The organism is Streptomyces sp. 4F14 (assembly GCF_048159485.1).
GTDB lineage: Bacteria > Actinomycetota > Actinomycetes > Streptomycetales > Streptomycetaceae > Streptomyces.
Genome location: NZ_JBLRVY010000016.1, coordinates 53,582 through 109,402, shown reverse-complemented (window position 1 = coordinate 109,402; position 55,821 = coordinate 53,582). Strand labels below are relative to the sequence as shown.

The 55,821-nt window shown below is 70.0% G+C and carries 59 protein-coding genes (2 of these 59 only partly in view); 14 read left to right on the top strand and 45 right to left on the bottom strand.

What is annotated here, in order from left to right; all coding sequences use genetic code 11:
* Positions 1-46: the 3' portion of a hypothetical protein gene (locus ACLZOT_RS26970; RefSeq protein ID WP_416971664.1), read on the top strand. The gene continues 1,760 nt to the left of window position 1, outside the view; the window shows 46 of its 1,806 coding nt (coding positions 1,761-1,806); its start codon lies off the left edge, out of view; the stop codon is at positions 44-46.
* On the opposite strand, the gene ACLZOT_RS26965 is transcribed toward ACLZOT_RS26970, so the two are convergent.
* A complete protein-coding gene (locus ACLZOT_RS26965) occupies positions 43-1,878 on the bottom strand; it encodes a hypothetical protein (protein WP_416971663.1) in 1,836 nt (611 codons plus the stop codon). The genes ACLZOT_RS26970 and ACLZOT_RS26965 overlap by 4 nt on opposite strands.
* 346 nt (positions 1,879-2,224) lie before the next feature.
* Between ACLZOT_RS26965 and ACLZOT_RS26960 the strand changes: the two genes are divergently transcribed.
* The 7 genes from ACLZOT_RS26960 to ACLZOT_RS26930 all read left to right on the top strand — a co-directional run bounded on the left by ACLZOT_RS26960 (position 2,225) and on the right by ACLZOT_RS26930 (position 10,589).
* Positions 2,225-3,031, top strand: coding sequence for a hypothetical protein (locus ACLZOT_RS26960; protein WP_416971662.1), 807 nt, complete (start codon positions 2,225-2,227; stop codon positions 3,029-3,031).
* Positions 3,032-3,123: 92 nt separating this feature from the next.
* The gene (locus ACLZOT_RS26955) at positions 3,124-4,398 is read left to right on the top strand and encodes an ATP-grasp domain-containing protein (RefSeq protein ID WP_416971661.1); all 1,275 of its coding nucleotides are present in this window, start codon (positions 3,124-3,126) and stop codon (positions 4,396-4,398) included.
* 228 nt (positions 4,399-4,626) lie between these two features.
* Positions 4,627-5,715 carry a hypothetical protein gene (locus ACLZOT_RS26950; RefSeq protein WP_416971660.1) on the top strand — a complete coding sequence of 363 codons (1,089 nt, stop codon included), beginning with the start codon at positions 4,627-4,629 and terminating at the stop codon, positions 5,713-5,715.
* A 34-nt stretch (positions 5,716-5,749) separates the two neighbouring features.
* Positions 5,750-6,952 carry an MFS transporter gene (locus tag ACLZOT_RS26945; protein WP_416971659.1) on the top strand — a complete coding sequence of 401 codons (1,203 nt, stop codon included), beginning with the start codon at positions 5,750-5,752 and terminating at the stop codon, positions 6,950-6,952.
* A gap of 28 nt (positions 6,953-6,980) precedes the next feature.
* Entirely contained in the window at positions 6,981-8,219 is a 1,239-nt protein-coding gene (locus ACLZOT_RS26940) for an ATP-grasp domain-containing protein (protein ID WP_416971658.1), read from the top strand.
* Between the two features lie 145 nt (positions 8,220-8,364).
* Entirely contained in the window at positions 8,365-8,766 is a 402-nt protein-coding gene (locus ACLZOT_RS26935; RefSeq protein ID WP_416971657.1) for a hypothetical protein, read from the top strand.
* A gap of 956 nt (positions 8,767-9,722) precedes the next feature.
* Positions 9,723-10,589, top strand: a complete 867-nt coding sequence (locus tag ACLZOT_RS26930) for a hypothetical protein (protein WP_416971656.1) — start codon at positions 9,723-9,725, stop codon at positions 10,587-10,589.
* Between the two features lie 294 nt (positions 10,590-10,883).
* On the opposite strand, the gene ACLZOT_RS26925 is transcribed toward ACLZOT_RS26930, so the two are convergent.
* From ACLZOT_RS26925 to ACLZOT_RS26905, 5 genes are all read right to left on the bottom strand, one after another.
* Entirely contained in the window at positions 10,884-11,207 is a 324-nt protein-coding gene (locus ACLZOT_RS26925) for a hypothetical protein (protein WP_416971655.1), read from the bottom strand.
* Between the two features lie 132 nt (positions 11,208-11,339).
* Positions 11,340-11,828, bottom strand: coding sequence for a hypothetical protein (locus tag ACLZOT_RS26920; protein WP_416971654.1), 489 nt, complete (start codon positions 11,826-11,828; stop codon positions 11,340-11,342).
* Positions 11,829-12,179: 351 nt separating this feature from the next.
* Positions 12,180-13,358, bottom strand: coding sequence for a hypothetical protein (locus ACLZOT_RS26915; protein ID WP_416971653.1), 1,179 nt, complete (start codon positions 13,356-13,358; stop codon positions 12,180-12,182).
* A gap of 212 nt (positions 13,359-13,570) precedes the next feature.
* A complete protein-coding gene (locus ACLZOT_RS26910) occupies positions 13,571-14,227 on the bottom strand; it encodes a 2'-5' RNA ligase family protein (protein WP_416971652.1) in 657 nt (218 codons plus the stop codon).
* A gap of 93 nt (positions 14,228-14,320) precedes the next feature.
* A complete protein-coding gene (locus ACLZOT_RS26905) occupies positions 14,321-15,232 on the bottom strand; it encodes a PhzF family phenazine biosynthesis protein (RefSeq protein ID WP_416971651.1) in 912 nt (303 codons plus the stop codon).
* A gap of 113 nt (positions 15,233-15,345) precedes the next feature.
* Here ACLZOT_RS26905 and ACLZOT_RS26900 point away from each other — a divergent pair, with 113 nt between their 5' ends.
* Positions 15,346-16,113, top strand: a complete 768-nt coding sequence (locus ACLZOT_RS26900) for a GntR family transcriptional regulator (protein ID WP_416971650.1) — start codon at positions 15,346-15,348, stop codon at positions 16,111-16,113.
* A 232-nt stretch (positions 16,114-16,345) separates the two neighbouring features.
* On the opposite strand, the gene ACLZOT_RS26895 is transcribed toward ACLZOT_RS26900, so the two are convergent.
* From ACLZOT_RS26895 to ACLZOT_RS26880, 4 genes are all read right to left on the bottom strand, one after another.
* The gene (locus tag ACLZOT_RS26895) at positions 16,346-17,191 is read right to left on the bottom strand and encodes a hypothetical protein (RefSeq protein ID WP_416971649.1); all 846 of its coding nucleotides are present in this window, start codon (positions 17,189-17,191) and stop codon (positions 16,346-16,348) included.
* 412 nt (positions 17,192-17,603) lie between these two features.
* The gene (locus tag ACLZOT_RS26890) at positions 17,604-18,581 is read right to left on the bottom strand and encodes an endonuclease/exonuclease/phosphatase family protein (protein WP_416971648.1); all 978 of its coding nucleotides are present in this window, start codon (positions 18,579-18,581) and stop codon (positions 17,604-17,606) included.
* 60 nt (positions 18,582-18,641) lie between these two features.
* Positions 18,642-19,334, bottom strand: coding sequence for a class I SAM-dependent methyltransferase (locus ACLZOT_RS26885; protein WP_416971647.1), 693 nt, complete (start codon positions 19,332-19,334; stop codon positions 18,642-18,644).
* 151 nt (positions 19,335-19,485) lie between these two features.
* The gene (locus ACLZOT_RS26880) at positions 19,486-20,691 is read right to left on the bottom strand and encodes a hypothetical protein (RefSeq protein ID WP_416971646.1); all 1,206 of its coding nucleotides are present in this window, start codon (positions 20,689-20,691) and stop codon (positions 19,486-19,488) included.
* Between the two features lie 119 nt (positions 20,692-20,810).
* Between ACLZOT_RS26880 and ACLZOT_RS26875 the strand changes: the two genes are divergently transcribed.
* Positions 20,811-21,341: an NUDIX domain-containing protein gene (locus ACLZOT_RS26875; RefSeq protein WP_416971645.1), complete on the top strand. Its 531-nt coding sequence runs from the start codon at positions 20,811-20,813 to the stop codon at positions 21,339-21,341.
* 20 nt (positions 21,342-21,361) lie between these two features.
* Here the strand turns inward: ACLZOT_RS26875 and ACLZOT_RS26870 are convergent, their stop codons facing one another.
* The 9 genes from ACLZOT_RS26870 to ACLZOT_RS26830 form a co-directional block, all read right to left on the bottom strand.
* Positions 21,362-21,895 (bottom strand): NUDIX hydrolase, encoded by a 534-nt coding sequence (locus ACLZOT_RS26870; protein WP_416971644.1) that lies wholly within the window; start codon positions 21,893-21,895, stop codon positions 21,362-21,364.
* Positions 21,892-22,737 (bottom strand): class I SAM-dependent methyltransferase, encoded by an 846-nt coding sequence (locus ACLZOT_RS26865; protein WP_416971643.1) that lies wholly within the window; start codon positions 22,735-22,737, stop codon positions 21,892-21,894. The genes ACLZOT_RS26870 and ACLZOT_RS26865 overlap by 4 nt, the downstream gene beginning before the upstream one ends.
* 61 nt (positions 22,738-22,798) lie before the next feature.
* Positions 22,799-23,725: a DUF2797 domain-containing protein gene (locus ACLZOT_RS26860; RefSeq protein WP_416971642.1), complete on the bottom strand. Its 927-nt coding sequence runs from the start codon at positions 23,723-23,725 to the stop codon at positions 22,799-22,801.
* A 32-nt stretch (positions 23,726-23,757) separates the two neighbouring features.
* On the bottom strand, positions 23,758-24,438 hold the full coding sequence (locus tag ACLZOT_RS26855) for a dTMP kinase (protein WP_416971641.1): 681 nt from the start codon (positions 24,436-24,438) through the stop codon (positions 23,758-23,760).
* Entirely contained in the window at positions 24,435-25,511 is a 1,077-nt protein-coding gene (locus ACLZOT_RS26850) for a hypothetical protein (RefSeq protein ID WP_416971640.1), read from the bottom strand. The genes ACLZOT_RS26855 and ACLZOT_RS26850 overlap by 4 nt, the downstream gene beginning before the upstream one ends.
* A complete protein-coding gene (locus ACLZOT_RS26845; RefSeq protein WP_416971639.1) occupies positions 25,508-26,329 on the bottom strand; it encodes a hypothetical protein in 822 nt (273 codons plus the stop codon). The genes ACLZOT_RS26850 and ACLZOT_RS26845 overlap by 4 nt, the downstream gene beginning before the upstream one ends.
* Positions 26,329-26,964, bottom strand: coding sequence for a GTP cyclohydrolase I (folE, locus tag ACLZOT_RS26840; RefSeq protein WP_416971638.1), 636 nt, complete (start codon positions 26,962-26,964; stop codon positions 26,329-26,331). The genes ACLZOT_RS26845 and folE overlap by 1 nt, the downstream gene beginning before the upstream one ends.
* A 52-nt stretch (positions 26,965-27,016) precedes the next feature.
* A complete protein-coding gene (locus ACLZOT_RS26835; protein WP_416971637.1) occupies positions 27,017-27,748 on the bottom strand; it encodes a 7-carboxy-7-deazaguanine synthase QueE in 732 nt (243 codons plus the stop codon).
* Complete coding sequence (locus ACLZOT_RS26830; protein ID WP_416971636.1) at positions 27,745-28,167, bottom strand: 6-pyruvoyl trahydropterin synthase family protein; 423 nt, start codon at positions 28,165-28,167, stop codon at positions 27,745-27,747. Before ACLZOT_RS26830 ends, ACLZOT_RS26835 begins: the two co-directional genes overlap by 4 nt.
* A gap of 305 nt (positions 28,168-28,472) precedes the next feature.
* Here ACLZOT_RS26830 and ACLZOT_RS26825 point away from each other — a divergent pair, with 305 nt between their 5' ends.
* The gene (locus ACLZOT_RS26825; protein ID WP_416971635.1) at positions 28,473-29,882 is read left to right on the top strand and encodes a Twin-arginine translocation pathway signal; all 1,410 of its coding nucleotides are present in this window, start codon (positions 28,473-28,475) and stop codon (positions 29,880-29,882) included.
* A gap of 74 nt (positions 29,883-29,956) precedes the next feature.
* On the opposite strand, the gene ACLZOT_RS26820 is transcribed toward ACLZOT_RS26825, so the two are convergent.
* The 14 genes from ACLZOT_RS26820 to ACLZOT_RS26755 form a co-directional block, all read right to left on the bottom strand.
* Complete coding sequence (locus ACLZOT_RS26820; RefSeq protein ID WP_416971634.1) at positions 29,957-30,853, bottom strand: aminoglycoside phosphotransferase family protein; 897 nt, start codon at positions 30,851-30,853, stop codon at positions 29,957-29,959.
* Complete coding sequence (locus tag ACLZOT_RS26815) at positions 30,850-31,023, bottom strand: hypothetical protein (RefSeq protein ID WP_416971633.1); 174 nt, start codon at positions 31,021-31,023, stop codon at positions 30,850-30,852. The genes ACLZOT_RS26820 and ACLZOT_RS26815 overlap by 4 nt, the downstream gene beginning before the upstream one ends.
* Positions 31,024-31,146: 123 nt before the next feature.
* Entirely contained in the window at positions 31,147-33,486 is a 2,340-nt protein-coding gene (locus ACLZOT_RS26810; protein WP_416971632.1) for a Helicase associated domain protein, read from the bottom strand.
* A gap of 161 nt (positions 33,487-33,647) precedes the next feature.
* Complete coding sequence (locus ACLZOT_RS26805; RefSeq protein WP_416971631.1) at positions 33,648-34,559, bottom strand: endonuclease/exonuclease/phosphatase family protein; 912 nt, start codon at positions 34,557-34,559, stop codon at positions 33,648-33,650.
* Positions 34,560-34,639: 80 nt separating this feature from the next.
* The gene (locus ACLZOT_RS26800) at positions 34,640-35,590 is read right to left on the bottom strand and encodes an endonuclease/exonuclease/phosphatase family protein (RefSeq protein ID WP_416971630.1); all 951 of its coding nucleotides are present in this window, start codon (positions 35,588-35,590) and stop codon (positions 34,640-34,642) included.
* Positions 35,591-35,643: 53 nt separating this feature from the next.
* A complete protein-coding gene (locus ACLZOT_RS26795) occupies positions 35,644-37,314 on the bottom strand; it encodes an SAM-dependent methyltransferase (RefSeq protein WP_416971629.1) in 1,671 nt (556 codons plus the stop codon).
* A gap of 217 nt (positions 37,315-37,531) precedes the next feature.
* A complete protein-coding gene (locus tag ACLZOT_RS26790) occupies positions 37,532-38,806 on the bottom strand; it encodes an acyl-CoA dehydrogenase family protein (protein ID WP_416971628.1) in 1,275 nt (424 codons plus the stop codon).
* A gap of 74 nt (positions 38,807-38,880) precedes the next feature.
* Positions 38,881-39,486 carry a GAF domain-containing protein gene (locus tag ACLZOT_RS26785; RefSeq protein ID WP_416971627.1) on the bottom strand — a complete coding sequence of 202 codons (606 nt, stop codon included), beginning with the start codon at positions 39,484-39,486 and terminating at the stop codon, positions 38,881-38,883.
* The gene (locus tag ACLZOT_RS26780; RefSeq protein ID WP_416971626.1) at positions 39,483-40,115 is read right to left on the bottom strand and encodes a GTP-binding protein; all 633 of its coding nucleotides are present in this window, start codon (positions 40,113-40,115) and stop codon (positions 39,483-39,485) included. The genes ACLZOT_RS26785 and ACLZOT_RS26780 overlap by 4 nt, the downstream gene beginning before the upstream one ends.
* A 7-nt stretch (positions 40,116-40,122) precedes the next feature.
* Positions 40,123-40,494, bottom strand: a complete 372-nt coding sequence (locus ACLZOT_RS26775) for a DUF742 domain-containing protein (protein ID WP_416971625.1) — start codon at positions 40,492-40,494, stop codon at positions 40,123-40,125.
* Positions 40,495-40,541: 47 nt separating this feature from the next.
* The gene (locus ACLZOT_RS26770) at positions 40,542-41,033 is read right to left on the bottom strand and encodes a roadblock/LC7 domain-containing protein (RefSeq protein WP_416971624.1); all 492 of its coding nucleotides are present in this window, start codon (positions 41,031-41,033) and stop codon (positions 40,542-40,544) included.
* A 66-nt stretch (positions 41,034-41,099) separates the two neighbouring features.
* Complete coding sequence (locus ACLZOT_RS26765) at positions 41,100-42,596, bottom strand: ATP-binding protein (RefSeq protein WP_416971623.1); 1,497 nt, start codon at positions 42,594-42,596, stop codon at positions 41,100-41,102.
* 188 nt (positions 42,597-42,784) lie between these two features.
* Positions 42,785-43,264, bottom strand: coding sequence for an ATP-binding protein (locus ACLZOT_RS26760; protein ID WP_416971622.1), 480 nt, complete (start codon positions 43,262-43,264; stop codon positions 42,785-42,787).
* Positions 43,264-43,722, bottom strand: coding sequence for a hypothetical protein (locus ACLZOT_RS26755; protein WP_416971621.1), 459 nt, complete (start codon positions 43,720-43,722; stop codon positions 43,264-43,266). The genes ACLZOT_RS26760 and ACLZOT_RS26755 overlap by 1 nt, the downstream gene beginning before the upstream one ends.
* Positions 43,723-44,079: 357 nt before the next feature.
* Between ACLZOT_RS26755 and ACLZOT_RS26750 the strand changes: the two genes are divergently transcribed.
* Genes ACLZOT_RS26750 through ACLZOT_RS26740 form a run of 3 tightly spaced genes read left to right on the top strand, consistent with a single transcriptional unit; the run spans position 44,080 to position 46,474 of the window.
* Entirely contained in the window at positions 44,080-45,393 is a 1,314-nt protein-coding gene (locus tag ACLZOT_RS26750; protein ID WP_416971620.1) for a hypothetical protein, read from the top strand.
* Between the two features lie 26 nt (positions 45,394-45,419).
* Positions 45,420-45,965 carry a GNAT family N-acetyltransferase gene (locus tag ACLZOT_RS26745; protein ID WP_416971619.1) on the top strand — a complete coding sequence of 182 codons (546 nt, stop codon included), beginning with the start codon at positions 45,420-45,422 and terminating at the stop codon, positions 45,963-45,965.
* Positions 45,884-46,474 carry a gamma-glutamylcyclotransferase family protein gene (locus ACLZOT_RS26740; RefSeq protein WP_416971618.1) on the top strand — a complete coding sequence of 197 codons (591 nt, stop codon included), beginning with the start codon at positions 45,884-45,886 and terminating at the stop codon, positions 46,472-46,474. The genes ACLZOT_RS26745 and ACLZOT_RS26740 overlap by 82 nt, the downstream gene beginning before the upstream one ends.
* 352 nt (positions 46,475-46,826) lie before the next feature.
* Here the strand turns inward: ACLZOT_RS26740 and ACLZOT_RS26735 are convergent, their stop codons facing one another.
* The 12 genes from ACLZOT_RS26735 to ACLZOT_RS26680 form a co-directional block, all read right to left on the bottom strand.
* On the bottom strand, positions 46,827-47,366 hold the full coding sequence (locus ACLZOT_RS26735; protein ID WP_416971617.1) for an NUDIX domain-containing protein: 540 nt from the start codon (positions 47,364-47,366) through the stop codon (positions 46,827-46,829).
* Between the two features lie 6 nt (positions 47,367-47,372).
* Positions 47,373-47,672 carry a hypothetical protein gene (locus tag ACLZOT_RS26730; protein ID WP_416971616.1) on the bottom strand — a complete coding sequence of 100 codons (300 nt, stop codon included), beginning with the start codon at positions 47,670-47,672 and terminating at the stop codon, positions 47,373-47,375.
* A 106-nt stretch (positions 47,673-47,778) separates the two neighbouring features.
* Complete coding sequence (locus ACLZOT_RS26725) at positions 47,779-48,108, bottom strand: hypothetical protein (protein ID WP_416971615.1); 330 nt, start codon at positions 48,106-48,108, stop codon at positions 47,779-47,781.
* A 77-nt stretch (positions 48,109-48,185) separates the two neighbouring features.
* The gene (locus tag ACLZOT_RS26720; protein WP_416971614.1) at positions 48,186-49,985 is read right to left on the bottom strand and encodes a hypothetical protein; all 1,800 of its coding nucleotides are present in this window, start codon (positions 49,983-49,985) and stop codon (positions 48,186-48,188) included.
* Positions 49,982-51,208: an AAA family ATPase gene (locus ACLZOT_RS26715; protein WP_416971613.1), complete on the bottom strand. Its 1,227-nt coding sequence runs from the start codon at positions 51,206-51,208 to the stop codon at positions 49,982-49,984. The genes ACLZOT_RS26720 and ACLZOT_RS26715 overlap by 4 nt, the downstream gene beginning before the upstream one ends.
* 248 nt (positions 51,209-51,456) lie before the next feature.
* Complete coding sequence (locus tag ACLZOT_RS26710) at positions 51,457-51,654, bottom strand: hypothetical protein (RefSeq protein ID WP_416971612.1); 198 nt, start codon at positions 51,652-51,654, stop codon at positions 51,457-51,459.
* Between the two features lie 229 nt (positions 51,655-51,883).
* Entirely contained in the window at positions 51,884-52,744 is an 861-nt protein-coding gene (locus tag ACLZOT_RS26705; protein WP_416971611.1) for a hypothetical protein, read from the bottom strand.
* Entirely contained in the window at positions 52,741-53,043 is a 303-nt protein-coding gene (locus ACLZOT_RS26700; RefSeq protein WP_416971610.1) for a hypothetical protein, read from the bottom strand. Before ACLZOT_RS26700 ends, ACLZOT_RS26705 begins: the two co-directional genes overlap by 4 nt.
* Positions 53,044-53,135: 92 nt before the next feature.
* Positions 53,136-54,083, bottom strand: coding sequence for a hypothetical protein (locus tag ACLZOT_RS26695; protein ID WP_416971609.1), 948 nt, complete (start codon positions 54,081-54,083; stop codon positions 53,136-53,138).
* 161 nt (positions 54,084-54,244) lie between these two features.
* Entirely contained in the window at positions 54,245-54,571 is a 327-nt protein-coding gene (locus tag ACLZOT_RS26690; RefSeq protein WP_416971608.1) for a hypothetical protein, read from the bottom strand.
* Positions 54,572-54,780: 209 nt separating this feature from the next.
* Positions 54,781-55,479 (bottom strand): HAD family hydrolase, encoded by a 699-nt coding sequence (locus tag ACLZOT_RS26685; protein ID WP_416971607.1) that lies wholly within the window; start codon positions 55,477-55,479, stop codon positions 54,781-54,783.
* Positions 55,480-55,557: 78 nt separating this feature from the next.
* Positions 55,558-55,821, bottom strand: the final stretch of a protein-coding gene (locus tag ACLZOT_RS26680; protein WP_416971606.1) for an MFS transporter. 846 nt of this gene lie beyond the right edge of the window; the window shows 264 of its 1,110 coding nt (coding positions 847-1,110); its start codon lies off the right edge, out of view — the gene reads right to left on this strand; its stop codon occupies positions 55,558-55,560.

The following is a 55,821-nucleotide window of genomic DNA, read 5'->3' as shown; positions in this document are numbered from 1 at the left end:
GCTGAGCCGTCCGGATCAACTCCAGGTGTACGCGTTGGACGCTTAGGTGTGGAGCGGTCCGGCATCGTCCCTGTCCCGCTGAACGGGATGGCCAGGACGACGGTCGACGAGGCCGACGGCGAGACCTACCTCGGAGTCCGCGTCGTGAACAGGGGTCTGGTTCCCGTGGCGGTGACAGCCACGGGGATCGAGATGGACCTGGGGGCCGGGGAGGAAGTGGGAGCGCGGCTTGCGCCGGTAGAGCTCGGCGACGACGAGCAGATGCGGCAGCAGGCCGTTGTCGCTGGCCCGGTCGGTGAAGCTGTCGAGCCGGTAGTGCACGGCGGTCGGCGTGCCGCCGGACTGGTAGGCGGACACGGCGCCGCACCCGGGGCACTGCGGGGAACCGCTGGTCTGGCCGAGCGGCACGAACGACCGACTGGTGCACGAGGGGCAGAGGCTCTCCAGCCCGCGTTCGGCCCAGCCCAACGCGCACAGCCGCTCCAGCGCCGCCGCCCGGTCCTCCGCCCTGACGTTCGGCAGTTTGTCGGCGGGCAGATAGCGGCGCTCGGACCGGCCGCCCCACGTGGCGGCCAGCTCGGCGAGGTCGGCGTCCGGATCGCCGTCCGCCCGAAGGTCCCGCAGCCGCTTAAACAGTTCCTTGGACCGCGGCGTGGTCAAGGCGATGGCCGCCTCGTAGACACCGGGTTCGAGGAGCACGGTGCTGTCGGCGCGCTTGGCCAGGGCGGTGCCCAGCCGTCCCGCGGAGGACAGCTGGTGCTCAGTGGCGACATCGTCCAGAAGCTGCCGCGTGGCCTGCGGCAGCAGGGGGAACGTCAGCTGAACGGCGAGCTGATGGGGCATCGGCAGGAACGCGAGCTGCAGCTTGCCGTCCCGCCACTGGGCATCGGGGTGGACGAGCCGGGCGATGGACGGGCGGGCAGGGAGACCGAGCAGGGGCTCGCCCCAGAACCTCACGAGGGCGCCAGCTTGCCCATTGAACCGGACGGGCTGGGTGAAGCGCAGGGTGCTCGGTCCGTCGGCGAAGATCTGGACGTCGAAGGACGTCGGCACGCCGTAGTGGCGTTCGAGGGTCACCCAGGCCGTGGGGTCCAGGTCCGTCCGGAAGGTAAACGGGGCGGTCCGGGCCGGGGGCACGGGGAAGCGTGCTCCTGCCCGCGGCTCCTCCTCGGTGGGCTCCAGGCCGAGCACCGAAGCGAGTTCCAGTAGCTGCTCGGGCGACGCCGAGCGGCTGACGAGAGCCACGTCGGGCGAGAACTGGCCGGGGCGAGAGCCGAGCAGATGAGCCACCTGCTTCGGGAAGCCGATCCAGTGTTTGACCGCGTCGGCGCCCGGCAGCAGCAGCATCGGCATGTCGATCGTGTTGACCGGCCGCAGCGCCCTGGTGTTCCAGAAGTCGAGGCTGTCGGCGAAACCCTCGCCCTCGACGACCCACAGAACCATCGAGGTGTGCCCCGGGGTAGTGCTCTGGTACTCACCGAACTGCGCGACCGTGCCCTGGATCCGGGTGTCTTCCCGCAGCTGGTACCAGCCGAACTCGTCCTCCTGCTCGCCCACCCGCGCGTGCTCGCGAAGACCCGGCTCCACGCAACCGGCCACAGCCAGCTGCCACAGCGGCCCGGTCGGGCTCGCTGCGATCGGCGGATACGCCGGGTCCGTGAACTCCCTGACCTTGTCCGGGGAACAGCTGAACACCGCGCCGTACTTCTGCCTGTCCGCAAGCGCGATGACGGGCAGCCCCAGGCCCACCGCGATCTCCTCGGCGGCCAGGGGGTCGGCGTCGATGTTGACGAGCGCCTCGACCTTGGCGACACGGACTGTCTGCTCGTGCAGCTGGGACAGACCCGAAGCCAGGGCTTCGACGATGGGCTCGGTCATACCGCCCCACCGGCCGCTGGCCTGCGTTACTGCCGCTCGGAACCCGGCCTCGCTTCCGCTCGCGATCAGGTACGCCGCCCGGGAGGGGGGGACGGCTGCCTCCATGCCGGCCTGCCCGAGATATCTCCTCGAATCCACGGCGCAAAGCCTCTCATCGCGATTGCCGAGCGCGGAACGAATTGCTCCAGAAACGGCAGGCTCCGGTCCGTCGAAGGAGGCGTTAGCACAAGATCGGCCGGATGTGTCCGGCCGCGCTGCACGGAATCTGGTGATCCGCCCGCCGACGGACGCGATCAACGCCGCGTCGGGGTGCGCCCCCCGTCCCACGCAGCAGAGGAGAGTGACCGTGGAGTCCGAGCCCCAGGTGACGGTCCTGTTCACCGAGAAGCCCCACGAGGTGAACGCCTACGTGTACGGGCCGTTCACGCCGAGGCCCCTCGACGCGGAGCGGATCAGTCTCCGGTACCCGCACATCACCGGCCCGCTCGAACACCGCGGGCTGGAGTGCGTCGAGGACTTCGGACTGAGCGACTACGTCGTCCATGCCCTGCTGCCCGACGGCGGGCACCTGACCATCGCACCGCCGCAGGAGACCGACGACGCCCACCACGCCATCCCCGGCTTCCCCGACAGCTGGCACGTCACCCGGAACCACCCGGAGGACGGCGACCAGTTCGAGGTGATCTACAACAGTGAGCCCGGCGGCCCGCATGAACACAACCGGGGCAGCGTCCCAGCGATGCTCGCGGTCGTGTACCAGCGCCTGGAACAGCTGGGCGTCCCCGGCCGCGAAGAACTGCTGGCCACCCAGGCGCGTGCCGAGCAGCTGCTGCGCGAGGCGGGTTTCGTGGACCGCTCCACCACCACGGACATCCGGTTCCAACTGCCCCCCGACGGGACTGGGCTCGCCGCGCGAAGCGCCGCGGTCACCCGCGCCGTCCGGTCCTTCCAGAGCGAGGGCATCGGCTACGCCTGTCCCGCCGACCTCCTCGGCGCGGTCGTCCAGGCTGCGCCCCCAGCGATGCCCTCGTCGAGCCGCGACTCGGCCGCCCGCGCCACCTCGGCGGCCTTGCCCCCCGTCGCGCTGGAGCCGCCCGCACCCCGCGAGTGGACCAGTGGCCAGCTCCACCAACCGGTCGCACGCCAGCGCTAGCGGACACCGGATGCACCGCACCGCCACCGTGCCCGTACCGCCGCAAGGGGATGCCGGGCCGCGCCCACACCCGATCAGAAAGGAGCGTGAGCATGCTCGTCGTGCTCTCCGCCCTCCGTTCCCGCCTTGAGGACCTGCTCACCGAGCGCGGGCAGCAGATCCTCGTCGTCGTATCGCCCGCCGCCCAGAGCGACCGCGAGGCCCGCGGTGTCCCTTACCCGATGCTGTCCGTCGCCGCGTGGGACGACCGGCGTCAGCTGTCCGCCCTCGCCGACGAACTGGCCGCGCTGCCCGTCGAGTCGGTGGTCACCACCGACGAACCTTGCTTGCGGGCCGCCGCATTCCTGCGCGAACGGCTCGGCCTGCCCGGCCAGTCCAGGGAGTCCGCAACAGCCGGAACGGACAAGCACATCCAGAAGGACGTGCTCACCGCCGCCGGCGTCCCCGTCGCTGGGCACGTCCCGCTGGACAGCGTCGCCGACATCGAGAGCGCTGCCGAGCTGCTCGGCTGGCCGGTCGTCGTGAAGCCCCGCAGGGGATTCGCCGCGATCGGCACCCTCCTCGTCCGCGACCAGGCCCACCTCGACCGCTTGCGTGCCAGCGGCGCCTTCGGCCCCCAGGCCCTGCCCGCCAGCCTTCACGCCTCCGGCATCCACAGGGGACTGGACCACGCCAGCGGCGGCCTGATGGCCGAGGAGGGAATCGACGTCCTCGCCGAGTTCCACTGCGAGATCCTGCGCCACCAAGGCCGCGAGGTCTACGCCGTACCGGGCCGGTATCCCGGGCCGCTGCTGGGCACCGCCGTCCTGGGCTCCGTGCTGCTGGGCCGGGACGACGACCACACGCAGCAGGTCATCGACCTGGCCCGCGACGCCGCCGACGCCCTCCAGCTGGTCACCGGCTTCGCCCACGTCGAGATCCTGCTCGCACGCTCCGGCGACCTGCTGGTCGGGGAGATCGGCCTGCGCCCCGGCGGCGCAATGCTGCCCCACCTGCTCAGGCTCCAGCACGGCATCGACCCCTGGGCCCTGTCCGCCGACCTGGCCATGGGCCTCATCCCGCAGGTGGCCCTGCGCAGCGGCGGCCCGACCGTGGCCTGGGCCGCCCCGATCGCCCCACCCGGCTGGATCACCGGCATGGACAGCGCCGACGAGCTGCGGAAGCAGCCCGGCGTCATCGACGTGCACCAGCTCGTCCACGTCGGCCAGCAGAGCCCCACGCGCGTCGGCACGCTCACCCCCGCCGGCCATGTCTTCGCCGTCGGCGACACCGCCGAACAGGCCGAGGCCCGCGCCCGACAGGCCGCCACCGCTTGGCAGATCACCACCAGCGACCGGCCGCCGCACGAAGCCCCACCGGTCCGCTAGGGCCAAGCGTCGAGCAGCCCCAGCACGGCCCCCACCCCCACCTTCCCTATACCGGAGCGCCCCCTGAAGCACGTCCTCGTCCTGTCCACCGGCAATCCCCTGCTGGAAGACGCCCTTCTGGCCGCCGGCCACACCGTCACTGTCCTCCAGCCTGCCGGTACCGCTGTCCTTCCCGGCGTCGAGCAGCACACGGTCGAACACTGGGACGACCTGGACGCCCTGACGGCCTTGGAACCCTGCCTGCCCCAGGTCGATGCCATCGCCACGATCGACGAACAGGCCATCGTCGCCGCTGCGCACCTCCGCCGACTGCGGGCGCTGCCCGGCCTGACGGTGGAGGCCGCCACCGCCTACACCGACAAGGCCGCTATGAAGACCGCCCTCGCCGCCACCGGGCTGCCCGTCGCCCGGCACCGGGTGGTCCACCTCGCCGACGAGGTCGCCACCGTCGCAGGCGAGTTGGGCTGGCCCGTCCTGGTCAAGCCCCGCGCCGGGCTGGCCACGCTGAACACGTTCGTCGTGCGCGACCGGGACCATCTGAAGGAACTGGTCGACGTCGGCGCGTTCGACGTCCGGATCACCGACCCGACCGGTCGCCTCAGCGCCGGCCACGTCCTGGACTCCCTGCACGGGGCCCGCGACGGATTCCTCGTCGAGCAGTTCCTCGACGTCGAGGCCGAGTTCTTCTGCGACCTGTACGTCCACCGCGGGACCGTGCTCCTCGCGGTGCCGGGCCGCTACGACGCCCCGCTCCTGCAGAGCGTCGGCGACGCCTCCGTCGACACCGTCCTGCCCCCCGGGCACACCGACGCCCAGGACGTCGCCGACCTGGCCCGCAAGGCCGCAGCCGCACTCGGCGCGCACACCGGAGTGGTGCACTGCGAGATCCTGCGCGACCGCACCAAGGGCCTGTTCGTCGGCGAGGCCGGAGCACGCCCGGGCGGCGGCAGCATCGCCGAACTCGCGTCCGTGATGTATGCCTTCGACCTGCCCGCAACCCTGGCTGCCCTCGCCCTCGACGAGGTCCCGGACCTCGACGGCACCCCGCGCTTCCCCGCGCTCACCGCCGTCATGATCCCCGCCCCTGCGGGGACGGTGACCCACGTCGCCGACCCGGACGTCATCGAAGCGCTGCCCGGAGTGCTCCACGCGGACATCCGCCTCACGGTCGGCCAGCCCACACCGGTGGGCGTCGGCACCGTCACGCGCGCCGGCCGCATCCTCTACGTCCCCGACGACCTCGACACGCTCGACCAGGAGGCCGCCGAACTGCGCGAGGCCCTGGAGATCCGCGTCGAGCCGTTCACCGCCGCCTGACCGATCCCCCGAACTCGCCTGCCGGAGCAGCCTCTTGTCGAAAGCCGCCGCCGAAACCGGAACGGCGACATCTCCCCCTCCCCGTTTCCCGGCCACGTACTGGGTCCTGGTGATCGGATACGGCGCCAGCCGCGTCGGCGCCGTCCTCGTCCCGTACCTCACCCTCTACCTGGTCACCCAGCTCCACCTCTCCGTCGACACCGCCGGCCAGGTCCTGGCCGCGTTCGGGGCCGGATGGGTGCTCGGCCAGCCGCTCTTCGGAGCCGCCGCCGACCGGATCGGCCGCAAGAGCACCATCGTCGTCTCCCTCGCCCTGACCGCCACGGCTTACGGGCTGCTCGCCCGCGCCACCACCATCCCCGAACTGGTAGCCCTCGCCGCCGCAATCGGCCTGGTCTTCGACGCCCCCCGCACCGCGATCAGCGCCTGGATCGCCGACATCCTGACCGAGCAGCAGCGCCCCCGCGGCTACGGCCTGCAGTACTGGATGATCAACGCGGGCGCAGCCGCCTCCGGCATCATCGGCGGGTACCTCGCCAGCTCCCACATGGGCTGGCTCTGCACCATCGACGCGCTGACCTGCCTCGCCTTCGCCCTGGTCGTCCTCGCCCTGCCGGCCACCCGCGACCGACCGGTCAACACGCCTGACCCGGTCGGATACCGCAGTGTCCTGTCCGACCGGCGCCTGCTGTCGTTCACCGGCATCTCGCTGGCCACACTCACCGTGTACCAGCAGATGGTGTACGGCCTCCCGCTGGCCATCCACGCCGACGGCCTCTCGCCCGCCGTCTACGGCGCGGTCAACGTCGCCAACGCCGTCACGGTCCTGGCGTTGCAGCCCCTGCTACAGCCGCTGATGGACCGCACCCCGCCACTGCGGGCCACTGCGGTCGGAGCGCTGGCCATCGGCCTGGGCATGGGCGCCAACGGCCTTGCCCACGGCGCCGCCGCGTTCATCGCCGCCACCGTTGTGTGGACCCTCGGCGAGATGGCCTTCTGCGTCGGGGCCGCCGCGTACGTCGCCGGCCTCGCCCCCGACGGCGCGCGTGGTCGCTACCTCGGAGTCTGGGGCGCCGCGTTCGGCGGCTCGGCCCTGGCCGCGCCGCTGATCGGCGCCGTCGCCCTCAACCGGGGCTCCGACTGGCTGTGGGCGGGCAGCGCCGTCCTCGCCTCGCTCTGCGCCGCCGCCCTCGCTCTCCAAGCCGCCGGTCGCCGCCCCGCCGCACCAACCGCCTGAGCCCTACAGCCCCGACCGGAAAGTTCGCATGCCCCACGCCGACGACACCGTCCTGCTCGTCATCTCCATGGGCAACCCCGCCTACAGCGCCTACTGCCTCGAAAGCGCCGCGCGCCGCCACCGGGTCGTCCTGGTCGACTCCACCGCGCCGACCTGGGAACTGGCGCACATCGTCGACCACGAGGTCGCCGACCCGCACGACCTGGCTGCCCTGCGCGCCGCCGTCGCCCGCCTCACCGACCGCCACACCATCACCGGCGCGCTCACCTGGGACGAGTACTGCCTGCTGCCCGCCGCACAGATCGCCACCGACCTCGGCCTTCCCGGCCAGTCGTCCGCGACCGCCGCCGCCTGCCGTAATAAGAGCGCCGCACGCGCCATCTGGGCAGCCGTGGGCGTGCCGTCCGCGCAGTCGATCCGGGCCACCTCGCTCGTCACCGCGAATACCGCCGCGCGCCGCATCGGATACCCGGTCGTCCTCAAGCCCGCCGCACACGCCGCCGGCATCGGCGTGATCAAGGTCGAGCAGGCCGCGGACCTCCCGGCCGCTTTCGCCTACGCCTCCGAACAGGCTGCTGGCCAGGGCGAGGAGGGCTCCGGCGTGCTCGTGGAGGAGTACCTGGATGGGCCCGAGATCTCGGTGGAGTGCGTGACCGCGCACGGCATCACCACCCCGGTCGCCGTCACCCGCAAGACCCTTGGCCCCGAGCCGCTCTTCCAGGAGGTCGGCCACACCGTCCTCGCCGACGACCCGCTCCTCGCACAGGTCGGGCCCGTCGCCGAGGCCGCGCTGGACGCCCTCGGAGTCAACACCGGCGTGTCCCACGTCGAGATACGGCTCACCAGCAGCGGCCCCCGCCTGATCGAGGTCAACGCGCGCCTCGGCGGTGACCTCATCGGCCGCCTGGTCCAGCTGGCCACGGGCATCGACCTGCCCGCAGTCGCCGTTGACATCGCGTTGGGCATCGAGCCCGACCTCACCGCCACTCGGCGAGAGGCCGCCGGGGTCCGCTTCCTCTCGCCCTCCACCTCAGGCACCGTCCGTCGGGCCCAAGCCCGCACGGAACTCGGCGCCCCCGACTGGCTGGAGCGGCTGCGCTTCGAGCACGAGGCCGGCGCACAGATCCTCCTCCCCGACGAGGGCGGCAGCCTGTACACCGGCCGGCTCGCGCACTTCGTCGTCACCGGTGCCGACACCGACCAGGTCCACGCCCGCCTGGAGCAGGTTGCCAACCTGCTCGACGTTGAGGTGTCCGAAGCTGCCTGATCTCCGGAGAACTCGGCGGGCCCGGCACGGTCCGACGGCCCCCGCACAGGAAAAGGTCACGGTCAGGTATCAGCCGCTACTTTGGGAATAATCCAGCCCGAGCCCCGGTTTAAGCGACCATCTCTCTGACGAAAGGGCTTGCAGCTTGTCGGACTCGCCGAGACGCGATCTGAACCCGAACGACCCCTCGAACCTCCCTCCGCTCTCCGACGCCGACCTGCACATCCCGGACTACCCCGTGATGGTGCCCGAGCCCGCTCCTGGCGGTGCTGTGATCCGCGTCGTCGAGTACCCCGGCGAACTGAACCCGCGGGGCACCCTCGTCCTCTGCTCCTCGTGCCGCGCGAACCGTGACTGGCTGCTCCTGGAGACCCGTCGGCGCGTCTTCGTGCGCTGCCGGTGCGGCTACGAGTGGGAGGAGGACGAGCTGGACATCGGCATCTTCGAGGCGAACTTCTCCTACGCGGACCGGTCCTGGGGTGACGCCGAACAGGCGCTGACGGACCTCGGCTTCGGGGGCGAGTTCGCCGGGATCTACTTCAACTGACCCTGCTGTACCAGCAGGTGCCTGCCAGGGCGGACCGATGTCCGATCGCCGGGAAGCCGTGGCCGGTTCGGGCTGATCCCTCGCGATCCCGCCCGTGTCTGGACCTGAAGCTGGACGCGCCGAAGGGCGGTGGGGGCACAACGAACATTCGTTGTGCCCCCACCGCCCTTCGGCATGTGCAGGAGAGCATCAGTCCGCAAGCCGGTACACCGGGTACTGAACCTCCCCCCGGCCACGGAGTCTTGAAGGGTCGTCTGCCGGTGCGCTCACGCGCTCACCGTGTGGACCGGGGCACGGCCACGGTCAGCCAGCGGTGCGGACATGCTAGTTCCTGATCGATCGTCCGGACGTGTCTGGCGCAGTGTGCACGGTCGATGAACTGGCTTGGAGGATTTCACGTTGCCCGACAACACCCCAGGTGCCCGGGGACGAACCCGGTCTCGATAGTAGGGTGCGTTTCTGCACGGCGGTGTGCGACGCCGGTACGGGAGAGGCGGTCGGCGACGGTGTTCAGGCCGCTGGTGTGGCGCAGTCCGGCGAGGTCTCAGGCGGCGCTTTGGCGCGGTTATCCGTAGAACTGGCTGACCCGTATTCCGAGCATGTGTGTCAGCTACCTTTCCCGCTCTGCCCATGACCGGTACGAGGCCATGATTCGGTTGGTCTCAACGACGTGTTGACGGGCATTCAGCCCTGGAGAGCTGCTCCCCCCATGCGTTGACGCACAAGCCCGAACAAGCGGCATGCGGGCAAGATCTCCTACAAGCCGTCCGGGGGCGGTGGCGTCCGCCGGACGGTCCAGCCGGTGCTGCGTGACGAGGGAGACGATGCCGTGATCCCGGATCGTGGGCGAGGGGATCGTGAGGGCGGGGCGTGCGCCGTCGCGGGACGGTGAAGCCGCAAGTGGGGTGTAGGCCCGTTGGTAAGGTCGGTCAACACCGCGATGGAGGGGAGACGTTGTGAACGACTTGCTGGGCGGGATGCCGCAACCGATCGTCGAGCGGATGGGCCGGATGCGTGGAATGGCGCTGCGCAGCGTCATCGCACTGATCGATGAGGCGCCCGACACCTTTGCCGCGCTGGTGGAGCGGATCGGTACCTGGGACGACGACCCCGGTCGGACGCCGTACCCGCTGCCGCGTTATTCGTTTGCGACCGAGCAAGCCCTTCAGTTCTTCCGTGACGCCGTCACCGTCATCGAGAGGAAGACGGGTCCCCTGCCCAACGAGGTCGTGGCGGAGGGGGCTCGCGGCGTGGTCGAGCAGTTCGCGCCCGCAGAGTACCGTGAGGACGCCCTGGCCAAACTGGCAGCGTTCCCCTCAGGCACGGGGCCGGTGGAGATCTCCGGGGGTGAGGACGCCGGTCTGGTGGACTTCGTCGTTGTCGCGGCGATGGCGGCATGGGTGGGTCGCGGGGCCGGCGGGCGGATGGCGACGCTGGAGAACATCCGGTTGACGCTGCTGCGGGAGGTCCGTCACGCGGAGAGCACGGCGATCGGGGCCCCGGAGCGAGAGCGGGTCGACACAGTCAGCGACGCCGACGCTCTTGCGCTGCTGGCCGACCTGTACAGCGAGGACTATGCCCGGCTCATCCCCGGCCCGAACCAGCGTGGCCCATGGGAGTGGGACATGCTCGCCGTCCTCAAAACCCACCTGCTGGAGACACCCGCCGAGGCAACGACCCCCGAGCAGGCCGAGCAGCTCAAGGCCAAGCTGCTGTCCGTGCTGCAGGCGGCGGCTGCCACGCAGACGAAGAAGACGACGCCCACGGTGCGCACTGTGGGCAAGCGCATCCAGCCCAAGCGCGTGCCGAAGCGCAAGCGCTGATCAGCCGCACCCGGCCGGCGACAGCCTGCACGCCGACAAGTCCGCTGTCTCTGGCGGTATTTCCGCGGCCTGGCGGGCTTGGGGCTTGAGGGGATTCGGCCCCGATCTCGTCGTGGGTGTGAACGAGCGCGGTCCGATCGGGCTGCTTGGAGCCGCGGAGGGCGATCAGGCCGCCGGTCACGCCGAACTCTCCTCGCAGGTGTCGTTGCCCCCGCTGATCCTGCCCCGGAGGGAACGATCGGCGTGAACTCGACCGGCTTACCGAAGGGGGCGACGAGGACTCGCGAGCAATCCCTACCGGCGGCTGGCTCTGGCTTCCTCCAGTATCGCCAGGGCGTCAGCGCGAGCCTGTTCGTCGTCCACGAGTGCGGTGACGAACCGGGGCAGGAGCCCCTTGAGGAGGGTCATCATGACCACGGAGGTCCGGCCGTAGTCATGCTCCTCCATGTGATTCAGGATCACGAGGGACAGACCAACCGCAACACCCGAGCCGTGCAGTTCCTTCCCGGCCATATCGAGGATGCCCGGATATAGCATTCTGGCAGCACCGCTGGGGTCCGCCTGCGCAATGCGACGTGAGATCTCATCCCGGTCGGGCATAACGATTGTTGCAGGCATGGCTCTCCTGTTGATGCTGCTTCGAAACCAGGGGGCTCATGAGCTTCCCCGGTGGGGACATTCCAGCTCATCAGATCACGGGCTATCGCGGTCGATCTCGTGGTCTGCCGGACCTTCTGACGGCCAGGTCGATCATGCCATCGAGACTGGTGTCTCGGGAGGCAGCAACGGAGCAGGCTGCAGGGCGCTGCGAGCCGCGTTGAGGAACGTCGTCTTCGCATGCTCCACATCATGAGGCGAGGCCCGGTGGTCAGCGCGTGCGAGCGCGGCCAGGCCCTGGGCGGCCTCAACGACATCGGCAGGACCGATAAGCCTGATGACGTCGAGAGCCTCGCCTACAGCCCTGCGTTCAGCCAACGGAGCTGTGCTGCCTGGAGCCCCGAACGCACCATCGACCCGGACAAGGAACTCGACATAGGCCGAGCGGTCCGCCTCTCGCTGCCGTTCCGCACGAGGGGCATCAGCAATCGCCATCACGATCTGTGGGACCACGGCGGCCAGTTGCCGCTCCGGCGCCTCGTCGGCCAGCCGACGGCCCAGAGGCCGGGCGAACCAGGCGACGGACAGGCCGCCGGCCAACGCCGACCCGACGGCGACGAGCGCCAACTCCCAAGGACTCATGGTGCAATCGTCTCCGATCGCGACTTACCACGCAGGAAATCGCCCTGAACGGGCTGGCTACCAGGACGCCCGTCGATGTGAGAGTGCCGTGTGATCAGTCCCCTCAGGATGGATGGGAGTGAGGAATCGTCCGGTATCGGTCGATGGTGCTCGAAGTGTTGTCGCGTGGTAGTCCAACGGTGTCATGAGACCAGGGTGTCGGAGCAAGCGCGTTCCGTCGGCGGGGAGTTCGGATCCGGCGACTGGACGGTGAAGGGGCAATCGCTGTCCGGAAGTCCGAGGTGCGGCAGCGGAGGTCGGGCTTTCCGGGGCTGCGGGGGTGTGTCGTCTCTGGCGCGGCCGTCTCGGTCGTCACAGGGACAGCCCGGTGCGCTGGACGGCGAGTGCTTTTGCTGTGTCCTCGTCCGTGGCCAGCAGACTGACGGGGGCGTCGTCCCGCAGATGCTCCGTGATCACCAGTTCCCAGATCTCGGCTCTGCCATCCGGGGAGCCGGTGTACGGCTCGGTCAGCTGGTACCAGTGGAGCAGGAGCTGGACGGTGGCCCGGCGCGGCCTGGGGGCAGCCAGGCGCCGCACGTCGAGGTGACGGTGGTGGTGGGCGGCCCGGATCGTCTCGCGGAGATTCTCGGGCACGGCCTCGGGGTTGTCGGCGCCGGCCAGGAGCTCGGCCAGGTCGTCGGCGCACGACGGGGTCGGAGGAAGAGGATCGTGGAAACCCGGGGGCGGCCCGTCCTTGAGGGAGCCGTCGGGGCGCCGCGGCCACCGGTGGTCGCTCGCCGGGGTGAGGAGATCCGCGTCGATAGGTGTTATGCCTGCCGTGTCGTCGAGGTCCACGGTGTAGCCGGCCGGACCGGTGGCCTCCCGGGCCTCGTCGTCGAAGGCCCAGCCGATGTCCATCACATAGCCGCCCTGGCCGGCGAACGGGCCGGCGATGGCGCGGACCCGCTGGTAGCGGGAGTAGCCCCCTCGCTCGGCGCCCAGCACGGCGGCGACCACGTCGGCCGCCCACGAGGTGCAGATCTCGACGGCGGGGTCCGGGAGCGCCTCGCCGATCCCCCGGCTCATCCCGTCCCACCGCGCCTCCGGCAGCGAGGTGGTGGTTGAGCCGTCCTGCGGCCCGGGGACTGTCCAGGGTGCCGGTGCCTGGCCGCGGTACCTGACCGGGGCGGCGGGATCCCAGGTCCGGTTCAGCCACCGCCACCGTGCGAGGGCCGGGTGCTGCGGTTCACCGCCGGATTCGGTGATCGCCTGAGCTGCTCCTGTGATCGTGTCCTCCACGAGCTTGATGACATGCTCGTCGTCCCACAGCCACCACAGGACCTGTGACCACGGCACCCGTTCGACCGCTGTCCCGCTGCCAGTGTGGAGGGCGTAGAGGACGATGGCGATGATGTCGCGCTTGGCGACCGAGCTCCAGTCGTCCTCGTGCATCCCGCCGGGCTGCTCCTGGTGGACCACGGCGGTGGCGCGGTCCACGGCGGCGTTCCAGGCATCGGTTGCCTTGATCGTTTCCGGGGTAACGGGGGTCACGGAGTGCTCCGAACGGTGGTGAGCGGGGGAAGACGGCAGGTGTTGAGGAGGGGAGGCGGTCCGACGGCCGGCTCATGGCCGAGGGACGTGCCCGTACCGTAGCCCGCCCCCCGACAGGACCGGCGGACGGTCGAGCGCCCCGGCCGCCGGGCCGTACCCGCTGAGGCGGGGGAGGCCGCGGTCGGCCACGGTGTGCCGACCGGCGTCGGCGGTCACCGGGCGTTGTGCTCGTGCCGGGTGCCCGCGCCGCCCAGCGGCACGCTGGCCAGGTGCTCCCACACGATCTGCGACCGCCCGTCGTGCCACTGCGCCACCAGCGACAGGGTATGGGCTCGGACCGTCACCGGACCGGCCTCCACGTCGGACAACGCGGCTTTGAGCGTCGCCCGGTCCGCCGCGTGGGCCTCGGGACCGGCGTAGGCCACGCTCGCGTGAGGGTAGTAGACGGCAGGGATCAGCGTGAAGCGCTCCTCTCCCACGACCTCTCTGGTCGCCGCCGCCGTCAGCTCCCACAGCCTCCGCGCGGGGGCGCCCGGACGTCCCGCGCACTCCAGGGCGACCGTCCCCACCGCAGGCGGATACAAGGTCAGGACAAACGGGTCCACCTCGGCTGCGGCAGCGCTCACCCGGTCGACCATGGCCGCCACCTCCGCGTCGCTGCTCTCCGACTGCGGTCCGGCGTGCAGAACCGTGACGTGCACCCACTCGGCCAGCACCGGATTGAGCCCTTTCGCGCTGGTCACGTCCCGGTACGGCTCCGTCAGCGCCAACGCCTCGTCGCGCGACGGCAGGAGATGCCAGTGCAGGTCCCGCCGCCCCGCGGGCCAGGCGTACTCGCGGTTTGTGACGCGAGCGAAAAAGTTGTCCATTACGTGATCCTCTTACTCTCGAAGCGGACCGGGACCGTGGCGGACCCGGCAACGTGAACGATCAGGGGAAAGGGGGCAGTTGGCGCTGCGCCGTCACCGGGATGCCGTCGTGCGGACCGGTTCCTGTGTCTCACGGATGAGGGAGAGATGCAGTTGTCCCGTGCCGATGATGCATACCCCGCCGGTGACGGTGATGGACCGGATCTCCGTGGGGTCGGCATCGGCCGTGGCGTGCAGGACGGACGGCCGGCCGACGGATTCGCCCTGGCTGAGGGTGAGTTCGGTACCGGAGGGCAGGAGTCCGTGGCGGACGAGGTGCGCGGCGAGAGGGCCGGCGGCGGAGCCGCATGCGGGGTCCTCGGGCATGCCTCGGTCGTGAGGTGAGAACATGCGGGTCAGCGCGTCGGCCGGGCCGGTGAGGGCGCAGACGTTGATGCGGGGCCGACCGGGTCCGGCGGCTTTCCCGAGGGCGGGGAAGTCGGGCTGGATGGCCCGGACCGCGTCGGGGCTGTCGGCCACGATGTACAGGTGGGGGATGCCCGCGTCGTAAAGGACGACGGGCAGTTCGCTGCGTTCGAGGCCGAGGACGGCAAGGAGCCGGGCGGTCACGTCGTCGGGCACGGGGGCGATGCGGGGGATCGGCTGGTCCATGGAGGCGGTGTAGCGTCCCGCACTCTGGCGGGTCACGGTGACGGGGACAGGGCCGACGTTCGTCTCGATCCGCAGGGACACCGACGTTCGCGCCTGCCGGTGGGCCAGGACGGCGGCCGTGCCGAGGAGCGGATGACCGGCGAAGTCGATCTCGGTGACGGTGGAGAACATCCGGACCCTGGCGTCGCCGCCGTCCGAAGGGGCGGTGAGGAAGACACTCTCGGACAGGTTCATCTCCCGTGCGACGGCCTGGAGGAAATCGTCGTCGGGCAGCGGTGCGTCGCCGGTGAAGACCGCCAACTGGTTCCCGCTCAGAGGCTGTTGCGCGAAAACGTCGCAGAGGTCGTAGTGCACGGGTGGGACTCCTGGAGGCGATCGGAGGACAGGGAGGCTGGTGAACTAGCTTGCCGGGGGCGGGCTACCGTGGGTGCCTCGGGCGGACCGGCGAGGCAGGAGGCGGTACAACAATGAGCGATGTCCACGCCGACGACCAGGGCTATCCCCACGAACGTGTCGCGAGAGCGATCCGGGAACGCATCGCGTCGGGGACGTGGCCGCCGGGACACCGGTTGCCGTCGCGGCAGGCGCTCGCCCGTGAACTGCTGGACGGGGACGGAGGCGAGAACGCCGTCCGTCGCGCGCAGGAGACGCTGATCGGGCAAGGGGTACTGGAGGCACGCACGGGCTCGGGAACATACGTGAGCCGCCCCAGGCACCGGCGCGTGCTCAGAGCGCCCTGGTACGGACTCCTCCCGGAGGGGGTCGACGGAACATGGACGACGCTGAGCACACCGCAGGCCCCGGCGCCGGAGCCGGTCGCGGGACGGCTGGGCATCGCCGAAGGCGCGCTGTGCGTACGCACCGAGTACACCGTCCACGTCGAGGGCGGGAGCCCGCTGCTGGCGGTGACGAGCTGGGAGCCGATGGCGCTCACCGGGACCAGCCCCGTCGTCCTGCCCGGACACGGCCCCTACGCCCACCGTACGGTCGCCGAGAGGATGGCCCAGGCGGGTCTTCACGTGACGGCCGTGACGGAAACACTCACCCCCGTGGTTCTCGACCGCATGCAGGCACAGCGCGTGTCCGCTCCGGCCGGTTCGGCGGCGACCGTGATCGCCCGCACCCACGTCACCGGCGACGGACGGGCGGTCGAGACAGCCGACATCCTGGTACCGGCACACCACTGGGAACTCTCCTACCACCACCCCGTCTCCTCCGGCCCTCCGGAGAGCTAGGACACGCTCCAGGCCGCCGATCACCCGAATGCAACGCAGGGGTGGACCCGCTGTACCGGCGGTGGCGTCGCCTTGACCATCCATTACGGTGTCCGTCCGGCGGGCTGGCCTGTCCTCGATCGCCCTTCCGGCGCTTCATCGGGGTGAGCGTGTACGGTCAGCACGGTCGCCTCGGGGCCGGTCACATGGAAGATCGCCTTCGTGCTGCTCTCCTCGGCGGGCTGCTGTTCACTCATCGCTGTGGCCCGAAGTCGATGCAGGCCAGGGCCTTGTCGTCGGCGATCTTGTAGCGGGGGTGCTTGATCCCGTCCGCGTCGTTGCGCTCGTAGGCGTCGATGGTCTCGACCACCTGCTGCGGCCCGAGGGTGGTGCAGGCGTCGGCGAATGCCTCCCACGTCCACAGCCCGTAGGGCTCGATGCCGGCGAGGGCGCCGTCCGTCATCACCCACATGCGCTTGATGTCCGAGACGGGCCAGGAGCGCACCACGGCCTGGTGGGCGGCCTGAGGGGTGGCTTCGGCCACCCAGTACGTCAGCGGGTCGCCCGGCCGGTTGATGTGCTGCATCTGGTGATCCCGCAGCCGCCGCACCACCTGGCGGTGTCCGGAGGAACGGAACCCCTGCCCGGCGTGCAACTGGTCGAACATCACCGGCCGGTCGGGCGAGAGACGGACGAGGGCTTCGAGGCGTTCGTCGCGCAGCACGTCGAAGCCATCGTGCTGTTCGACGGCGACGGGTGTGTCGCAGAGCACGAGCGCGTCGACCATGTGGTCGTGGGGCCGGTGGCGCACGATCGCCACAGTGGCCGCCGGCGAGGCGCCCGGAACGAGGTCGTGTTCGCCGGCCACCGTGGTGAGGGCCTCGTGGAGGGTGTCGCGCAGGTCGAGGTGTCGGGCGCGCTCGTGGACGGAGAGGATCTCCTCGCCGAGGGTCTGGGCGTACCAGGCGCCGCGAGGGGTTTCATCGGTGAGGGTGGAGACGCCGTCGAGGACGACCACCAGGGTGGAGTCCGTGTTGACGAGGATGCGGTCCTCCGACGGGCGGCCACCGCCGGAAAGCTCACCGGTCGTTATCTGCACAGGTCTGCCTTTCGTCGTCTTCGTGCTGGGAGTGGAGGCATTGGCGCGCATGGTGCGGCCGATGAGCAAGGGCGCTACGACTGCGCGCCGGCCCTGCCGAGGTGCGGTTCTCAGGCCGCGGGCAGGTACGCGGTGCAGGACCCTCTGGACGGCCGGGGAGCAGGACGCGGACCGCTTCCTCGCGCGGCAGCGCAAGGAGAAAGGTCCGGCCAAGGGCACGGTGTACGCCGCGTCCAACCGGATCGCGCAGTTCTACGACTTCCTCGCCGAGCGGTACCAGGGCGATGTCCTGGCGCTGTTGGGCATGGCTGTCCAGCAGCCGGTCGACGACTCAACCGGCTGGCGAAGCCCGACTTCGCCGCAGGCGGGGTTCCGCCGACGGAGCTGGATGTCGACGGCCCGTCGGCCTGCCTCACCCCTGGCCTCCGGGACCAACGTCCGCGACTCGGACAATCCTGGACGGGTCGATCTCGCAGATCACCGGCAGGTGGTCTGCGGCCCTCTTCGCGGCCGGGCTCGTGTGTGTGCGGTAGCTGACCAGTGCCGGTACGACGGGCCGGGTGGCGTACACCAGGTCGATACGGCGCGCACCCCACGGGTCGGGATCACCCTGCCCGTCCGCCCAGTGCCCGGCCGTCGCCTGCCACGGCACGCCGAGGTGGGAGGCGGCGTCGACCATGTACCCGCGCCGCAGGAGCGCCTCGGTCTGGCGGCGGTCGGCCAGTTGCGTGGTGCCGATCGTCCCCTCCACCAGCTGGTACTCCAGGTCGTCGTGGTCCTGATCGAGGTAGGGCTCTGCGTCGTAGTACTGCTCGCCGTCCGGCCCGGGGACGGTCGCGGCGGACAAGGCGTTGAAGTCCCCCAGCAGCAGGCCGGGCTTGGGGCTGCCGGTCTGCCGGAAGACGCTCTTCAACCGCAGTGCCTCGTTGGCGCGGAAGTCCGGGCGGAACGGGTCACCGTGGTACGAACCAATCACGATCGGCTCGTCGGACCCGAGGTCGAACTGCATGGTTGTGAGGCCGTGCCAGAAATCGGGTGCGCCGTACGGGCGGTATCCACCGGGGACCGGTGTGACGGTGTCGGGGCGCCACAGGATCGCCGTGTACCAGCCGCGAGCGTGGTTGTTGGCCATTGCGGTGGGGCCCGGAGTGCCGTCGGTGCGTATCGTGGTCGCGTTCAGTCCGGTGTCGGCGGCGAGTTGCTGGATGACCGCCGACGCGTCGGCTCCCCACACGTCGACTGGTTGGGTTTCGTCGACGATTACCTCCTGGAGCGTCAGGATGTCCGGGGCGATCTCACCGATGGTGGTGACACGCGCTTCCCAGGACGCGGTGCCGATCGTTCGCTTGCTGAGCTTGTACGTGTTGAGGTTCGCCAGCTTTGTTGTCATGTCCTAATGCCCTTGAATTGTCAGGAATCTACGGTTACTTGAGGCGGTGGAGCGCCCCTGCTACGGACGACGCCGGGCACGGATGAGTTGCTGGACGACCATGACGTTTGTGTCGGGGTGTGGGAACAGGTCGATGGCCTCGACGCAGAAGCCGGACTCGGTGAGCAGGTCCTCCCACAGGCGGGGGGCCAGGACCCACATCAGTGTTGGCAGGGGCGGGTCGTCGCGCAGCAGGATCATTTGCTCGCGCGGTGTCACCTGGGTGGACGGGCCGCGGCCGTGCAGGTCGGTGTGCAAGAGCGAGAGGACCAGCGGGGCGCCGGGACGCAGGCCGTCGCGCAGCGCGGGCAGTGCGTGGTGCGGGTCGATGTAGGCGAGCGTCCCGATCGCGTACGCGACCTCGAACGGCTCGGCACTGGCCAGGTAGCTGATCATGTCGGCGTGGACGAACTCCACGCCCTCCGTGTCCGCGTGGGTGCGGACGGCGCGTTCGTGCTGGGTTGGGGAGAGTTCGATGGCGGTGACGTAGGCGCCGTGTGCCCGGGCGAGATGGACGGCGTGGTGGCCGGCTCCGGAGCCGATGTCCAGGACACGGCGGCCGGTGACGGCGCCGAGGATTTCTGCTCCCGGTCCGGTCCCTTCCCAGGGGGTCCAGTTGATTCGGTCGGGGACGGGCGGGGTGTAGGCGTGGTCGAGTTGGCGTCGGCCGTAGATCTGCCAGGCCCGGTTGTTGGTGGTCTCCTCGGCGGACACGGTTGCCTCATGGGTTTTCGTATGGATAGGGGTGCTGGGCGTCAGGGGTGCGTGGCGGTAGGGAAGAGGGGTATGGGCAGACGTACGGTGAGAACTATGGCCAGATCTCGTGTGAGGGGAACTGGGCCGAAAGTCGGGCACGTTTCGTCTGTCAGCGCGCGGCGAGTTCCGGTCTGGCTGCGACGGTGTCTCGCAGGAAGCTGAGTTTGGAGTAGTAGGTGTGGTGTGTTGCCCAGCCGTGTTCGGCGAGGTAGGTGCGGAGCCACGCGTTGATACGGTCCATCTCGTGGATGATCTCGTTCTCGTCGTGGCCGAGCACGCCTCGTGATCGTCGGTATTCCAACTCGCATTGCGACAGCGTGACTTCGGGTGCGGACACAAGGGATGAGCGGTCGAAGAAGACGCCGAACACGTGCCCGGTGCGCATGGATTCACACTGGACGTCGTAGCGGACGCGCTGGAAGGGTGGCAGGGGGTGAACACGTAGGCCGAGTTGTGTGCTCAGATACTCCTCGAATCCGTCTGGGGAGACGTCGATGCCGGAGCGGAGTGCTTCGCGGCGGGCGAAGGCGTCTCGGGTGAACCACTTCCGTTTCAGGACGTATCCCGCGGAGACAGTCGGGATGAAGGAGGCGTAGCCTGCCTCTTCTTCGGGGCCGGTGACCTCGAAGAGGTGGTTCTCGGTGTAGTGGATCTCGAACTCCCCCCTGTACTCCGGCCGACAGCCTTCCAGTTGCCCGTCGCGCAGGGTTTTGAGGAGTTCGACCGACGCGGCCCAGATGTCCGGAGCTGGGGCGAGGGTGTACTTGTATTCGAGTTCGGTTCCGGCGAAGTAGGTGCGGAAGTAACGCAGATGGTTGTTGAGGGCCCTGCTCGATTCGGCGTGCGCGGACAGTACCGGGTCCAGCCAATTCAGGGTGTCGACCGGACCGTGGCCGACGGGTTCGCGTGTCGTACGCAGGAAGCAGGCGTCCTCGGGGTGGAACCGGATCTGCGCGTAGGCGTGATAGCCGCCGTTCGGGTGTTCTTCGAGGTAGCACAGAGGGACGAGTGACAGAGCCGCGCTGGTGCCGACCAGGGCTCGCAGGGCGGTTCCTGCGATGGCGTCGGGGAAGAGGTCGCAGCCCTCGACCATGGCTTTGGCGGGCTGGTCGCAGCCCGTGCGATGGGCGGTGGCCGGGCATGCTCCCAGAGTGTCCCATCGAATGACGACGGTGGTGCTCGGTGAGTAGATCGCTTGGGGGATCACACGGATCAGGACGATGGGTTCGTCCTGGCGGCGGAGAGCGGTCTGGTTGAGGAGGTGGATTCCGCCGAGGACCAACCAGGCCCCCGTCGTCCTGTTCTCACGGGTCATGGGTGTTCCCTTCTTCGGGCTGCCGTCGGGGAGCCCGCCGTCCGACAAGGCACAGCCAGAGGTTTTTCGTGCGGTCGGCGTGGCGTGGCGTAGGGCGGGGTGCGTTTAGGGTGTGGCGGGTGAGTCGTGGTGAAGTGGGACAGGCGTTTGTGGACGAGGCTGAGACGGATGCCCGTCTCGCCGCGCTGGAGTTCGACGGTGCGCGGGCATGGCTGGACGAGGCTCGGTGTCGTCCGATGGAGCCGCTGGCAGCGGAGGTGTGGGTCACTGATCCTGGCTTCACGCACGTGCTGCTGGTCAGGCACCGGGTCCGAGGGTGGGTTCCCCCGGGAGGCAAGGTCGAGCCGGGTGAGTCTCCTCGGGCGGCGGCGATGCGTGAGCTCTTCGAAGAGACCGGTGTGCGTGCGGAGTTGATGGCTGAGCCTGCGGCGGTGGCGGTGCGTTCCTACCGGGCTGACTGGTCCGCGACGCTGGGCCTGTCGTACGCGGCGGTCGTCGGCCGTGAGGTTCCGCTCGGAGGGGAGCCCGGTCAGCCGGTGGCGTGGTTCGGACTGGACGAGACGTGGGAGAGCGTCTTTCCCGAGGACCGTGACCGTATCCGTGCCCATGTCCGGCGACTGGCGGAGGGACGAACCGTCGGGGCCGGCTGACGCTCCGTTCCGGTCGGCGGTCACAGGAGGGCGCCGATCTGCATGAGGATGTCCGGGGGCAGGCTAATGATCTGGAGGGTGTGTAGGAAGCGGCACCACACCGGTTCCAGACCCGGTGTCTGAGTGAACTCCGTGTCGCTCAGGTGTCCTTGGGCGTAGGCGGCGGTGCGCAGTGCGCACCGCTGGAGCTGGTCAGGGTGGAGCCAGCGGGGCGCGCGGACTTCTCGGGGCGAGGGGCGCAGGGCTCCGGTGACCTGGGCCTGGAAGACCTGCCACTGGTGTCCGACGGGCCCGGTGGGCGTGCGGGGGCAGGGGTTGGGCTGCCACTGTTCCAGCAGGAGGTCCAGGTGGGTGACGGTGAGACCGACTTCTTCGCGGACCTCGTCGCGGGCGGCCTGTTCGGGGGTGCCGTGCTGGTCGAGGTGACCGGCGACCGGTGCGAGGCCCGTTGGCGGCCTGACCCGCTCGAACACCAGGAACTGCCCGTTGGGAGAGGAGATCAGTACTCCGACTGCGGCGTGGTCGCAGTGCTTTCCGAGGGCGGGGGAGGTCATGAAGTGCGGGGCGGGCGGTGGGCGACGACGACGAGCCAGCTGGTGACCGTCGGGGTCTCGGGGGTGGTCAGGGCGTAGGCCGCGTCGAGGATCTCCATGCGCTGGGCGTGGGTGAAGTCGCCTTCGGGGCGGGCGAAGACGGGGACGGAGAGCCACGCCTTCTTCTCGGCCATGGTGCTGTGCTGGGCGGTGACCTCGGTGTCCAGGACGCTCAGCCCGGCGGCGGCCAGCTGCCCGGTGACCGTGGCGAGCGGCAGCTTCGGGAGCTGGCCCGCGACGGCGGGTGGGGGTGTGTATCCGTGGTCGCGGGCCGCGACTTGACGGATGAGGGTGTTCAACGACGGTCCTTCGGGAGCGAGTTGTGCGTCGGGGTGGCGTACGCCGGCGAAGCCGCCGCCGATGTTGAAGGCGAACAGTCCGCCGGGGCGCAGCACGTGAGCGACAGCGTTGAAGATCCGCAGGGTGTCGGTTTTCCAGATCGCCGAGTTGCACACGACCGCGTCGGCACCGCCCGAAGGGATGTGGTCGTCAAGCTGTTCGGCGGGTGCGGTCACCCAGGAGAGCCGGGGGTCGGTCAGGGTGCGCCGGCCGACGCGCTGCATGGCAGCGGCGTTGTCCACGGACACGACGCGCGCGCGTGCGGGGACGAGGTCGAGGATCGCGCGGGCGGTCGCGCCGGCGCCACCGCACAGGTCGACGACCAGGCGGGCGTCGTCGAGGCGGGCGCGGCGGGCGAGGTCGCGGCTGGTGATGTCGTACATGGGGTGGGCGCGGGTGAAGGCGGCGTACGCCTCGGCGTTGGTGTCCTCGTCCCAGCCGAGGACGGCGTCCTGGGGTGTCATGGGTGGGGTCTCGATTCAGCGGTCGGGCCCGGCGTCGGGTGCCGGGCGTTGGGGTTGGAGGTCAGAACAGCGCGGACTGCACGGCGGCGGGCGGGGAGGAGAATCCGGTTCCGAGGGTGATCCGGCGGCCTTTGAGGACGCCGAGGTCCAAGACGTAGCGCAGGCCGCCGGCCTCACCGGATGCTGAGAGGACCTGGGAGCCGGAGCAGGCGAGCACAGTGAGGCCGTGCTCGCCTTCGCGCGGATCGTGCGGATACAGGGCCCGCTCGGTGTCCGGGGCACGCAGCAGGTCGCTTTCTGCGGGCGGTGCCCAGGGCTGCGCGCAGACGGCGACGTCGAGGGCGGCGAGGGTTTCGATCGCGCGGGCGAGGGCGTGTTCGTGGGCGGAGTACGCGGGGTCGGTGGTGCGGAGTTCGGCGAGGGCCTTGAGCTTGGCTGCGGCACGCACCGTCTGTTGCAGGCCGAGGCGCCGGGTGAGGGCGTCTTCGGCGAAGCGGACCGCCCGGCCGTCTGGTGTCCGGGCGAGGTAGGTGGCGACCAGGGGGCCCTGCTCGTCGAGGCGGGAGCGTTTGCGGGGTTCGGCTGCGGTGCCGACCTTGGTGGTGCCGTCGGCGAACGTCGCCAGGTACAGCCAGTGGGGCTGGGCCATGTAGACGGCGAGCGTCTCGGGGACGTGACCGCCGGAGTGGAACTGGTGGGCGAAGCGGAATTCGTCCTGGGCCGTGCAGGCGGGACACTGGCCGCCTGCCTCGGCCGGGGCCCGGCCGAGGCAGGCGACGGGTTCGACGCGGACGCGGTCGGCGAACCGATAGCGGCCGGTGCACCACCGGCCGCCGTCGTGGACCTGCCAGCCCAGGCGGCGGCCCATGACCGTGGCGCGGACGAGGGGTCCGCCGGGCAGGGGGGCGAGCAGGACACAGGGCTGCCCGCTCGCCCAGGTGATGCCGTGGCAGATGTACGTTCCACCGGTGGGCAGGGCCTGGTCCATGGTGAGCTTCCTCGTCGGTCGGGTGGTGACGGTCAGACAGTCAGGTTCAGCCGGTCGGCCAGCGCGCCGAGAGCGGCCTTGAGGACCTGGTCGCGGTCCAGGCCCGAGACGTCCAGCGGCAGCCAGACGCCGTTCTGGCCCGCGTGCTCGCGTATCTGCGCGAGGACGGTGTCCTGGTAGCGGATGAAGTCCTCGCCGCTGTCGCCGGAGTGTCCGCTCTCCACGGAGGTGAACGCCCCTTTGCGGGCGAGGGCTTCGCGGGCGCCGATGTCGAGGAAGTACACCAGGTCCGGTTCGGTGAGGTGGGCGAAGACCTGCTCGGTGAGCCGGCGGGAGACAGCGGGGTTGACGGCGTACCGGGCGAGGATCTTGTGGTGCGAATTGTCGAGGACCACGTGGGTGCCGGACCGGCGCGCGGGCTGGATCACGAGCCGGTCCTGGAGGGTGTACCAGGTGGCCAGGGCAAGCAGCCAGTAGTGGTCGCCGCACGCCTGGGCGACGGCGGCGTCGCGCCGGTAGACCAGGTGGTTGAGCTGGTCGAGATAGGCGGACAGCTCTGTGTCCATGGGGAGATGGGTGCTGTGCTTGCCGACGAGGATCGCGTCGTGGCCGGCGTCGGTGAGGGCCTGGTGCAGGCGGGTGGCGAGGGTGGACTTGCCGGCTCCGTCGCCTCCGGTGAAGGCGATGACCCGTCCGGGCGCGGTGGTTGTCATCGTGTTCCTCCGAGGGGGATGCCGGTGCTGGCGGTCAGACGGCCGGTGATGATGGTGCGGATGCGGTCGACCAGGACGGCACGGCGGCGCAGGACGTCGCTGTGCCGCTCATTGGACAGGTCGGCGGGGTAGTGCGCGGTGAGGTTGTTGGAAATGACGTGGAGGTAGCCGAAACTGATCCCCGCCCGGCGGGCCGCTGCTCCCATGGGACCGATCTCCGGGTCGACGAAGGCGTACGAGGAGGTGTGCCGGGCCAGCCAGTCGCGGTTCTCCAGCAGGATCGACGGCGAGGAGACGTGCAGCCCGGTGCGCACGCCCTCGTGGGTGGTCGCGTAGTCGCCGAAGAAGTCGTCCCAGGTGACCAGGGCGCCGCCGAGGAGGCTCGTGTCGCCGGTGGCCAGCCAGGTGTTCGGTTCGACGCCGGGCGTCAGCGAGCCGACCTTGCCGACGTAGACGACGCTGCGCGCGCCGAGTGCGGCCAGGCGTTCCACCATCCGGCCGGCGACGTCGCCCCAGATGCTGTGGAGGAACCCGAGGTAGACGACGCGGTGACCGGCGATCGTAGATCGCTGCCACGCGTAGCCCGGTCCGCGGGTCCACACTCCGTCGGCGGGGGCGAGGTGCTGAAGCCCCCAGCCGACGATGACGAGGTCGGCGTCGAGGTCGGCGTCGAGCGCGTCACAGGCCGTGCGGCACTCCTCCTGGCCGGGCGGCTGGTAGGTGACGATGTCGGCCGGGCGGCCCGTCATGGCCAGGAACGTGGAGATGATCAGCGCGTAGTGCTGGACGTAGTCGGCGCCGGGGAACGCTCTGACGGTCAGGGCGCGGCCGTCGGCCGTGGCGGTGGGCCGCTCGCTGTTGAACAGCTTTCCTGACTTCTCGTGCCGGGAGACCACCGCGGCACGGTCGTAGTCTCCGACGACCCGGATCGTCTCCCAGTCCTGCTCCTGGATGAGGTCGTGGACCTTGATCTGGAGGTAGCGCAGCAGGCTCTCGCGGCTCATGGTGTGCCCGTCGGGGTCGACGGCCGGCGCGCGCAGCAGCCCCGGGGCGGGTTCGGCGACCAGAGTCATCGGCGCTCCTTGGCTGGCGTGTCCGTGCTGCCGGCCGCCGCGTCGACGACCGCGATGTTCTGCCGGATCAGACCGAACCGGTCCGGGGAGATGGGGCCGAGGGCCTCGATCCGCGGGGTGGACGGTTTCTCGTACGGGCCGTCGGGGAGCAGGGCGATGCCCATCGCGCCGAGAATGACCGGCGCCGCGCCGTCCACGGAGGAGATCCACTCGTGCTCGCGCTGCTCGACGAGTTCGAGGTGTCCGGTGCGGCCGAGCCCCAGCAACCGGTAGACGATCCGGTCGTCGACCATGCCATGCTCCTCCAGATGGGCGGTCGCCGCCCAGCGCGTGCGGCACAACTGCCGGGCGGGGTCGGGCCGGCGGGAGGCCGGGAAAGCGATGGCGCCGACCCAGCCGCCGGTCACGAAGGCGTCGTAGGTGCGCAGCCATTCCTCGTCGTCGGCGGCGTGAAGGACCGCGCACAGCCGGAAGGCGTCACCGGCCAGCTCCTGGATCTCCCGCGCGGCCTGCTCGCTCGCCTTCAGTGTCGCTTCGCCGTCGCGCATGACGTCCGGCAGGACGATCTCCCGCGCCGCTACGGCGGTTGCCGCCGCGACCAGGTCGGGTACCGGCAGGGCGCGGCCGAGGTCGAAGAGCCCGTTGTCGACGATGATTTCCGCTCCGCGCTCGGACTCGCGGGCGAAGAAGCCACGGTAGGAGTCGTCGGACAGTACGCGCTGGGCGGCCACGTGATGGACTCGGGCCGGGTCCCGGACGGCGAAGTCCTCCAGGTGGGCGGCCGGGGCGATGACGGAGAAGTCGATGCTCTTGGCCATCACGCTGCTCCCCGCGGGGCGGCGAGGGTGAGGAACTGCTGGGCGAGCACCGGATCGGTGAGGAAGCGGCCTTCGCTGTGCACCGTCGTGGTGACGGCGTCCGCCATCCTCACCCCGCGCATGCTCATGCACAGGTGGACGCCGCGCACGGAGACAGCGATGTCCTCGCTGCCGGCCGCGCCGCTGAGCCGTTCGGCGACCTGGCGGGTGAAACGCTCCTGGACCTGGAGCCGGCCCGCGACGTGTGTGGCGATCCGCCCGAACTTCGACAGTCCCAGTACCTCACCCCGGGGGACGTAGCCCGCGGTGACCGTCAGACGCATCGGCAGCAGGTGATGCTCGCACAGGGACCACACGTTCATGCCGCCCACCACGACCAGTTGGCCGCTCTGCAGGGGTTCGGCGAAGCACGTCGCGCTCACGGCGCCGTCCGGCGCGAGGAACTCGTTCCACCAGGCGGCGACCCGCCGGGGTGTGTCGGCCAGTCCATCCCGGGAGGGGTCCTCGCCGAGTTCCACCAGAAGCTGGGTGACCAGATCGGCGACCCGGCCGGTGTCGATGCGAGGTACGGGCACGGCGGGCGCGGTCACGGCGTCGCCGACCGGCGTGGTCAGGCCGACAGTGGTGCTCGTCATGGGCGTCTTCTCACTTTCGGATCGTCAGGGAAACGCAAGGGCGGGCTCACGGTCATCGGCCGCGCGTGCCGGCGAAGGCGAGCACGTGCAGCCGGGTGGTGAAGTGCCAGTGCCGGGCCGCGACCGCGTCCGCGAGGTCGCGGGTCGCCGCGAGCACCGCGTCGGCGGTGGTTCCTTCCGGCATCACCCACACCGGCGAAAGCCGGTGGACGGCGGCCAGTTCACCGATCCGGTCGAGGTCGGCGGGACGGGTGGCGACGAACTTGAACACCGCTCTTCCGGACACCGCGAACGCCTTCAGCGCGGAGGGCACGATGCTCTTGCTCTCGTCCTGCCCGAAACTGCGGATCTTCGGGGAGACGTTGAACCGGACCCCGTCCACGAGCAGAGCCGGGTCGGGTACGAGGGTGCCGTTCGTCTCGAACTCGATCCGCTTCCCGGCGGCCAGCAGCTCCCGGACAAGCGGGACCAGCCGCTGCTGCTGCAGAAGCGGCTCGCCGCCGGTGACCACCACCAGCTCCACCGGCGACGACGCGGCCCACGCCACCAGGTCCGCCACGGACAGCTTCGTGGACTCCTCGCGCGGGTCGAACTGCGTCCAGTCCCAGGTGTACTTCGTGTCGCACCGCGAGCAGGTGAGGTTGCACCGCGACAGCCGGATGAACAGGGCAGGATGCCCGAGGCTGGGCCCTTCACCCTGGAAAGTCGCGGTCTCGACCCCGAAACGCTCGGCGACGATCAGGCCCGTCGACAGCCCGGCCACAGGCGCGGCGGGCACGGTCACTGCCCGTTCACCGCCTCTTCGACGTCGAACCGGGCCCAGCTACGCCGGGTCTCGCGGACCAGGACCGCCGCCAGCCGGCCCGGAATGGACGGCTGGACGTTGTCGATGAACCAGCCGGCCAGGAACCGCGCCAGGTTCTCCGAGGTCGGCTCGACGGGAAGGACCTCGTGGAGGTTGCGGTGGTCGAAGGCGGAGTCCAGGAACGCCTTGAACGGAGCGAGCGCACCGAAGTCGGTGACGAAACCCGGCTCCGCCAGGGACGACGCGGTCAGGACCACCTCGACCTCGTAGCTGTGACCGTGCTGACGGGCACACTGATGCCCCGGCGGCAGTCCGCAGAGCTGGTGACCGGCCTCGAAGTCGAACCTCTTGCCGATGGTGAAGGTGCCGGTCGGCACCGAGACGGAAAGCAAATCCATGACTGCTCCTCAGAAGTCGAGAGCGGGCCAGGTCAGGCCCTGGGGGAGTCCAAGTTCCTCGGCGGAAAGGTGAGTTCAGATCCGGCGGACTGCGGCCCGGGGGTCTGTCCCGACACGGGGACACCGGATCGGAGGTGGGGGAGGGCAGGGCCCTGCGGACGCCTGCTCCCACCGTGCATCCGCACCTGACCCACCGTCATTGCCGGTGTCGTGTAGGAACATTGACGGTGCTGCGCAATATCCGTCCGGTGTCCGCGTGGACCGGGGCGGCCCAGGCGCACAGCCGAACAGCGAAGGGGCGGGGGATGGGCGGAGTTTCCCGGAGTCGGCGTGCCGAGATCCAGCGCGAGGCGTCCCGGATCCGCGCCCGGTGCCAGCGCGACGGACACACACACGAACGGATCGTCGCCACCTTGTGCTCCGCGCTGCCCGAACTCACCGCGCTGGAGGCGTGGCGTCTGGCACTGGGATGGTCGAGAGCCCAGGCGATCCGCGAAGTCGCCGCCGCCTACCGGGAAGACGGCCTGCTGCCACCCGGTCTGACACCGGCCATGCTCTGCCGTTACGAACACGGGCAGGATGCTCCCGGCGACGAGTACCGGCTGATGATCTCCCGCGCCTACGGCGCCCGCCCCGACCAACTCGGCCTGGCGACACACTGTCTGTGGTGCAGCACCTGCGCGTCCCCACCACCACTCCACTACGGTCGGCACCAGAACGAGGAAACGAGTACAGGGCGAGAGGGAACCATGACGACCGACAGCGGACTGCCCGCCATCCGCGAATCCGTCCAGTGGGCTGTCCTGGATGCACCCGGCGGCTCCCCGGCCCTGGCTGCCCTGGCCGAGGCCGCCGTGGAGCACTACGCCCTCAACTACAGCAAGCACCCGCCCGCTGTCCTCCTGAACGAGGTCCGCGGAACCCGCCAGGTCCTCGCCACTGCAGTGGCCACGGCGGACCAGCCAACCGCACTGGAACTGCGCCGTCAGGTGGGCTGGCTGTCCGCGCTCCTGGGCAACCTCTCGTACCACCTCGACGACCGCAGCGGTGCCCGTGCCCACCTCACCCTCGCCAGCGCCTTCGGTGAATCCACCCGCGAACCGGCGCTCACCTCCTGGGCCAGCGGGGCACTCTCCATGGTCGCCATCGCCCGCGAGGACTGGAGTCACGCCCGCGAGCACGCCGAGTACGGCCTCGGGCACGCACCCCCGGGACTGCGCCGCGCCCAACTCCTCGGCTGGGCCCTCCTGCCCACCCTCGCCGCACTCAAGCGCGTGCCGGAGGCCGACGACGTCGTCGCCGAGAGCGACGAGATCATGAGAACCGCTACAGAGCTGCCCGGCCGCTTCGGCTACGACCGCGCCGAACACCGCCTGCACGTCGCCGAGGCCCACCTCACCCTCGAACGGTACGACCGGGCCGCCGACGTCGCCCACGAGTCCATCGCCGCCGCCCCGCCCGAGACCCCCGGCTGGGCGGCGGCCACCCTCGTCCTCGCCCTCGCCGAAGCCCGCGACGCCCCCGACCAGGCAGCCACCCGCGCCCTGGGCGTCCTCGACTGCATCCCGCCGGGACGGCTGCGCGCCACCGCCCGCACCCGCCTGGCCCGCCTCGACCGCCTCCTCGGCGACTCGGCCGCTCCTGCGGCGACCGAACTCGCCGAACGCCTGCGTGCCCTCCCCGCACCGATCCGTACCGACGGAACCGCCGCCTAGCCGCTGCGGCGCGCCGCGACGCCCGATGCCTGCGGGAAGTCTGTGTATGCCGGCGCCCGGCCGCGAGTTCCTGTTCAAAGCTGTGCCCCGTTCGACAAACGGGTCAGGACGCGGTGTGCGGTATGAGCGGACGGGTTGTTGTGCCGGAGGGCGAGCTGGGTGGCGCAGTGGAGCGTGACGAGGGAGACGAGTGTGTGGCGTTCGCGGGTACTGAGCCGGCGGCCGTATCCCTGGAAGAAGGCGGTTCGCAGGTGGTCGCGAGTGATCCAGCGGGAGGCGATGTGGGTGAAGTCGTACACGGCGGGGGCGAAGCGGCTGGCGCTGAAGTCGGTCAGGGCGAGTTGGCGGGTGGTCGTGGACCGTGTCCAGGACTCTTCGCGGAAGTTGCCGTGGGTGAAGCTGATTTCTTCGGCTTCCGCTTCACGGAGGTGCGCGATGTGTGCTGAGGCGAAGTCGCGTTCGTCCGGGGACAGGGGCGAGGGCTGCATCAGGGTGAGGATGCGGTCGGCGCGGTCGGCTGTGTGGCGCAGGGCTGTCCGGGCGGTGGCCAGGGCGTGGGGCGGGGGCTGGAGGGCTTGGTGGAGGGAGGCGAGGAGGGTGCCGGCGCTGCGGTAGGTGTGGATGTAGGTGCCGGGGAGCAGCCGGGTGCGGGTGACGGGGATGCCGGGGAGGGCTGTGGTGATGAGGGTGAGGCGGGGGTGGGAGGCGGCGACGAGACGGGGGACGCCGGCGGGGTCGAGGGCGCCCAGGACGCGGGAGTGGGCGTAGATTTCCCGGCGGAAGGAGCGGGGGCTCGTCGCATGTTTGACGATGTATCGGCGGCCGTCGGGTCGGACGGCGTGCCAGGAGTAGTGGTCGAGCACGGGCTGCAGCTCGACGGGGCCCAGGACGCTCTCGATCCAGGTCTCCAGCGGGGGCAGGGGCGATGACGGGATGATCGCTGGCTGTACGGAGCGGGTCATCACGCTCATTCCCCCGCTTCTGTCAGGAGAGGGATGAACTCGGTGTCGTAGGCGGCGAGCTGTTGCCGGGGGTCGGTGCAGGAGCCGAAGCGGTGGGCTTGCCGGGTCAGGGAGAACAGCAGGTTCTCCGTGATGGCAAGGATGCGGTCGAAGGATGTGTGGGGCAGGGGAGTGGTCATGTGGCGGACACCTGTGCCGCGGTGTGCGGATGAGTGAGAAGACAGGAGATGGCGGTGGACCCGGCAAGTGCCGGCTGTTCGCCTTTCCAGACTCTTCCATTGGTCCGGAAAGGGTTTTTCTGCTCACTTCTTCGTTTCTGGGAAATCCATGCCTAGGGCCAGAAGCTGCTGGTATCGTTCTGCTTTGAGTTTCCCTTGGCGGTATTTCTGGACGCAGGTGTTCAGCCAGCTGCGAGGGCGCAACAGGATGGGCTTTTCGACGACGCAGCTACTCGGGATGTTCAGGTGGCCGTACTGGTCTTTGAATTCGGTCACGAATTTGATGTGCAGGTCCCAGCGGTATTGCAGTGAATCCCAGATGAAGCCGATACGGTTCAGGCTTTCGTGCTGTTCTGGGGTGAGTCGATCCGGGTGTGAGCGAAATTTTGATACCTGTTGGCCTATGTTTCGACCGCGAAGGGTGTATGTCTGAGGTATGTCCAGATGGCTGTTCCAGATCATGAATTCGCGGCAGTCTGAAATGAACTGGTTCCAGATGTATTCTGCACGGTCCCAGATGAATCCCTCTTCGTCCAGGGCTGCGATTTTTATGCTTGAGACCTGGCCGAGTGGGCGGGAGGTGCGCAGGCTGGCGCATATTTGACCGAGAGTGTACTCTCGGTCGCCTCTCCTGACTTTATATGATTTCGGCACGTCCAGGTGGCCGTACTCTTTCTTGAATTCTCTCAGTTCGCGGATCAGTTCCTGAAGTTTTTGGTCGAGGACTGACCATGTCATTCCGAGGGCTTCCCATTCCTCGATCTGGGAAGTCGAGAGTTTGTTCAGCTTGTACAGCTTGCGCAGGTAGGAGATGAAGCGGCCCAGGCCCAGTCCGGTGGGGGTGCGGTAGTCCTCGTGGACGAGGAGGTCTCCGTGTTCGGTCCGGTAGATCTCGGCGGCCTGGAGGTATTCGGACCATATGCTGGTGGTCGCTCGTACGGTCCGTACTGTGATGGCGGCTGCGAAGTCCGCAGGGACAGGAATGCCGCTGAAGGAGAGCCAGTCGGGCAGTTCGCCCTCGGTGCTGTCGCCGAGCCGGACTCTTCCGGTGGCGGTAGGGGCAGCGAGGGAGCGGCGGGCTGTTTCGAGTTGGCGGTGGAGTGTCTCGTCGTGCGAGGCGAGGGCCCGCACGGTCTGCCAGACCGGGCCGAAGGGAGTGGAGTTCAGCGCGGTTTCGGGGTCTTGGTCTTCTTGGAGGAAGACCGGGACCATGACGGTCGCGGTCTTGGGCCGGCTGCGGTCGCTGAGCCGCATGGCACGGCCGGTGCCCTGGATGGTGTCGATCGTGCTGCGGGGGGCGAGGAAGGCGACGGCGTCCACAGCGGGGACGTCGACTCCTTCCGACAGGACGCGAGCGTTGGAGACGACGACCAGGCCGTCCTCCTGCCCGGCGAGCCTGTCCAACGCCCGTCGTCGCTGGGCGACGGTCTGGCGGCCGTGGACGTGTTCGGCGATCAGAGAGACGGGACGCTGGTCGGCAGGCAGAAGAGAGTGAGCGTGAGGCAGCAGGGTGGCGAACCATTTCGCTTCGGCGATGCTGCCGTGGTAGGTGATCATGCGCCGGATGCCGTGTTCGTGTGCGGCGCGCAGCACGGCGAGCTGTTTGGCGAGCATGGGGGCGGAGATGCCGGTTCTTCCGACACGCAGGAAGGCGCTGTCCTGGCCGAGGAGCTGATGGGCCTCGCTGCTGGTGACGACGGGGACCACGAGGCGGTAGCGGGCCAGCAGGCCGAGGTCGATGGCGCTCGCGAAGGGCAGCCGGAAAGCGATCGGCCCGTAAAGACGTTCGTCCGTCATGCTGATGACACTGTCGCCTTCTCCGTCGAGGATGCGGGGAGTGGCGGTGAGATACAGACGGCGACGTGCCGTGATGATGTTGTCGTAGTGAATGGCTGACCAGGCTTTTCCTGCGGCTCCCGCACTGCGGTGAGCCTCATCGATCACAGCGATGTCCGGCGCTCTCATTCCGTGGCGCGACTGGGCCTCGGCCAGAATGTGGAGACTGGCGTAGGTGCAGGCGACAGTCAGCGGTCCGGAGCCGGCGGTGAGGCCGGCAAGCTCGGCGGCATCACCGGCGACCCGGGTATCAGCGGAGGTGAGTTCGTCCTGGAGTCCCGTGCGCCGGGCGGAGAGGACCTCATGGTCCGAGCACACCGCGACGATCTTCCCCAGTCGGCGTCGGCCGAGCTGCTGAGCCCATTCCGTCATTGTCTGCCGGACCAGCTCCAGGGTGGGAACGACCACCAGACGGTATCGGGAACCGGCCTCGGCGATACGCCCGGCGACTTCTGCGCCTACTCGGGTCTTGCCTGTTCCGCATGCCATCACGGCCGTCGCCCGGCTGGAGTCGGTCAGGCTCTTTAACAGGGCTTCCACCGCTTCCTGCTGGTGAGGAAACAGAGGCGGAGGGGTGAGCTGGTCCACTGTCGTTCGGTTCCTTGTTTGAGCGTCAGACGAAATAGAGGGGGAAGGGGGCGTTCTTCGGCGGGAATACCGCATCAGTGGTTTGGGCAGGCAGGGCATGGCGAGCGCAGCGAAGGGGTTGGCCCGCGCCCGCGCAGGGATAGCTCTTGCGGCGGGGCCGGTCAGGCGGCGGTGAGGACGGCGTCCAGGACGACGGGCTTGTGGTCGGAGACCCGGCCGGTGTCGTGGGTGCGGTAGGCGTGGACGGTGAGGTTGTGGACGAGGGCGTGGTCGAGGCGCATGGGGGTGGGCTCGTTCGCGTAGTAGTGGCCCACCGTTGCGGTCCGGGGCTGACCGGTGAGGGTTTCCGGGTTCTGCCAGCCGGAGTTCAGCAGGACCTGGAAGGCGCGGGTGTCGGCGTTTCCGAAGGCGCCGTCGGCCTGCATGAGGCGGTAGCGGGGCTGGAGATTGGGGGGAACGTCGGCCCAGTCGATGGCGTCGTCGGGGTGGGGGCAGTTGAGGTCGCCCAGGAGCAGGGCCCGGTCGGGTTCGCCGGGGAAAGGGCCGGCGTAGTCGGTCATCCATCCGGCTTCGGCGAGGCGGGTTGCGCCGTCGGTCCAGCTCAGGTGGGTGGCCAGGACGTTGAAGTCGCCGCTGCCGTCGGACGGGGCGCCGTGAGGACGTAACCGGGCCTTGATCAGGGCGTGGTGGAAGATCTCGGCGCCGCGCAGCCGGACCTCGACCAGGAAGAACCGGGCGGGGTTGTGCAGGAGCATCGTGTAGTTGCGGCCGTCGCCGACCCGGGAGGACGCCATCTTGGTGACGGTCAGGCCGAGTTCGGCCGCGACCATCTCGGCGCGGTCCTTCTCGTCCCAGCGGGTGCATTCCTGGAGCGCGAGGATGTCAGGCCCGAGTTCGGCGAGGTACCCGACCTGGGCGTCGAGCCGTACCTCGCCGGCTCCGTCGAGCCCGCCGTTGAGCAGGTTCCAGCTGACCGCGCGGAACAGGAGGCCGGCCGGGGACAGCGAGGCGGAATCAGAGGGCGCGGTGGGCGAGGTGAGAGTGCTGCCGGGCGCGGTGGTCTTGGTGTTCATGGCCTGTCCGGGAAGGGAGGAAGCGGGGAGCGGACGTCTCCCGCGAGGGGCGGAGAGTGCCTCTCGTGGGAGATGGCGGGTCAGTGGATGCTGAGGTCGTACGGGGGCAGGGGGGTGATGGTGCGGCGCTGGGCCTCGATGAACTGCCGTCGGCTGTAGACGACTTCGACGGCCCTGTGGTCGGAGAAGTCGACGTCGTGGACGATGACGTCGATGATCGCGGTGACCGTGTGCGGGTCGTTGTACACGCGGTCGATGCGGCGTGGTCCTCCCTGTTCCTGGGACGATGCGGCGTGGCCGGCGGTGGGGTCGAGGGCGTGGGGGAGGCCGAGGGTGTGGGCGGCGTGGCGGGCGGGGTCGTGCAGGCCGCAGGCCAGGAGGGTCTCGTCGAGGTAGGTGCAGCTGGTGCGGGAGCCGTCCGGGCTCGCGTTGCTGCGGTGGACCCTGTGGGGGCGGTCGGTGATACCGGGGCTGGACCAGTCGATGTGCGGGACGGATTCTCCGTGGGGCAGCGGGTATTCGTTCGCGTCCCCGCCGCCGATGAACGCGCTGCCGGTCTTCATCTTGTCGGCGAAGGCGGTGATCTCGTCGGCCTCCCGTTCGCGTCCCCGGGGGGAGTTGAAGGCGGCGTGCCAGCTGAGGAGGATGATGTCGCGGTCGGGGACCTCGGGGAGGCGGACGATCACGTTGGTGGGCGGGGTGCGCCAGATGCCGGCGGGGTGGTCGTACTGCCGGACGATCTCGAACGTGGCGGTGTTCACGAACAGGCCGGTGGGGTTACGGCCGAAGCCCGGCATGGCGAGGAAGCCGCGCATACCGAGGGCGGTCTCGGCGGCGTGCAGGCGGCGGTGGCCGTCGTCGCGGCTGTAGGTCAGCTCCTGGCGCAGGAGGATGTCCGGCCGGAGCCCGGTGAGGAAGTCGTGGGCGTCGTGCCACCGCTTCGGGAGCCGGCCGTTCTCGGCACGGCCGCCGTCGTGCTCCAGGTTGAAGGTGACCACTTTGATCACGGACTCGCCGTACGGGATATTCATGGAGGTTCTCCTCGGAGTTCGGGGGACAGCAGTACGCGGGGGAGACGGGGGCGTCAGGGGAGGCGGGCGATGCCGCCGTGGATGTCTGTGGGCTTGGGACGGGTGCCGGGGCCGGGGCGCCACAGGGACACGGGGCCGATGCCGGGGTCTAGCGGCTGCAAGTCCTCGTAGAAAAGGGCGAGTTGCACCGGGGAGCGGAGGGCGTAGGGGGTACCGGTGGCGTTGTGGTCGTGCTGGGCGCGGACGAGGTCGGGGCTGGTGTCGACGGCGTCGTGGTGCACGAGGAAGCTGCCGGGAGGCAGAGCACCGGTGAGGCGGCGGACGATCGCGGTGGCCTGGGGGGTGTCGGGGATGTGGCCGAGCACACCCAGGAGCAGCAGGGCGACCGGCCGGCCGAAGTCGAGGACGGTCCGTGCGGTGGTGAGGATCGTCTCCGGGGTGCGGAGGTCGGCGTCGATGCAGGCGATGGAGCCTTCGGGGGTGCTGGGGCACAGGGCGCGCAGGTGGGTGGTGACGTGGGGGTCGTGGTCGGCGTACACGATCCGGGCGTGCGGGGCGATGGACTGGGCGACGGCGTGGGTGCTGTCCGGGGTGGGCAGGCCGGGGCCGATGTCCAGGAACTGACTGATGCCCAGCTCGATGAGATGGGTGACCGCGCGGATGCGGAAGGCGCGCGCCTCGCGGACCATCTCCTTGATCTGCGGCGCGGTGCGCTGGAAGTCGTCAGCGGCAGCGCGGTCGATCTCGTAGTGGTCCTTGCCGCCGCCCCAGTAGTTCCAGACGCGGGCGGAGGAAGGGACGGCGCTGTTGATGAGCATGGGCGGTCCGGTCGGCGAGGTGGAGACGACGGGTCGGGGCGGGGGGCCGCCGGGACTGCCGGCAGGTGTGGTGCGGGTGGCGAGGAGGATGCGGGCGGTTTCCCGGCTGCCGGGGGTGGTCCAGGTGCCGTAGGAGCCGCGGGTGGTGAGCAGGCCCTCGCCGGCCAGCAGGCCGACGGCTGTACGGACGACGTGGACGGACTCGGGGAGCTGGTGGGCGAGGGTTTTCTGGGAGGGCAGTCGCCCGGCGGCGTCGTCGGCGATCCGGGCGATGAGCGTCCAGCGGACCGCCTCGGCACGGGCCCGGTGGGTGCCGGGCAGCGGCCAGTGCTCGGTGCGCCCGTCCACGGTCACGCCGATGAACAGGCCGTTGCGCACCGTCTCGGTCTGGGGACCGGTGACGACGGTGCCGCGGGGCCGTACGGACAGCAGCAGCTTCTCGGCGACGAGGCGGGGGATCACCTGCTTCACGGCCCAGAGCCGGGTGCCCAGGTCGGCAGCGAGTTGCACCGGCGGAGGCAGGACGCTGCCGCGGGGGTAGATGCCGTCGGTGATCCGGCTGCGCAGCGCTGTCAGGGTGTAGTCGGTCCAGTTGTCGTAGCCGTCCGGGACGTCCGGGGCCCGGCGCAGTCCGCCGCGTGGGCGTGGGACGTCCTCCCTGATGAGGATGTGCTGGACGACGCGGCGGGAGTAGACGGTGCGGGCGCTGATACGGCCGATCGTGCCGCCGGCGCGGTAGGCGTCCGCGACCGCGGCCCTCACCGCGGGGTCGGCGGTCTGGGCGGCGATGCTCCGGCGCCGGATGGTGGGCAGGCCCTCCAGGTGCTGGTGCCACGCGGGCCGGGACCGCGGTGGCGCCGCCGGAACCGTCTGTCCGGTTGCGGGGCTGGGCGTCGTGGTGGTCATCTTCTCTCGCTGCTGGTCGTGCGCTGCGACGGGGGGGAGGAGGGCTGGGGGTGCGGGGTCCCTTTGCGACTCCGTGCCGCCGACTGCCCGGAGGCGCAAAGGGAGTTGAGGAGGGTGCCCCGCCGCCGTGCCCGGGGGCGGGTGAGCGGCCCGGCGGCGGGGCTGGGTCCCGCGCGCGGCAGTCGGGGGTCCACGGGGTGCCGTGCGCGGGTGGTTTTCAGGCGTGCGCGGGGATGCTGTCCGGGTCGGGGTCCTGGTGCCAGGCGTGTTCGGCGGCGAGGTGTTCGGACCACTGGATGGGTGCGCCGAGGAGGTGGTCGGCGAGGAGGATGCGCTGGGTCTCGCCGGTGCCGGCGGGGGAGTAGATCATCTGGGTGTCGCGCCACAGGCGCTGGAAGATGTGGGCGGTGTCGTGGGCGTGGGAGCCGTGGAGTTCGGCGGCGTCGCGGCAGGAGTCGGCGGCGAGCTGGTGGCCGAGGTATTTCGCGGTGATGAGGTCGGCGTCGCAGCTGGTGGGGCTGTCGAGGTTGGCGGCTGCGTGGTAGAGGAGGGAGCGGGCCGCGTGGAGGCGGGCCTGGATGGCGCCGAGGCGGTCGCGGACCACGGGGAGGTCGGTGAGGGCCCCGTTGTAGCGGGGGCGGTCCTTGAGGAAGTGGACGGTGGTTTCCGCGATGGCTTCGTGCAGGCCGAGGCTGAGGGCGCCGAGGTTGAGGCGCCCGGTGAGGATGCTGCTGGACTGGGCGACGTGCAGGCCCTTGCCGACGTCACCCAGAACGTGTTCGGCAGGAACCCGGACCTGGTCGAGGACGAGGGTGCCGAGGGAGAAGCCGTGCAGGCCCAGGCGGGGGCGGTGGGGGCGGAGGGTGACGCCGGCGTCGCCGCCGTCGACGACGAACGCCGTCAGTGCCTCGGTGGCGGAGAGCGGTTCGCCCGGTGGCGCGGTGCGGGCGATCACCACGTGTCTGCCGGCGAGGTGGAGGTTGCCCACGCACGCCTTGGTGCCGGTGATCAGCCAGCCGCCCTCGCCGTCGGGTTCGGCCGTTGTCTCGATGCCGCCGAGGTGCCCGCCCGCCCAGGGCTCGGTGACCGCGATCGACCACAGCACCGTCCCGTCCGCGACCGACGGCAGCCAGCGGCGTTTCTGCTCGGCCGTCGCGAAGCCCAGCAGCGCGCCGACGGGGATCAGGGTGGCCTGGAGGATCGCGGCGGCGGACGCCGAGATACGGGCCAGCCGGTGGACCAGGATCGTCCGGGCGACATGACCGGCGCCCATCCCGCCGTACTCCGGCGGGATCATCACTCCGAACCAGCCACGCTCGCCCACGATGCGGGCCAGCCGCTTCTCCACCCTCCCCGGTGATTCCTCCATCGCTTTCACCCGGGGAGCCGCGTACGTGAACGCGAACGTGTCGGCCTCGCCCCACAGGTGTTCGTGCCGGGGGGTGAGGTAGAGACCGAGGGACGGTGGTGGCGGGGTGGGCATGGCGTGCATGGTCGTCTCCCTCTGTCAGGGGCGGGGGCGGCGGCAGGCGTCTGGTGTCGCGCGGGCGGGACGGCGGGGGGTGGTCAGTGTGGTGCGGGGGCGCTGCCGGTGACGGTCTGCATGACGGTGGCCGCCGAGGCGACGGTGATGTCGCTGATGCGGACGGCGTCTTCGACGGAGCGGGCCTCGGGGTCGATGAGGCAGACCGTGCCGATGACGATGCCGGTGCCGGGATCGATGAGGGGAGCGCCGAAGTAGGAGAGGATGCCGACGCTGTCCACGACGATGTTGCTGCTGAAGCGGGGGTGGGCGTGGACGTTGGGCAGGGGGAGAGCGAGGCGGCGCTCCACCACATGGGGGCACCAGCCGTGTTCGATGCTCATGGTCCGGTCGACGGTCACGTAGCCGCTGCCGGGCGGGGGCTGGTGCAGCCCGACGAAGGTCTGTTCGGTGAAGAACAGGTTCACCATCGCGTACGCCATCCGGGCCGCGGTGGCCATCTCTTCGGCGATCTCGTCGAAGACCGGGTCCGGGCCGGGGACGAGGCCCAACTGCCGTATGAGACGCAGGCGGGCGTCGAGCGCGACGTCGTGCGCGCTGACACAGTCGCTGTCCGCGCGGACCAGGCCGGGCGAGGGCCAGACCGCGTCGGGGGCGGCGGACGGCGGACGGAGTGCGCGGTCGGTCATGGGGCGTCCAGGAGGTTGTGGTGATGATTGAGGGCGTGGGTGACGAGGGTGACCAGGGCGGAGGCCACCAGGGGGCGGCGGCGGGCGTCGATGGTCATCACCGGGATGCCGGGGCCGACACCGAAGGCATCGCGGACGTCCTCGGGCTCGTAGCGGTGGGCTCCGTCGAACTGGTTGAGCGCGACGATGAAGGGCAGTTCCTGCTGCTCGACGAAGTCGGTGACGCGGAAGCTGCTGTCGAGCCGCCGGGTGTCGGCCAGGACGATCGCCCCGATGGCGCCGCGGGCGAGTTCGTACCAGATGCCGGTGAAGCGTTCCTGGCCCGGCGTCCCGAACAGGTGCAGGTCCAGGGTGTCGATGCCGATGTCGATGCCGGGAACGTCGGTGATGTCGAGGGTGATGCGGCCGTAGTCCATGGCGACCGTCGTGGTGCTCTTGTGCTCCACCCCGTCCAGGCAGTCGGTGCCGGTTCCCGCTTCGGTCAGGTACTCCTCGGTGGTCAGCGGCTCGAAGTCGCTGACCGCCCCGATGCTGGTGGTCTTGCCGACGCCGAAGCCGCCGGCGACGAGGATCTTCAGCCCCAGCACCGTGCCGGGCCGGGCCGGGTCACGCCCCTTCACCGAGGTCATGGGTGCCTCACCCCGCTCTGAGGCGGGGGACGGCGGACGGGACCTCGGGCCAGATCCGGTGAAGACCGACAAGAACTGCCTCCAGGAGTTGCGTGCTGGCGCCGTCTGCGGTGCCGTGGGTGAATGCGTGCAAGGGCAGGCGGAGGGCCTCGTCGTCCACGAGGTCGGAGACGATCACCTTGATGACGCCGACCGGGCGGCGCAGCAGGCCGGCGAGTTCGGCGACCGACCGCTGACGCTCCTCGCACAGGCACACGACGTGTCCGTACTCCTCGCCCGCGTCCGGGCGGGGACGGCCGGGACCGGCGGTGAGGACCGTCTCCAGGCGCAGGTCGTGCCGGGGCCACACCCTGCCCTGGGTGAGCAGGTAAGGACGCACGAAATCGGACTCCTCCTCCCGCACGGCGGGGCGGGACCCGGGGGAGATCACCGGCCGTCAGCTCCCTGCGCACGGTCGGCGACCATGAGGTAGGGGGTGAACTTCTGGGTCAGCTCGCTCATCTCGTAGCCGACGGCGGCGAAGTCCGCCCGCTCGTCGGCCATGACGCACAGCACCGTGCTGTGCATTCCGTTCCTGCCGCCCGGCGCGTTCGGGAACAGGCTGGTGCGGCCCGTGCTCTGCACGAAGATGCACCGGTCGTCGTACTCCAGGAGGATCTGCCTCGGCGGGCCCAGCGGGCGTCCGTCCGGGCCCTGGGCGTTGGCGGCGAGCGAGGCGATGCCCGACATGGCTGCCGCCTGTTTGTCCGCCCAGTCCCGGTCCAGCCCGTTGTCGAGCAGCTTGATGCCGTCCCGGGAGACCAGCAGGGCATGGGTGACGCCGGGCACGGAGTCGGTGAACTGTTCCAGCAGCCAGGTCAGCGCCTTGAGCGCGTCCTCCTCGATGAGGGTGGTCGAGGTCATGTCCGATGCGGTCATGGTTACTCCGTTGCGGTGGTGGCCGCCTGTCGCGGGGCGGGCCGGTGGGGGAAAGGAAGGAAAGGCTCAGGGGCGGGTGGGGGGCGGAGGGGCGGAGTGGGCGGCTTTCCGCTGGCCTGCGCGGAACGCCGCGAACGTGCTCGGCGTCGCCCGGCCGGCCGGGGCATCACGCAGCGGGGCGGCCGGCGGCGGGACGGAAGACCGTTTCCGCCGGGGCAGCGACGGCACCTCCTCCTGGCGCGCGCCATCGGCAGGAGCATCTGTCCGGGGCCCGGCGGAGGCGCGGGAGGGCAGGCCCGGGGCTTGGACGGGCGCCTCGTACGCGTCCTGTGCCCGTGCCGGTGCGTGCACGGCAACGGCGGACGGCTGCGGCGGCGGGGCTGTCTGAAGATGCCGGGAGGGCACGATCACCGACGCCGTGGTCCCGCCGGCGGGGTTCTCCCGCAACTCGACGACGAACTTGTGGCGCTGCGCGATCACCGCGGCCGTGACCAGCCCCACCGTGCCGGCACTCACCCGCGCCGCGACGTCACTCTGCCGAGGATCTTCGAGAAGCCGGTTCAGGTCCAGCCGAAGCCGCGGCGGCATCCGCACCGCACGGTCCTCCACGAGGATCTCGACCCCGACCGCCACCCGCTGCGCCCACATCATCACCGGCGCGTCCGGCGAACTGAACACCGTGGCGTTCTCGACCAACTCAGCCACCAGGTGCGACAGTTCAGGGCCTGCCGCCCCCGACACGGCGAGCTGGCTGCCCGCGTCCGCCGACACCACCCGCACCCGCGCATACTGCTCGATCTCCGCGACCGCCCCGCGCAGCACATCCGTCAGCCGCACCGGCGTCCCCATCCGGCGCGGGGAGTCCCCGCTCAGGATCGCGACGCTCTCCGCCCACCGCCGCGCCCTCGTCGCCTGATGGTCGAGCTGGAATATCTTTTCCAGCAGATGCGGGTCAGCCGTCAGATGCTCCAGCTCGTCCAAGGTCGCCACCATCCGCACCGTCAACGCCTGCTGACGCTGCTGAACCCGCCGCAGCAACGCCAGCTGCACCCGCTCCAACGGCTTCTGCTGCACCCGCAGCAACGCCCGGACCGCCGTTCCCTGAAGAGCGGAGAACTCCGCTTCCATCAGAGCCCCCGGCCCCTCTTCCTGGGACTGCCTCCCTGCCGGCGGCACTGGAGGCTGCTGGCCCTGGCACAGCTGATCCGCCGACCACACCACGGCGTTCGCCGTGGCCTCCACCGCCGCTGTGACCCGCTCCCGCTCGGCAGCCCGTACTTCCTGCCACCGCTCCTCCACCTCGCGCGCCAGATGCCGGGCCAGGAAGAACCCGTAGACGCCCGCGACGGCCACCGCGCACAGCACCACCACGACCACGTCCGATGCCGAGGTCAAAGAGCCCTGCACCAGACAGAGCGTGCACAGCCCCAGCGTCACCAGGATCAGCAACGGCGCAACCCCCGCGGCCAGCCGGAGCCGGCCGAGCAGAAAGGTGTCCGGTCTGGGCGTGCGGCGCTGCCGGTGAACACGGCGATGCGCGACGGGGCGGGCGGAGACAGACATGAATCAGCTTCCTCAGCAGTCGTGTTGAACGGGCGGGCCGAAAACCGGACCACGGCCCACATCGGCGGCGATGACAGGCAGCTGGGCCCAGACCGCCTTGCCGGACCCGTCCGGCTGACGGCACCACCTGATCTCCCCGCCCACTCCCCGCACGGAGTGCCCCCACCCGGGGACGCCGCTCGTGGCGATCATGACTGCGCTTCTGTGGGTACTTTGAGGCTGCACCAGGTCTCGGCACCGTTGTCCTTGGTGCCCCACTTGCCGCCGTGCTCGGCGACGAGGGCTTCCACGAGCACAAGTCCACGGCCTGATTCGGCATCGTCGTCGATCATCTTGCGTTCGGCTCCGCCCGTCATGCCGTCCGTGACGCTGATAAGCAGAAAGCCCTCCTCGACCTGGAGTCTTAGCGTGATCTGCTTGGCGCCGCTGTGAAGGACGGCGTTCGTCAACAACTCCGAGACGATGAGCAGCACTTCGTCGATCAATGCGCTCAGCCCGAAAAATCTGAGCTTGGCCGCGGCGATCCGGCGCATAACCTGCACCTTCATGGCGTCCTGGAGGCGGGGCGGACCGTTGTCGCCGCAGGGGGCGACTTCGATCCGCTCGTGCATCACTTCGCCATCGCGCTGGGAGACCGGGGACAGCTTCCGTACGGTTGTCGTCGTCATCACGTCCTCTGGGGGGCAGGCAGGACCGATCGGACGACGGCCCCGGCCCTGCGGAGGGGAGTCCGCGCCATGGGCCTGGCCAGCGGTTCGAGGAGGGAGCGCGCTTCGGCGAGGCATCGCGCAAGCGGGGGCGGGCTGGTCAGCAATGGCGCCCCGTCGATGGCCTGGTCGTCGTCCGGGGCCACCAACCAGCGCGCGGCCAGACTGGACGGCTGCAGGGCGGGGACGCGGATCATGTTGTCCCGTCCGAGGCAGCACGGCCGGGAAGTCCGCTCGGGCCAGAGGGAGTTCGCCATCAGGCCGTTCCATCGGTGCACCGTGCCCACGGGCACCATCACGGCGGCACAGCGCAGGTTCGCGAAAAGAACGGCGGGGCCGGTCGGTTGCTCGTACCGGGTGAGGAGGCGGTACGCCTCCTCAACCAATTTCTGGTCAGCCAGCACGATGTCGAACGTCACGCCGCAATGAAGGCGTCGCGGTAGGCGGGGGTTCGCGGCCCAGTGGTTGACAGCAGCTTCCGGACACGGAGCTGCCGCAGAGAACCACGTAGACAGAGTCGCGCTCTCGGCGACCATGCACGTCTCCATCGACCCTCCCGACCGCAGCACACACGGTGTTTGCTGCGCTACCTAGTGCAGCGGTCCGCAAGGGTGACGGCCAGGTCTTTTCACCGGAACTCTGCCTGCCTTCTACCGGACTTTTCCCGGACTTTCCGCATGACTTTTTTGCTGACCAGCGCTTTGAGCTGACGACACCCCGCGGGGCGCAGCCCTCAGCCGATACCGTGAGGCGAGACCGGATGGCGAGGAGCGGCCATGAGTGAACTCAAGCGGTTGCGCGAGAGCTTGAACCGAACTCAGGAGAAGGTTGTCGAAGACCTCTCCGCCCTTGCTGTGCGTCTCTACGAGGACCAGCGGATCAAGAAGCCGCCCACGTTCACCGTTCGGCAGCTATCGCGGTGGGAGAGCGCCAATCCACCATGGCCGCACCCGGCGATGCGTGCAGTCCTTGAGGCTTACTGGCGTCGCCCCGTCGAGCAACTGGGGTTCCGCCCACGTGGGAGCGAGAAGCCGCTCGGCTCTGTTGGCGTCGGCCCGGCGCCCCTGATCAGCCGATCACTCTCTGAACCCCCGCTCGTAGTCGGCTCCAGTCCACTCACCGATGAGGGGCCCCCGCCTTGGCTCGCCGACATCACCACCGGCACTGAAGCCCGCGACGAGTGGCTTATCGGAGCCGACGAGATCGAACTGCTGCGCGAAGCGGCTTCAGAGCTGTACGCGAAAGACCAGAAGTTCGGTGGCGACAAGCTCTGGAAGCGCACCAAAGCACATCTGTACTGGGTGCACCACATGATCGACCGCGGCACCTATGACGATGAGATGAGCAAGCAACTCCACGCCGTGGCCGGCGACTACAGCACCAGCCTCGGGTGGTTCTGCTACGACGCGGGCCTTCACACGAAGGCCCGGCAATACTTCGCCGAGTCCTTGAACGCCGCACACTTCACCAGCGATGACGTGCTGGCCAGCCGTACCCTCAGCAACATGTCCCGCCAGGCGGTCGACCTGAACAAAGGCCGTGAAGCCGTCAGATTCGCCCGGCTTGCTCAGACCCACGCGGAACTGTGGAACGCGCCTACCCGCGTCACCGCGCTCCTGGCTATCCGGGAGGCGCAAGGGTACGCCCGGATCGGGGACATCATCAACTGCGAGGCCGCCATCAAGCGGGCCTGGATGGAATGGGAACGAGGCGGCGACGACCGCGATCCGGACTGGGCCCTCTTCCTGAACCTCGCCGAGATGACCTGCCTTGAAGGCATGTGCCGTCTCGACCTTGGCCAGACTGCCCGCGCACAGCGTTTGCTCGCTGAGTCCGAACGACTCCAAGACGTCGCTCACGGACGTAACCGCGGCATGTGCCTGGGCAGCCTTTCCGCCGCGGCCCTGGCCAACGGCGACGTCGACCACAGCGTGGCTGCCACGAAGGAGGCCCTTCTCCTGGTCGAGGGAGGCATGTCCTCGACCAGAGCAGCCACACAGTTGAAGATCGTCCACGACGGACTGATTCCACACCGCCGCGCAAGCGGTGTGGGGGATTTGCTCGAACAGATCCGCGCTCACGTCGCGTGAGCGCGTTAAGGAGAGTGCACACAGTGGTGAGTGCGGAGTACCGGCGGCACGACGGAACGTCGGCCAAGGGCATCATGGATGAGCTGGTTGACGTCTACGCCCAGGTCTACGACGTCCCGCCATACATCGGTGACCCGTTCTTCTCCGTCGACTCGTTCCGCACCCGTCTGGAGGCTGCGTTCGACACCGAGGGGTTCGAGACGGTGACCGCCCGCCAGGAGGGTCGGATCATCGGCTATGTGCATGGCGCCACGTTGCCGGCGGACAAGCCATGGTGGGCGTCGCTCGGTAACCTTCGGCCAGCGGAACTGGTCGTTTTGGCCGACTCCGGGGGCATCTTCTGGCTGCGGGAGCTAATGGTCTTGCCGGGGCTCCAGAACCAGGGCCTCGGGCGGCAGATCCACGACACGGTCATCGCAGGTCGCTCAGAGAGTGTCACCGCACTGACCTGCATCATCGACAACCAGCCCGCCCACGATGCCTATCTGCGATGGGGGTACACGATTATGGGGCAGATCAAGCATGCCCCAGAATCGCCCATGTACGACGCGATGTACCTGCCCTCTCGCTGAAACCCGGCACACACATGACGCAAACAGTCACGAGTCATACCCCGGTCCCGGAGACCCCTGGTCGCCGGGACCGACCTACGCAAGGACCCGATGCCCTGTTCGTCTACGGCACCCTTCAATTCGATACCGTTCTCAAGGCCCTGCTGGGTCGGATACCCGAGCAGACCCCAGCGTCCGCTCCCGGGTATCGCGCAGCCGCGCTCGAAGGACGGGTCTACCCAGGTCTAGTCCGGCGGGCCTTCGGCGGATCAGCACCCGGTGTGCTCCTCCTGGACCTGAGCAACGAGGAGTGGCGCATCCTCGACGCGTTCGAGGACAAGCGGTACGACCTCAAGGAAGTTGCCCTGTCCAACGGCCAGACGGGGTTGGCGTACGTCTGGCCGGGCGGAGACGTCCGGGAGGATGACTGGAGCGCCGCAGAGTTCGAGCAACGCCATCTTGACGAGTACGCGGCGCGGTGTGCCCGACTCGCTCCCGGATTGGCCGCAGGCGAGCCGAAGACAGAATAGGTTGGGGCGTCCGGCGGGATGCCTGCCGGACGCCGTACCGATTCGGTCCTACCGGATCGGGTTTGAGTCGAGCAGGCCAATGGCGCCTCGCTGATCGCCGAGCGCGTCTACCCGCGCCGTGACACCCACGTGAAGGGCCTACGGGCGTCGGCGCCGATGCCACCGCGACCGGCCCGGTGATCGGCGTACGCGGGCCCCGACGGCTGCACGGCGCCGTAGTGCAGGCCCAGGACATCCGTGCGGTGACCGCCCTGTTGATCGCCGCTCTGGCCGCCGACGGCACCTCTACGATCCGGGGGATGTTCTGTATAGCGGCCATTGTCAGGCATGGCGGAAAACTAGGTATGCCGTCTCACGAGGTTGATGACCTCTGAACGGCCAGCAGGAGTCCGGCGACGCTCCCGGCCTCGGTGATACGGCCGGCGCGCACCGCTGCTACGGCCTCGCTGGTGGGCCACCACGCCGCAGTCATCCCGATTTCGGTCGCGTCTCGTCCGACGACGTTCGCAACCGGAGTGAGACCGGTTGCCACAACGAGGTGCAGGCGTGCGGCGGTGATCCCGGGCATTGGATCAAGCGTCGTCAGGTGTTCCAAGTGCTCGGCGACGAGTCCCGTCTCCTCGGCCAGCTCGCGCTGACCTGCTACTGCCGCGGTCTGCCCATCGGTGCTGCCGCCCGGCAGATGAAGCATCCGGCGTCCCTGGAGGTAGAAGTCGTCCTCGACCAGCAGCACGCGCCCCCGTGTGTCCAGAGCCACGACTCTGACCGTGTCGTGCACGGAGACGTGCTCATAAGTGCCGGTGCTGCCGTCCGGTCGCACGACCTGGTCGCGCCGCAGTGACAGGAACCGTCCCCGGTGCAGTTCTTCACTACCGAGCTTTTTCCAGCCCATGGCTCGTCAGGCTTCGGTTATGGAGGAGCAGGGTGACACGAGCAGCAGGCACTCTGGTGGTACCTGCTCCCGGCCGCCGAGCATGCCTGTATCGGGCACGTTCACCTGAGCCGCCTCGACCCGCCAGTGGTTGCGGCCGATACGTAGGACTGTGCCGACTGCCGGAGGGTGGGGCAGGTAAACAGTGCCGCTCGTGCTGACCTGGGTACCCTCCGCAGTGCACAGCGTCAGCCGGTAGTGCGGCGGAGGGCAGTACGCGCCTTCCTTCCGCAGCCGCGCCACGTCTTCGAACGCCTCGTCCGCCATCGTTGCCCCCTCGTCTCAACTTCCTTGTACGGGATCAACCTAGCCAGTGGCCCGACGCAGCCGGCCTTCGCCGACTTCGTGTAGCTGGCCTCCTGCGACACCACATCTAGGGCAAGGGCGGCAAAGGGAGCGGAAGGGATGTGCCGGTGATCTCGGCGAGATCGTCCAGCAGGGGCAGCAGTGCGGCGAGCCGGTCGGCAGGGCGCTCGTCCCAGGAGGTGACGGCGTCGCGGATGCGCCGTCCCAACCCGGGACGAGCGCAGTCCAACACCGTTTGATTCCGCTCCAGTTGATGGAGGAGATCGTCGATGTCTCCGGGGGGTGTCGCGCGCCGGGTGTCGCTGATGACCTGGCCGAAGGTCTGGCTTTCGGCCAAGCCGTGCAGCCCTACGTAGAGCACCCAGGCCGCCTGTCGTGTTTCCGGGTCCTGGTCCACGGCGTCATCGTATTCCCGCGCAGGTCCGGCCGGGGAGAGGCTTCTGTGTCTGATCACCATGGTCGTGTGGCGGCGGCTCAGCGTGTTTTGCGGATGGCTTCGGTAGCGGCCGTGGCGATGGCTGCGGGGGCGCTGGAGGGCTGGGGCAGGTGGAGCAGGGTGGTGCCTGGCAGGTGGAGGGAGTTTTTGGTGAGGGTGAGCTGGAGTACGGCGCAGCCGGCGGTGGCGAGGCGCTTGATGCGGGTGACGGCGTTTGTGGTTTCGTCCGGGGTGTACTGGGCGTCGGTGACGATCACGAGGAGGCGGCCGGTACCGGGGCGGCTGAGGTCGAGGCCGTGGTCGAGTGCGTCGATGGCGGCGTAAAGGTTGTGGCTGCCGCCGTTGGCGGCGAACGTCGTCACGCGGTCTGGCGCCCGGTGGGTGGGGCGGGTCAGTGCGGTCAGATCGTAGTCGTAGGCGATGGTGGCGGTGCGGGAGTCGGGGCCGGTCAGGGCTGCCGCGCGGGCCACGATCCAGGCAGCGGACGCGACGGGCTTGCAGGCGGCCGACATGGAGCCGGAGACGTCGACGGCGATGCCCACGCGCAGCGGTGGGGTGGGGGAGGTGCGGCGACGGGTGTGGGTGAACGGCTCTGCGGTGGGCACCGACCCGGCGGCGCGCTGGGCGTCGCGGGCGAGGGCCGCGCGCATGTTGAGGCGGCCGGGCGGGGTGGGGCTGGTGGTCCGTTCCTCGGTGCGTTCGCGGTAGGCGGCGGCACGGAGCGCGCGGCTCAGGCGCGCGGCGGCGGTCTGCTCGGCGGCGGTGGGCTTGCGGGTGCCGGTGACCGGGTTGTCATAGGGCGCCGGTGTGCCGTCGGGGTGGACGGTGGTGCCGCGGGGGTTGAAGACGCTCTTGGCGGTGGCGGCGGCTTTGCGTCGCTGGCCGGCCTGCTGGGCGCGGTCCTGGGCCTGTGCCTTGGACCGAGCGGCAACGGCAGTGGTGGCGGCGACGTGCGCCGCGCGGTCGGCTGCGTCGTTGGCGGCCATGCTGTCCATGACGGCCGTCACCGCGCCGGACAGCAGATCGGTGAGGTCCTGGGGCACCGGCAGGGCGGGGGCGGCGGTGTCCAGGGCGTCGCACCAGTCCTGGGCGTGGGCGAGCATGGTGGTGGCGTCGTGGTCGGCGCACCGGTGGGCCGCGGTCCAGATGCCGGTGAGGGTGGCCAGCAGGTCGGCGCCCAGGACCCGTTCGCACAGGTCTGCGACGGCTTGGGTCTCGCCGGCGTCCAGGATGCCGGCGTCCCGGCGGCCGAGGATCAGGGCCGCCGCGCCGGCGGCCTGCTCGATGCCCTGGATGCTGGGGTTGGCGATGTCGGGCATGACCAGGGTCCGGGCACTGGTGCGCAGGTACGGGCGGTCGGTGGGCCGCCTGACCAGATGGGCGCCTTCGACACGGCTCTCCTCCAGCAGGAGCGCGGCCTCGACGACACGGGGGTCCGCACCGGCCGGCTCCTCCCATACGGAGTGGACGGCGTGGGCGGCCTCGTGGACTATCACCCCCCACGCGGCGGGATAGCGCTCCTCGTCGCCCACGATCCGCGGACGGATTTCATGGGGATGGAGGGGGTCGAAGAGGCGGGAGTCGATCTCGATCTCCGCCAGGACGGGGATGTAGGCGGCGGGTGCGCCGCTGCGGGTGCCGGGGCGGCAGGTGACGAGGAGGTCCTGGCGGCCGGACAGGGCGACCAGCCGGTCGCCGAGTTCGGCTCCCACGCGCAGCCACGCCGCAGGTGACGAGCGTGGTTGCGGGGGCGGGGCGCCGTCGTCGTCCCAGCGCGCGAGGTCGGCGTCGTCCTCGGGCGTGGTGGCAGGGCGCTGGACGTGGTGATGGGCGCTCATCGCGAGCGTCCCCGCTGGGCGGAGCCGGTGCCTGGCGGGGGCTGCCGGGCGGCCGGAGCGGTCGAGGCGGAGAGCTGCCGGCCCAGGGTGAGCGGCGCGACCTCCTTGATGCCGACAATCTTGCTGACGGCATCGGCCACCGTGTCGCGGTCCTCCGGGGGAGCGATGCCGACCAGGTTCGCGAGTGCCGCCTTGGTGCCGAGGACGGCCTCGATCTTCTGGTAACTGAGCAGTTCCCGCAGCTGGGGGGCCCAGCCGAGTTCGCCGAGTTCCACCTGGGCGGCGAGGTTGCGGGCGACTCGCACGACCCGGGCATCGATCTTCAGGGCCGTAGCGAGGTCGTAGTCCGTGCCGACCTGGATCTGCGCGCTGAACCGGCTCGCGAGCGCCTCCGTGAGGACAGCGCCGTGGACGCCAGGGTTGTGGCCGGCGACCGGGTAGAAGCCGGGCTCGGCCTTGATGGTCTCGCCCTTGTGGGCCTTGACCTGGATCTGGCGGCGCCCGTCCATCGCGGGATACAGCGCGGCCAGGACCTTCGGTGAGATCAGGGTGGCGTCGTCGATCAGCAGGGCGCGGCCCTCGGTCATCGCGGTGACCAGCGGACCGTCCTGCCAGACGTAGCCCCCACTGTCGTCCAGTGTGTAGTCGCCGATCAGGTCGCCGACCGTGGTGTCGCCGTCTCCGGCGACGGTGATCAGGTCCGGGAACGCTGCCTCGACGAGACTCGTCTTGCCGGTGCCCGGGGGGCCGTAGAGGAGCACCGGCACGTCGGCGTCGCGCAGGCGGTTCAGTGCCTCGACGTCGGGCAGATCGGCCAGCTCCCTGGGGTGGTAGAGCTGGCCCCCTGCGCGGCGGATTGGGCCAGTCTGCTTCGGCGTGGGCGTGGGCGTGGGAGTTGCGGGAGTGGTCGTACGGGCCGTGGCCGCCTGGGCACGGGGGGAGTGGGTGCCCGGTGGACTGATCACCGCTGCCCGCGCGGCTGCTGTGGTTTGCGCGTTCGCGCGGAACTGCGGCTGTTTGGTGCCGAGTTGGTCGGCCTCGCCGCGGATCGCCAGGGTGTGGGCGGCATTGCGGACGGCACCGTGGGAGTGGCCCAACAGCCTGGATATGTCTCCGATGGTGAGCGTGTCCGCCGGGCGGTCGGCCAGCAGCCGGGCGACCTTGGCCCGTAGTTCGCCGCCCTTGGTACGGGGCGGAGTCGTGGGTGGTCCGGGTGTGGTCAAAGCGAGGATCCTTCAAAGGGTGCGCGTGCGGTCAGGGTTGGCGATGCTCTGGGGAGGCGGGCCGGTCCCGGAGCGGATCACGTGCTGGGCCGACGTCGGCGAACGGTCCGGCAAGGGGGGACACCGGATCGCCCGCTCGCGCGGGTTGGAAACATCGCGGCTGGGCCGGGTGATGCGGGCGGCCTCGGCGCGGGAGGTGTTGTCGCCGCTCTGTACGGGCGTGCCCGGTAGGGGCGTAGCGTCGGCGCTCACCGGCTGGCCGAGTGTTCGGTGCAGGCGCACGGGGTGGCCGGCGGCGAGCAGCCCACCGGCTGCTGAGCAGGCCCGTGCATCGGGCCGGTGCAGTCAGGAGTCTCCTCGAAGCCGGCCCCGATCAGAATCCGCCGGGCGGCGGCGTTGTAGCGGGTGGTGGTGATCTCGCCGGTGCTGGTGTGCCGGATCGCCACGAACGGCTCGGCTGTGCGCTCTGCTGGCGCCGCCCCCTCGTGGACGTGCGGGGGCCCCTGGACCCTGGCCTTGACGTTGGCGACGGAGTCGAGAGGATACGAGGTCAGGATTTCTCCGTGTTGTTCGGTTCGGGGCTTGGGATTTGGGCGGCCGTGGCGTTGTTGCGGAGCGAGGAGTTCCACCGGCCGGGCAGGACGAGGCGAAGGACGGGACGGCAGCCGGGGCTGCTCAGGACCGCCCCAGCGAGGTGCTGTCGGCCAGCAGCGCGATCAGCCGGGGCAGCGCGAGCGCGGAGTCGAGGCGGCCAGCGGCGAAGTACACCGGCATCCCGCTCGTCCCAGTGTCGCCAGGGCGGGCGAGGCTGTACCCGACTCGGGCGCCCGCCTCGTCGGTCCGCCAGCGCACCAGAACGCCGTCGGCCTCCAGAGCGGCAACGTACTCCGTGACGTTGCCGGCACCGGCCAGGGCCTGGCGCATGCGCTGCTGGAGCCAGACACGGGACGGCTGATCCCAGCCCTGCTGCTCCGCCTTGATGATCTCGGCGGTGGTCGGATAGCTGGTGGTGACGCGCTCGCCTTGGCCGACGGGGCGAAGGCCCCACTCCGCCTCGATCGCCCGGCACTCCGCCTGCGCGCGGGTCAAGTCACGGTGCATCGCCGGCCGAGACCCGTCCGGCAGCACGCTGATCCCGGCGATGTGGATGTGGTGGACGGCGTGCCGCACGGCCACCCACCGGCAACCGGGCTCCTCGGTGGGGGCGAGTCCTGTCGCGGCGACGATTCGCCGGGCCACCCGCGCCCACTGGCCGTCGGTGAGCAGCGGGTCCTCGGGGGCTGTGCGCACCGAGCAGTGCCAGACCCGGCTGGGCGGGAGCGCGCCGAGTTCGGCGGCCCGCAGCTGGGCGTGCTGGTCGAGCCGGGCGGCGAGCCGGGCGACGGTGGCACCCGGGTCGCGGCCGGGATCGGGCGCACCGGCCCGGTCCCAGGCCGCGACCAGGTGCGGGTCTTCGTGCTCCTCGCGCCGGCCGGGTCCGTAGAGATAGGCCAGCAGTGGCCGGGGGCTGTTGCCGGTGGACACCTCGGGGATCACGCGGCCTCCAGCACGGCGTCGAGGACCACGTAGGTCCGCTGGGCCAGGTCGGGCAGTATGGCTAGCACTTCCGACGCCTGCTCGCTGTCGGTGACGGCGTCGGTGAGCGTGCGCAGCTCCCCGGCCAAGCGGTCGATCGCTTCGGCCAGCGGTCGGCGTGGGTCGGTCTCGGGGCGGCCGACGGGACCATTGGCCAGGGCGGCGGCCAGCGCGGCGGTGGCGATGAACCCGGCGGTCGTCAGGTGTTCGTGTGCCGCCCGCTCGCGGATGGCCGCGAGCGCGGTCGGCGTCAGGCGCACGGACGTCTGCGCGGTGCGAAGCTCGGTGGTACGCGGGCGGCGTCGTACTCGCTGAACGTCGGTGGAGATAGGTGCTCCTGGGGGTGGAGCCGTCACCGGGTGCGGGGGCGGGTGGCGGTCTGGTCGTTGGCGGTGGGCGGGGCCTCGGCGACGGCTGCGGCTGGGCGGGCAGCGGCGGCTGGGCTGGGGGCGCGGGCGGCGGCGCTGCGCGGGCTGGGGGCGGCCTCGATCTCGATGGGCGGGAGGGGGTTGTCCGGCTCGCCGGCGCGCCGGGTCCATTCGTAGGCGGCATCGAGGTCCGGGAAGCCGCCCTCCCGCAGGGTGTACGAGCGGCCGAGGAAGTCGATGTCCTCGTAGAACACCCGGACGGGGTGCTGGCCGGGCTCGGGGCGCTGGTCCTGGGCGATGATCCAGGTATTGAAGTCGTAGATCAGCTCCTCGTCGCTGGGCAGCCCACCCGAGGAGCGGGCGGGGTCCACCAGGACGAGGTCGGAGGTGTACGAGTTCGCGAACCAGTACCGGTCCCCGGACAGGGCAAGCCGCTGCTCCAGTTCGCGGCTGGACTCATCGCAGGTCGGAAGCCCCTCGTCGCGCGGTGTCACCTGATCGAGGTCAGCGCCGCGGGAAACGAGCCAGTTCTGCGCGAGCGCCACGATTGGCGCCCGCTCGTAGTCCAGCCTGAACGTCCCTACTCCGAGGTCGCGCTCGACGTGGATGGCCGCGAGCTGCGGCGACCCAGGCATGTCCCAGGTCATCGTGCCGTCATGGACGACGAGGTAGGAGTCGGTCAGCAGCGACGTGTACGGGTTGGCGGTGTGCTGCACAGCGAGGATGCCGATGTTCCGCTCGTAGGCGAACGCGCCCCACCTACGGTGGTCATCCTCGGTGTGGGCTTCAAGGTCCTCGACCTGAAGGACCTCGTCAATGGCGAGGAGCGGCTCGTTGGCGAGCGCGCCCCACTCACGGTGGTCATCCTCGGTGTGGGGTTCAAGGTCCTCGACCTGAAGGGCCTCGTTAATGGTGAAGGGCGGCTCGTTCATGTCGGTGATGGGTTTCTCCGGTCTTCGCGGGGGTGTGGAGGTGCTGCTGGAGCCGTGCGGAGCGTGGCGGGCGAGACCCGGGGTGCCCTCGGTGTCGTTGACCGGTCCGGTGTCCTGGTAGGCGGTCGGGCCGTGGTTTCTTCGAGCAGGAACATCGGCGGTCAGCGGGCCCGTGTTCGCGCGGGCTTCGCCGGAGTAAGAGCTGCGGAACTCGTCTCGACGATGCTGCGGCGGGGTGCGCGGGTGGACGCGGCGCGCTGCCGGGGCGAGTTGACTTCGGTGGCGGCGGACGCAGCCGTGAACGGGGGCAGGCCGTTGTACACCTCGACGAGTTCAGTCAGGGAGCGGTGGAGTTCGGCGCGGCGCGCGGCGAGCAGATCGAGATCCGGGGCGGTGCTCTGGAGGATGCCGTTGATGCTGGGCTCATCGGCACCACGACCGTCGATCACGCGCTGGAGGTCATGGTGCAGGCGAGTGGCAAGCTGCACGATGCGGGTCTGTATGCCGTCCAGTCGGCGTGCCTCGGAAGCGAGTTGATCGGCTATGGCGCCGTGAACGGTGTCGGTGCCACGGCCGGGTAGCTGGTGGAGGTGCTCGACCTGAAGTCGTACACACACCAGACGCGTGCCCAGGTCGGTGTTGCCGGGGACACGGGGCCTCCACTGGGCGACGGGCCTCCCACGCCGGTCTTCGGCACTCACCGGGGCACCGGCCGGGTCGAGTTGATGATGGCGAGCCCCATGTCGACGGCGCCCTGCAGGCTGTCGGCGACGGGTACCCCGGCGGTGGCCAGCCGCTCGGGCGAGTGAAGGCCGCGGGTGTGCAGGACCGGAACTGCGCCGACGGACAATGCGGCGAGCGCGTCGTCGACCGTGTCGCCGATCACGAGGGTGCGCGCCGGGTCGGTTGCCGGTCCGAGGGCTGCGAGGTGCCGGGCCATGGCGGGGGCCTTGCTGCCGGAGACTGGTTCGTGGCGGCCGTCGACCCGGTCGAGGAGACCGGTGATGCCGACCGCCCGTACTTCGGTCAGCAGCCGGTTGTGCAGGGACAGGGATAGCAGGCTCTGCCGGATACCCCGGGCTCGCAGCCCGAGCAGCAGGTCACGGGCGCCGGGCTGCAACCGCACCGGGTGCTGGGCGAGTTCGAGCTGGAAGGCGGTGTCCGCGTCGTGCCACTCCTGGTCGGTCAGGGTCCGGCCGAGCAGAGCGTCGTAGAAGGCGCGGATCGGGGTGCGGTGCTCTGCGCGATAGCGTTCCAGCGTGATCGGGGCGTGGCCCAGGTCGGGCAGAGTGGTGTTGAGCGCGTCGAGGTGGTCCTGGACGTCGTCGCGCAAGGTCCCGTTCCAGTCCCAGACCACGGTGACGGGAGTCGGGACGGCGGCGGTGGCGTTGTGCAAGAAGGCTTCTCCGAAAGAGCGTTGGGGTAGGTCTGCGCTCGCAAGGGCGCGCAAGGCGCGGATCGGGGCGTGAGCAGGTCAGCGGCGCAGGGCAAGAGCGAGTGCGGCGGCGACGGCGCTCGCCAGGGTGAGCGCGGCGACGGCGACCGGACCGGCCGCTGAGAGCTGCCCGGCGAGCGCGGTGCCGGCAGCGCCGCCGAGACCGATCACGGCAACCAGCCAGGCTGCGGCCTCGGTGGCGGTGCCCTGGGGAGCGAGCCGATCGCCCTGCTGGAACGCCGTGGCGAACCACGGCGCCAGGAACAGGCCGGGCAGCACGGCGGCGGCCACGGCGAGAGCCGG

Coding starts and splice junctions, on each gene's coding strand:
- ACLZOT_RS26870 (WP_416971644.1), bottom strand. CDS start 21,895: ATGACCTCCCCCGCCCTCGGAAAGCACTGCGACCACGCCGCAGTCGGA.
- ACLZOT_RS26940 (WP_416971658.1), top strand. CDS start 6,981: ATGCCCCACGCCGACGACACCGTCCTGCTCGTCATCTCCATGGGCAAC.
- ACLZOT_RS26740 (WP_416971618.1), top strand. CDS start 45,884: ATGGGGGTACACGATTATGGGGCAGATCAAGCATGCCCCAGAATCGCC.
- folE (WP_416971638.1), bottom strand. CDS start 26,964: ATGACGAGCACCACTGTCGGCCTGACCACGCCGGTCGGCGACGCCGTG.
- ACLZOT_RS26855 (WP_416971641.1), bottom strand. CDS start 24,438: ATGACAACCACCGCGCCCGGACGGGTCATCGCCTTCACCGGAGGCGAC.
- ACLZOT_RS26820 (WP_416971634.1), bottom strand. CDS start 30,853: ATGAGCGTGATGACCCGCTCCGTACAGCCAGCGATCATCCCGTCATCG.
- ACLZOT_RS26955 (WP_416971661.1), top strand. CDS start 3,124: ATGCTCGTCGTGCTCTCCGCCCTCCGTTCCCGCCTTGAGGACCTGCTC.
- ACLZOT_RS26805 (WP_416971631.1), bottom strand. CDS start 34,559: ATGAACACCAAGACCACCGCGCCCGGCAGCACTCTCACCTCGCCCACC.
- ACLZOT_RS26815 (WP_416971633.1), bottom strand. CDS start 31,023: ATGACCACTCCCCTGCCCCACACATCCTTCGACCGCATCCTTGCCATC.
- ACLZOT_RS26925 (WP_416971655.1), bottom strand. CDS start 11,207: ATGCCTGCAACAATCGTTATGCCCGACCGGGATGAGATCTCACGTCGC.
- ACLZOT_RS26830 (WP_416971636.1), bottom strand. CDS start 28,167: ATGGATTTGCTTTCCGTCTCGGTGCCGACCGGCACCTTCACCATCGGC.
- ACLZOT_RS26800 (WP_416971630.1), bottom strand. CDS start 35,590: ATGAATATCCCGTACGGCGAGTCCGTGATCAAAGTGGTCACCTTCAAC.
- ACLZOT_RS26890 (WP_416971648.1), bottom strand. CDS start 18,581: ATGACAACAAAGCTGGCGAACCTCAACACGTACAAGCTCAGCAAGCGA.
- ACLZOT_RS26790 (WP_416971628.1), bottom strand. CDS start 38,806: ATGCACGCCATGCCCACCCCGCCACCACCGTCCCTCGGTCTCTACCTC.
- ACLZOT_RS26965 (WP_416971663.1), bottom strand. CDS start 1,878: ATGACCGAGCCCATCGTCGAAGCCCTGGCTTCGGGTCTGTCCCAGCTG.
- ACLZOT_RS26765 (WP_416971623.1), bottom strand. CDS start 42,596: ATGTCTGTCTCCGCCCGCCCCGTCGCGCATCGCCGTGTTCACCGGCAG.
- ACLZOT_RS26900 (WP_416971650.1), top strand. CDS start 15,346: ATGAGCGATGTCCACGCCGACGACCAGGGCTATCCCCACGAACGTGTC.
- ACLZOT_RS26845 (WP_416971639.1), bottom strand. CDS start 26,329: ATGGCCAAGAGCATCGACTTCTCCGTCATCGCCCCGGCCGCCCACCTG.
- ACLZOT_RS26880 (WP_416971646.1), bottom strand. CDS start 20,691: ATGACCCGTGAGAACAGGACGACGGGGGCCTGGTTGGTCCTCGGCGGA.
- ACLZOT_RS26770 (WP_416971624.1), bottom strand. CDS start 41,033: ATGACCGCATCGGACATGACCTCGACCACCCTCATCGAGGAGGACGCG.
- ACLZOT_RS26750 (WP_416971620.1), top strand. CDS start 44,080: ATGAGTGAACTCAAGCGGTTGCGCGAGAGCTTGAACCGAACTCAGGAG.
- ACLZOT_RS26860 (WP_416971642.1), bottom strand. CDS start 23,725: ATGGACCAGGCCCTGCCCACCGGTGGAACGTACATCTGCCACGGCATC.
- ACLZOT_RS26850 (WP_416971640.1), bottom strand. CDS start 25,511: ATGACTCTGGTCGCCGAACCCGCCCCGGGGCTGCTGCGCGCGCCGGCC.
- ACLZOT_RS26795 (WP_416971629.1), bottom strand. CDS start 37,314: ATGACCACCACGACGCCCAGCCCCGCAACCGGACAGACGGTTCCGGCG.
- ACLZOT_RS26735 (WP_416971617.1), bottom strand. CDS start 47,366: ATGGGCTGGAAAAAGCTCGGTAGTGAAGAACTGCACCGGGGACGGTTC.
- ACLZOT_RS26760 (WP_416971622.1), bottom strand. CDS start 43,264: ATGACGACGACAACCGTACGGAAGCTGTCCCCGGTCTCCCAGCGCGAT.
- ACLZOT_RS26865 (WP_416971643.1), bottom strand. CDS start 22,737: ATGACACCCCAGGACGCCGTCCTCGGCTGGGACGAGGACACCAACGCC.
- ACLZOT_RS26720 (WP_416971614.1), bottom strand. CDS start 49,985: ATGAGCGCCCATCACCACGTCCAGCGCCCTGCCACCACGCCCGAGGAC.
- ACLZOT_RS26910 (WP_416971652.1), bottom strand. CDS start 14,227: ATGGACAACTTTTTCGCTCGCGTCACAAACCGCGAGTACGCCTGGCCC.
- ACLZOT_RS26785 (WP_416971627.1), bottom strand. CDS start 39,486: ATGACCGACCGCGCACTCCGTCCGCCGTCCGCCGCCCCCGACGCGGTC.
- ACLZOT_RS26780 (WP_416971626.1), bottom strand. CDS start 40,115: ATGACCTCGGTGAAGGGGCGTGACCCGGCCCGGCCCGGCACGGTGCTG.
- ACLZOT_RS26695 (WP_416971609.1), bottom strand. CDS start 54,083: ATGAACGAGCCGCCCTTCACCATTAACGAGGCCCTTCAGGTCGAGGAC.
- ACLZOT_RS26730 (WP_416971616.1), bottom strand. CDS start 47,672: ATGGCGGACGAGGCGTTCGAAGACGTGGCGCGGCTGCGGAAGGAAGGC.
- ACLZOT_RS26825 (WP_416971635.1), top strand. CDS start 28,473: ATGGGCGGAGTTTCCCGGAGTCGGCGTGCCGAGATCCAGCGCGAGGCG.
- ACLZOT_RS26920 (WP_416971654.1), bottom strand. CDS start 11,828: ATGAGTCCTTGGGAGTTGGCGCTCGTCGCCGTCGGGTCGGCGTTGGCC.